General features: G+C 70.1%; 46 protein-coding genes. 30 read left to right on the top strand and 16 right to left on the bottom strand.

The window, feature by feature from the left end:
- Positions 1–1,156 (top strand): alkaline phosphatase D family protein (locus VM306_RS36010; RefSeq protein ID WP_325522996.1); only part of this gene is annotated, 1,156 nt, incomplete at its 5' end.
- Here VM306_RS36010 and VM306_RS36005 read toward each other — a convergent pair.
- A complete protein-coding gene (locus tag VM306_RS36005) occupies positions 1,133–1,879 on the bottom strand; it encodes a maleylpyruvate isomerase N-terminal domain-containing protein (protein WP_325522994.1) in 747 nt (248 codons plus the stop codon). The genes VM306_RS36010 and VM306_RS36005 overlap by 24 nt on opposite strands.
- Positions 1,876–2,280 carry an SAV_6107 family HEPN domain-containing protein gene (locus tag VM306_RS36000; protein WP_325522992.1) on the bottom strand — a complete coding sequence of 135 codons (405 nt, stop codon included), beginning with the start codon at positions 2,278–2,280 and terminating at the stop codon, positions 1,876–1,878. The genes VM306_RS36005 and VM306_RS36000 overlap by 4 nt, the downstream gene beginning before the upstream one ends.
- Positions 2,281–2,483: 203 nt before the next feature.
- On the opposite strand from VM306_RS36000, the gene VM306_RS35995 reads away from it, so the two are divergent.
- From VM306_RS35995 to VM306_RS35980, 4 genes are all read left to right on the top strand, one after another.
- Positions 2,484–2,972 carry a YbaK/EbsC family protein gene (locus VM306_RS35995; protein WP_325522990.1) on the top strand — a complete coding sequence of 163 codons (489 nt, stop codon included), beginning with the start codon at positions 2,484–2,486 and terminating at the stop codon, positions 2,970–2,972.
- Positions 2,973–3,004: 32 nt separating this feature from the next.
- Complete coding sequence (locus VM306_RS35990) at positions 3,005–3,532, top strand: GNAT family N-acetyltransferase (protein ID WP_325523004.1); 528 nt, start codon at positions 3,005–3,007, stop codon at positions 3,530–3,532.
- Between the two features lie 85 nt (positions 3,533–3,617).
- On the top strand, positions 3,618–4,253 hold the full coding sequence (locus VM306_RS35985) for a GntR family transcriptional regulator (RefSeq protein ID WP_325522988.1): 636 nt from the start codon (positions 3,618–3,620) through the stop codon (positions 4,251–4,253).
- Positions 4,250–5,236, top strand: a complete 987-nt coding sequence (locus VM306_RS35980; protein ID WP_325522986.1) for a 1-aminocyclopropane-1-carboxylate deaminase — start codon at positions 4,250–4,252, stop codon at positions 5,234–5,236. Before VM306_RS35985 ends, VM306_RS35980 begins: the two co-directional genes overlap by 4 nt.
- A 391-nt stretch (positions 5,237–5,627) precedes the next feature.
- On the opposite strand, the gene VM306_RS35975 is transcribed toward VM306_RS35980, so the two are convergent.
- Positions 5,628–10,238, bottom strand: a complete 4,611-nt coding sequence (locus VM306_RS35975; RefSeq protein ID WP_414672496.1) for an ATP-dependent helicase — start codon at positions 10,236–10,238, stop codon at positions 5,628–5,630.
- Positions 10,239–10,347: 109 nt separating this feature from the next.
- Between VM306_RS35975 and VM306_RS35970 the strand changes: the two genes are divergently transcribed.
- From VM306_RS35970 to VM306_RS35940, 7 genes are all read left to right on the top strand, one after another.
- Complete coding sequence (locus tag VM306_RS35970) at positions 10,348–12,225, top strand: Hsp70 family protein (protein WP_325522984.1); 1,878 nt, start codon at positions 10,348–10,350, stop codon at positions 12,223–12,225.
- Positions 12,226–12,278: 53 nt separating this feature from the next.
- Complete coding sequence (locus VM306_RS35965; RefSeq protein WP_325522983.1) at positions 12,279–13,535, top strand: MFS transporter; 1,257 nt, start codon at positions 12,279–12,281, stop codon at positions 13,533–13,535.
- 9 nt (positions 13,536–13,544) lie between these two features.
- Positions 13,545–13,739 carry a DUF3046 domain-containing protein gene (locus VM306_RS35960; protein ID WP_325522981.1) on the top strand — a complete coding sequence of 65 codons (195 nt, stop codon included), beginning with the start codon at positions 13,545–13,547 and terminating at the stop codon, positions 13,737–13,739.
- Between the two features lie 147 nt (positions 13,740–13,886).
- Positions 13,887–14,933, top strand: a complete 1,047-nt coding sequence (gene recA / locus VM306_RS35955) for a recombinase RecA (RefSeq protein ID WP_325522979.1) — start codon at positions 13,887–13,889, stop codon at positions 14,931–14,933.
- Positions 14,934–14,944: 11 nt separating this feature from the next.
- Entirely contained in the window at positions 14,945–15,451 is a 507-nt protein-coding gene (locus tag VM306_RS35950) for a regulatory protein RecX (protein ID WP_325522977.1), read from the top strand.
- A gap of 204 nt (positions 15,452–15,655) precedes the next feature.
- Positions 15,656–16,108 (top strand): MarR family transcriptional regulator, encoded by a 453-nt coding sequence (locus tag VM306_RS35945; RefSeq protein ID WP_325522976.1) that lies wholly within the window; start codon positions 15,656–15,658, stop codon positions 16,106–16,108.
- 113 nt (positions 16,109–16,221) lie between these two features.
- The gene (locus VM306_RS35940; RefSeq protein WP_325522974.1) at positions 16,222–17,022 is read left to right on the top strand and encodes an alpha/beta hydrolase; all 801 of its coding nucleotides are present in this window, start codon (positions 16,222–16,224) and stop codon (positions 17,020–17,022) included.
- Positions 17,023–17,082: 60 nt separating this feature from the next.
- Here the strand turns inward: VM306_RS35940 and VM306_RS35935 are convergent, their stop codons facing one another.
- Positions 17,083–17,883, bottom strand: a complete 801-nt coding sequence (locus tag VM306_RS35935) for a serine protease (RefSeq protein WP_325522972.1) — start codon at positions 17,881–17,883, stop codon at positions 17,083–17,085.
- Positions 17,884–18,068: 185 nt separating this feature from the next.
- Here VM306_RS35935 and VM306_RS35930 point away from each other — a divergent pair, with 185 nt between their 5' ends.
- The 3 genes from VM306_RS35930 (at position 18,069) to VM306_RS35920 (ending at position 20,751) form a co-directional block, all read left to right on the top strand.
- Positions 18,069–18,833, top strand: a complete 765-nt coding sequence (locus VM306_RS35930; protein WP_325522970.1) for a hypothetical protein — start codon at positions 18,069–18,071, stop codon at positions 18,831–18,833.
- A gap of 42 nt (positions 18,834–18,875) precedes the next feature.
- Positions 18,876–19,643 carry an RNA ligase family protein gene (locus tag VM306_RS35925; RefSeq protein ID WP_325522968.1) on the top strand — a complete coding sequence of 256 codons (768 nt, stop codon included), beginning with the start codon at positions 18,876–18,878 and terminating at the stop codon, positions 19,641–19,643.
- Positions 19,644–19,719: 76 nt separating this feature from the next.
- Complete coding sequence (locus VM306_RS35920; protein ID WP_325522966.1) at positions 19,720–20,751, top strand: AAA family ATPase; 1,032 nt, start codon at positions 19,720–19,722, stop codon at positions 20,749–20,751.
- Positions 20,752–20,758: 7 nt separating this feature from the next.
- Here the strand turns inward: VM306_RS35920 and VM306_RS35915 are convergent, their stop codons facing one another.
- The gene (locus tag VM306_RS35915) at positions 20,759–21,991 is read right to left on the bottom strand and encodes a DUF4142 domain-containing protein (RefSeq protein WP_325522964.1); all 1,233 of its coding nucleotides are present in this window, start codon (positions 21,989–21,991) and stop codon (positions 20,759–20,761) included.
- A 261-nt stretch (positions 21,992–22,252) separates the two neighbouring features.
- Between VM306_RS35915 and VM306_RS35910 the strand changes: the two genes are divergently transcribed.
- From VM306_RS35910 to VM306_RS35900, 3 genes are all read left to right on the top strand, one after another.
- Positions 22,253–22,780, top strand: coding sequence for a sigma-70 family RNA polymerase sigma factor (locus VM306_RS35910; protein ID WP_325522962.1), 528 nt, complete (start codon positions 22,253–22,255; stop codon positions 22,778–22,780).
- Positions 22,781–22,784: 4 nt separating this feature from the next.
- The gene (locus VM306_RS35905; RefSeq protein ID WP_325523000.1) at positions 22,785–23,189 is read left to right on the top strand and encodes a zf-HC2 domain-containing protein; all 405 of its coding nucleotides are present in this window, start codon (positions 22,785–22,787) and stop codon (positions 23,187–23,189) included.
- Between the two features lie 234 nt (positions 23,190–23,423).
- Positions 23,424–25,952 (top strand): BREX system ATP-binding domain-containing protein, encoded by a 2,529-nt coding sequence (locus VM306_RS35900; protein ID WP_325522960.1) that lies wholly within the window; start codon positions 23,424–23,426, stop codon positions 25,950–25,952.
- A 21-nt stretch (positions 25,953–25,973) separates the two neighbouring features.
- On the opposite strand, the gene eda is transcribed toward VM306_RS35900, so the two are convergent.
- Together eda and edd are read right to left on the bottom strand one after the other, a co-directional pair.
- The gene (gene eda, locus VM306_RS35895; protein WP_325522958.1) at positions 25,974–26,597 is read right to left on the bottom strand and encodes a bifunctional 4-hydroxy-2-oxoglutarate aldolase/2-dehydro-3-deoxy-phosphogluconate aldolase; all 624 of its coding nucleotides are present in this window, start codon (positions 26,595–26,597) and stop codon (positions 25,974–25,976) included.
- A gap of 297 nt (positions 26,598–26,894) precedes the next feature.
- Positions 26,895–28,751: a phosphogluconate dehydratase gene (gene edd / locus VM306_RS35890; protein WP_325522956.1), complete on the bottom strand. Its 1,857-nt coding sequence runs from the start codon at positions 28,749–28,751 to the stop codon at positions 26,895–26,897.
- Between the two features lie 227 nt (positions 28,752–28,978).
- Here edd and VM306_RS35885 point away from each other — a divergent pair, with 227 nt between their 5' ends.
- The 4 genes from VM306_RS35885 to VM306_RS35870 all read left to right on the top strand — a co-directional run bounded on the left by VM306_RS35885 (position 28,979) and on the right by VM306_RS35870 (position 32,742).
- Complete coding sequence (locus VM306_RS35885) at positions 28,979–29,269, top strand: hypothetical protein (protein WP_325522955.1); 291 nt, start codon at positions 28,979–28,981, stop codon at positions 29,267–29,269.
- An 84-nt stretch (positions 29,270–29,353) separates the two neighbouring features.
- Entirely contained in the window at positions 29,354–30,118 is a 765-nt protein-coding gene (locus tag VM306_RS35880; RefSeq protein WP_325522953.1) for a hypothetical protein, read from the top strand.
- Between the two features lie 9 nt (positions 30,119–30,127).
- Entirely contained in the window at positions 30,128–31,996 is a 1,869-nt protein-coding gene (locus VM306_RS35875) for a fumarate reductase/succinate dehydrogenase flavoprotein subunit (protein WP_325522951.1), read from the top strand.
- Positions 31,993–32,742, top strand: coding sequence for a succinate dehydrogenase/fumarate reductase iron-sulfur subunit (locus VM306_RS35870; RefSeq protein ID WP_325522949.1), 750 nt, complete (start codon positions 31,993–31,995; stop codon positions 32,740–32,742). Before VM306_RS35875 ends, VM306_RS35870 begins: the two co-directional genes overlap by 4 nt.
- Here the strand turns inward: VM306_RS35870 and VM306_RS35865 are convergent.
- Positions 32,729–33,385 carry a response regulator transcription factor gene (locus VM306_RS35865; protein WP_325522947.1) on the bottom strand — a complete coding sequence of 219 codons (657 nt, stop codon included), beginning with the start codon at positions 33,383–33,385 and terminating at the stop codon, positions 32,729–32,731. The genes VM306_RS35870 and VM306_RS35865 overlap by 14 nt on opposite strands.
- A gap of 125 nt (positions 33,386–33,510) precedes the next feature.
- Here VM306_RS35865 and VM306_RS35860 point away from each other — a divergent pair, with 125 nt between their 5' ends.
- Complete coding sequence (locus VM306_RS35860) at positions 33,511–33,789, top strand: hypothetical protein (RefSeq protein WP_325522945.1); 279 nt, start codon at positions 33,511–33,513, stop codon at positions 33,787–33,789.
- A gap of 55 nt (positions 33,790–33,844) precedes the next feature.
- Here the strand turns inward: VM306_RS35860 and VM306_RS35855 are convergent, their stop codons facing one another.
- From VM306_RS35855 to VM306_RS35840, 4 genes are all read right to left on the bottom strand, one after another.
- Positions 33,845–34,738: an amino acid ABC transporter permease gene (locus tag VM306_RS35855; RefSeq protein ID WP_325522943.1), complete on the bottom strand. Its 894-nt coding sequence runs from the start codon at positions 34,736–34,738 to the stop codon at positions 33,845–33,847.
- Positions 34,735–35,382 (bottom strand): amino acid ABC transporter permease, encoded by a 648-nt coding sequence (locus VM306_RS35850; RefSeq protein ID WP_325522941.1) that lies wholly within the window; start codon positions 35,380–35,382, stop codon positions 34,735–34,737. The genes VM306_RS35855 and VM306_RS35850 overlap by 4 nt, the downstream gene beginning before the upstream one ends.
- Before the next feature lie 79 nt (positions 35,383–35,461).
- Entirely contained in the window at positions 35,462–36,352 is an 891-nt protein-coding gene (locus tag VM306_RS35845; protein ID WP_325522939.1) for a glutamate ABC transporter substrate-binding protein, read from the bottom strand.
- Between the two features lie 39 nt (positions 36,353–36,391).
- A complete protein-coding gene (locus VM306_RS35840) occupies positions 36,392–37,120 on the bottom strand; it encodes an amino acid ABC transporter ATP-binding protein (RefSeq protein ID WP_325522998.1) in 729 nt (242 codons plus the stop codon).
- Positions 37,121–37,279: 159 nt separating this feature from the next.
- On the opposite strand from VM306_RS35840, the gene VM306_RS35835 reads away from it, so the two are divergent.
- Positions 37,280–37,954: a response regulator transcription factor gene (locus VM306_RS35835; RefSeq protein ID WP_325522937.1), complete on the top strand. Its 675-nt coding sequence runs from the start codon at positions 37,280–37,282 to the stop codon at positions 37,952–37,954.
- 53 nt (positions 37,955–38,007) lie between these two features.
- On the top strand, positions 38,008–39,393 hold the full coding sequence (locus VM306_RS35830; protein ID WP_325522935.1) for a HAMP domain-containing sensor histidine kinase: 1,386 nt from the start codon (positions 38,008–38,010) through the stop codon (positions 39,391–39,393).
- Here the strand turns inward: VM306_RS35830 and VM306_RS35825 are convergent.
- Positions 39,390–40,304 carry a TAXI family TRAP transporter solute-binding subunit gene (locus VM306_RS35825; RefSeq protein ID WP_325522933.1) on the bottom strand — a complete coding sequence of 305 codons (915 nt, stop codon included), beginning with the start codon at positions 40,302–40,304 and terminating at the stop codon, positions 39,390–39,392. The two genes, VM306_RS35830 and VM306_RS35825, sit on opposite strands and share 4 nt — an antisense overlap.
- Before the next feature lie 57 nt (positions 40,305–40,361).
- On the opposite strand from VM306_RS35825, the gene miaB reads away from it, so the two are divergent.
- Positions 40,362–41,828, top strand: coding sequence for a tRNA (N6-isopentenyl adenosine(37)-C2)-methylthiotransferase MiaB (gene miaB / locus VM306_RS35820; protein WP_325522931.1), 1,467 nt, complete (start codon positions 40,362–40,364; stop codon positions 41,826–41,828).
- Complete coding sequence (locus VM306_RS35815; protein WP_325522929.1) at positions 41,825–42,304, top strand: hypothetical protein; 480 nt, start codon at positions 41,825–41,827, stop codon at positions 42,302–42,304. Before miaB ends, VM306_RS35815 begins: the two co-directional genes overlap by 4 nt.
- A 129-nt stretch (positions 42,305–42,433) precedes the next feature.
- Here the strand turns inward: VM306_RS35815 and VM306_RS35810 are convergent, their stop codons facing one another.
- Positions 42,434–43,780: a DUF349 domain-containing protein gene (locus tag VM306_RS35810; protein ID WP_325522927.1), complete on the bottom strand. Its 1,347-nt coding sequence runs from the start codon at positions 43,778–43,780 to the stop codon at positions 42,434–42,436.
- Positions 43,781–43,951: 171 nt separating this feature from the next.
- Between VM306_RS35810 and VM306_RS35805 the strand changes: the two genes are divergently transcribed.
- The 3 genes from VM306_RS35805 to dapF are packed head-to-tail and all read left to right on the top strand — an operon-like array spanning position 43,952 to position 46,319.
- Positions 43,952–44,632, top strand: a complete 681-nt coding sequence (locus tag VM306_RS35805; protein ID WP_325522925.1) for a hypothetical protein — start codon at positions 43,952–43,954, stop codon at positions 44,630–44,632.
- Complete coding sequence (gene miaA, locus VM306_RS35800; RefSeq protein ID WP_325522923.1) at positions 44,629–45,537, top strand: tRNA (adenosine(37)-N6)-dimethylallyltransferase MiaA; 909 nt, start codon at positions 44,629–44,631, stop codon at positions 45,535–45,537. Before VM306_RS35805 ends, miaA begins: the two co-directional genes overlap by 4 nt.
- A complete protein-coding gene (gene dapF / locus VM306_RS35795) occupies positions 45,525–46,319 on the top strand; it encodes a diaminopimelate epimerase (RefSeq protein ID WP_325522921.1) in 795 nt (264 codons plus the stop codon). The genes miaA and dapF overlap by 13 nt, the downstream gene beginning before the upstream one ends.
- 15 nt (positions 46,320–46,334) lie before the next feature.
- Here the strand turns inward: dapF and VM306_RS35790 are convergent, their stop codons facing one another.
- Both VM306_RS35790 and VM306_RS35785 read right to left on the bottom strand, forming a co-directional pair.
- Positions 46,335–47,213 (bottom strand): SMP-30/gluconolactonase/LRE family protein, encoded by an 879-nt coding sequence (locus tag VM306_RS35790; protein WP_325522919.1) that lies wholly within the window; start codon positions 47,211–47,213, stop codon positions 46,335–46,337.
- On the bottom strand, positions 47,206–48,162 hold a 957-nt coding region (locus VM306_RS35785), incomplete at its 5' end, for an MFS transporter (protein ID WP_325522917.1). The genes VM306_RS35785 and VM306_RS35790, both read right to left, overlap by 8 nt.

Genomic DNA, 48,162 nt, shown 5'->3' with positions numbered 1-48,162 from the left:
GGTGTACGCGGACGAGCCGACGCCGCGGATCACGGAGTGGTTGGCGCAGCGGCGGCCGGAACCGGCGGGCGAGGTCGTGTCGTTCCGCGAGTACGCCGAGCTGTACCACGAGTCGTGGGCCGACCCGGAGATCCGCTGGCTGATGTCGGTGGTGCCGACGTCGATGATCTTCGACGACCACGACGTGCGCGACGACTGGAACACCTCCGAGGTGTGGCGCGGGCAGATGGCCGAGAAGCCCTGGTGGCGCGACAGGATCCGCGGCGCCATCTCGTCCTACTGGGTCTACCAGCACCTCGGCAACCTCGGCCCGGACGAGCTCGCCAGGGATCCCCTGTACGCCAAGGTGACCGCGCAGGACACCGACGTGCTGCCGTTGCTGGAGGAGTTCGCCGAGGAGGCGGACAGGGAGACCGACGGCGGCAAGTCGACGTGGTGGAGCTACCGCCGCGACTTCGGCCGCGCCCGGCTGCTCATGGTCGACACGCGCTCCGGCCGCATCCTCGAGGAGGGCAAGCGGCAGATGGTCAGCGACGCCGAGTTCGACTGGATCGAGCGCAACGCCGAGGGCGACTTCGACCACCTGCTCATCGGGTCGTCGCTGCCGTGGCTGATGCCGCACGGGCTCAGCCACTTCCAGTCCATCAACGAGGTCGGCGCGCGCAGGCCGGGCTGGCAGGGCAGGGCCGCCGAGAAGATCCGGCAGGTGGTCGACCTGGAGCACTGGCCCGCGTTCCGCGAGTCGTTCGACCGGCTCTCCCGCATGATCGAGAAGGCCGCGAACACCGACACCTCGACGGTGTGCGTGCTCTCCGGCGACGTCCACCACAGCTACGTCGCCGTGGCCGAGTTCCCCAAGCCCACCAAGGCCTTGGTCACGCAGCTCGTGTGCTCGCCGGTCCACAACGAACCGCCGAAGGTGCTCGAACCCATGTTCCGGCTGTCGTGGTCGCGTGCCGTGGGCAGGGTGCTCCGCCGGATCGCCACCTCCGTCGGAGTCCCGGAAGATCTGATGAGCTGGCGCAAGACCAGCGGTCCGCACTTCGGGAACTCCGTGGCGCTGCTGGACTTCGACGGCCGCAACGCCCGCTACCGGCTGTTGTCGGCAGCGGGCGAGGAGACCGCGTCGGTCCTACTTGGTCGCGAGTCGCAGTAGCGCCCACAGCTGCGCGATCGCGTCGTGGTCGCCGATCACCTCGACCATGCGGTCGGGCAGCCGTCCCCACAACCAGCGGTACATCGTCATCGGGTCCGCCGTCACCTGCGCGTCGGCGAAATGGGCGTCCTCGGCGTTGACGACGCGCCACGCCGACGAGCCGTGCGGGCCGCAGCGCGTGAGCCACAGGTGGTCCTCGACCTGGATGGCGACCAGGCTGTCCCGCGACCCCCGCACCCCGAGCACGTCCAGCTTGTGCCCCAGCCACAACGTGAGCACCTCGTCGACGCCGTCGGCCGCGGCCTCGTCGTCGACCGCGCCGACCTCCATGCCCGCCGCGCCCTGGACGTCCATGCGGTGCACGGTCGTCTCGTGTGCGAGCCGTCGTTGCCAGAAACCGTAGTTCTGCTGCTCGGGCCACCACGTCGCGCACGGCTCGGTCTCGTCGTGCGCGCTCAGTTCGGCGAGCACGGCTTCCGCGCCCGAACGCAGGAAGTCGAGCGTGTTCTCCCCTTTCTCCGGGTAGTCCTGCCACTCACCGGCCTCGGGTTCGCGGCCGAGCCTGATCCACTCCAGGGTTCTGCGGTAGCCGCTGCCGACGTGCCGCACGGTCTCCCCGAGGTTGAGCCCCGGACAGGCGGGCACGCCCTTGTGCGGTGGCTGGCCGATCGCGGACATCGCCAGCAGGTCCGCCTCGCGGCGCAGGACGTCGAGCGAGTTCACCGCTTGGCCTCATTCATCACACTGTCGACGAGCGTCACGAACAGTTCGGTCTGACGCACCAGGTCGTCGGCAGTGCGCGCGTTGACGTACCGGGTGATGCCCGCGAGCACGGCAGCCCGTGTGGACGACCACGAAGCGAAGAAAGTGGCCCACTCGGTCATTTCCGGGGCCATCGAGGCGAGCAGCACCCACGCGCTGGTCGGCCTCGAACGCCCGCGATGGGGCCGCCCTCGCAAGGCGAGCACCGCTGCGGCAGCACGCAGCGCGGCGAGGTAGGCGATGGCGAACCGCTCCGGGGGCTCTGGCGTGCGTTCGGACTCGGCGAGCGAGTCACGTGCCTGCTGCAGCAACGCGAGCGCGGATGCGGGTGGCAACGGGATGGGGAAGTCGATGGCAGTCATCTCGGCCTCCTCGTGGCGTCGGTGAACGACGTCTCCGCCGAGGGGAAGCCGGCGGCTCTCGGAGGTGGGGTGCTTCCCCCACCCCACCTCCGAGGCATGGTGCGACTCGAACACGTGTTCGAGTCCGCCTCAGCGTAGCTCCCGGCCGATGGATTCCTCAACCCGGCCCACCACGTGGGCGCCAGTCGTGGTCTGATGGTTACGTGAGTTCGCTCGAACACCCCGGAATCCGCAAGGTCGCGGACGCTCTGCCACCGGCCACCGCGGAACGCATCGTCGTGCTGCCGGACGCGGTGAGGACCGCGGCAGCCGCCGCGGACGCGGTGGGCGTACAGGTCGGCGCGATCGCGAACAGCCTGCTCTTCGCCGCGGTGCGCGACGGTGAAGCGACCCCGTTGCTGGTGCTGACGTCGGGCGCGCACCGCGCGGACACCTCACTCGTCGCCCGGTTGGTGGGCGCCGACGCGGTGAAGCGCGCAGACCCGGAGTTCGTGCGCGAGCACACGGGCCAGGTGATCGGCGGGGTGTCGCCGGTCGGGCACCCGGAGCCGATCGAGACGGTGGTGGACGAGGCCTTGTCCGGTTACGAGGAGATCTGGGCGGCGGCCGGGCATCCGCACGCCGTCTACCCCACGACCTTCGCGGACCTGGTGGCGCTGACGGGCGGCCGAGTCGCGGTGGTGTCGTCGTGACGGCCTCTCCGCGCCTGGAGCGCATCGTCGAGATGACCGCCGCGGAGCTGAACGCGCGGCTGGGTGAAGCGCTCGCGCTGTACGTGACGGCGATGAACTACCCGCCCGGCACCGTCGAGCAGCGCGCCCCGATGTGGCTCGCGCACATGATGCGCGAGGACTGGCGCTGCGTCGTCGCCCTGGGGGAGCAGGACGAGCTCGTCGGCATCGGCTACGGCTACCGCGGCGCCGCCGGCCAGTGGTGGCACGAGCAGGTGCGCCGCGGTCTCATGGTCGTCTCGCCGCCCACCGTCGTCGAGGACTGGCTCACCGACTACTTCGAGCTGACCGAGCTCCACGTGCTGCCGCGCGCCCAGGGCCGCGGTCTCGGCGAGGAGCTGTTGCGCCGGCTGATGGGGGGCGTGTCCTCGTCCCGCGTGCTGCTGTCCACGCCCGAGGGCCCGAGCAAGGCGTGGAAGCTCTACCGCCGCGTCGGCTTCGTCGACGTGCTGCGGCACTACCAGTTCACCGGCGACCCGCGCCCGTTCGCCGTGCTCGGCCGCACGCTGCCGATGGCCTGACCGTCCGTTTTCCCCAAGCCCCCGAGTCCACGACTCGGGGGCTTTGTTGTTGCGCTCGGCAGATCCCGGACTTACTCTCGCCGATATGCAATATATTGGATATGGCACGCTGAAGGATCGCGCGGCGGCGGAGATCCGGTCGGCGATCGTGCGCGGTGACCTGGAGCCGGGCACGGCCATCAAGGACGTCGAACTGGCGGAGAAGCTGGGCCTGTCCCGCACGCCGGTGCGCGAGGCGCTCGCGACGCTGACCGACGAAGGCCTCGTCGAGACCAAGCCCCACGCGTACACCCGTGTGACCGCGTTGGAAGCGGAACCGGTGCGCGACGCCCTCGTCGTCGTGAGGCAGATGCACGCCCTCGCCACCGGCCTGGTCGTCCAGCGGAAGTGGCTGACGGACGAGGACCTCACCGCGATGCGCGAGGCGAACAAGGCCTTCAAGAAGGCGCTCGACGCCGACGACGTCGTCGCCGCGCTGGCCGCCGACGACGAGTTCCACGCGGTGACCGTCCGCCGCTGCGACAACTTCGCGATCACCGCGACCATCGACCGCTTCACACCGCTGGTGCGCCGGGCGGAGCACAGCCGCTTCTCCTCGCCCGCAGCCCGCCACTCCGTCACCCAGCACCAGCAGATCATCGAAGCCTGCGAACGGGGCGACCACACGCGGGCGGCGATCCTGGCCGACGAGAACTGGCACACCCTGGAGGACGAACTGTGAACAGGTTCCCGCTGCTCTTCGGCCCGTCCCCGGTCCACCGCCTGGACCGCCTCACGACCCACCTCGGCGGCGCCGCGGTCTGGGCGAAGCGCGAGGACTGCAACTCCGGCCTCGCCTATGGCGGCAACAAGACCCGCAAACTCGAGTACCTCGTCGCCGACGCGATCGCCACCGGCTGCGACACCCTCGTGTCCATCGGCGGGATCCAGTCCAACCACACCCGCCAGGTCGCGGCCGCCGCCGCCCGAGCGGGCCTGAAAGCCGTGCTGGTGCAGGAGAGCTGGGTCGACTGGTCCGACGTGGGCAGCGACCGCGTGGGCAACATCCTGCTGAGCCGCATGATGGGAGCCGACGTCCGCATCGTGGACGCCGAGTTCGGCATCGGCGTCAAACCGGCCTGGGAACAGGCGATCGAGGACGTCCGCGCGTCCGGCGGCAAGCCCTACCCGATTCCGGCAGGCGCCTCCGACCACCCGCTGGGCGGCATGGGCTTCGCTTCGTGGGCCGACGAGGTCCGCCAGCAGGAGGCCCAGCTCGGCGTCTTCTTCGACACGGTCATCGTCTGCTCGGTCACCGGCAGCACCCAGGCGGGCATGGTCGCGGGCTTCGCGAACGACACCCACCGCCGCGTGCTGGGCATCGACGCCTCCGCCAAGCCCGCCGAGACCCTCGACCAGATCACCCGCATCGCGCACAACACCGCCAAGCTCCGCGAGGTCACGGTGTCCGAAGAGGACATCCTCCTCGACGACCGCTTCCACGCGGGTGTGTACGGGCTCGCGGACGAGTCCACTGTGGAGGCGATGCGCCTCGGCGCGAGCCTCGAAGGCATGATCACCGACCCGGTGTACGAGGGGAAGTCGCTCGCGGGCCTCATCCACCTGGTGTCGTCGGGGGAGGTCGACCGCGACTCGACCGTCCTCTACGCGCACCTCGGCGGCCAGCCCGCGCTCAACGCCTACAGCTCGCTGTTCCCCGCCTAGCCGCGATGGCTTGGGCGTGTGCGGGACGGTTGTGAGGCCGGCCAGGCGTGAGGGACGTGTGGCGGGTGAGGTTGAGCGAGCGCGGAGGGCCGAGCAGGGGCAGGCGGACTGGTGGTCGGGCAGGGCGGGCCAGGCAGGCGGTCGGACAGGGCGGGCCAGGTTCAGGTGCCGCAGGCCGTGTGTGGCCCGACGGGATGTGACCTGACGGAGCGTGGCGTGGCCGGCATGGCCTGACCAGGTGTGACCTGAGCAAGCGTGGCTTGGCCGAGAGCGGCTGGACCAGGAGTGACCTGGCCGAGCATGGCTGGACCGGAAGTGGCCCGATCGGGCGTGGCTTGGCTGGGCGTGACCGGTTGTGCCCTGGGCGGTCGGCCTGGGCCGCGGTGGCGGGTCAGGCTCGTAGGCGTAGGCCCTTCGGCGTGGCGCGGAAGCCGGCTTCCTGCAGGACCGTGGCCAGGTGCGAGGTCAGCGCCACCTCGCCGTCGGCCCGCTGGACCGCCAGCTGGCCCAGCCAGCCGTCGCGGACGGCTCGGCTCAGGGCGTTCGCGGCTGTGCGCAGGGTCGGGTCGTCGTCGGTGAACGAGAGCAGGGATCTGCCTCCTCGTTCCACGTAGAGCGCCGGGGTGCCGTCCACCAGGACGGCCAGTGCGCCGGCCTTGCGGGCCGGGCGGTGTTTGCCCTCGCCCAGCGGGTCCGGCCAGGCCAGGGCGGCGCCGTAGGGCTGGGCCGGGTCGGACGCGGCCAGCACCACCGCGTCCTGGTCGCTCGGCGCCTGCTGGCCGGGTGGGCGTGACAGCGCGCGCAGGCGGTCCACCGCGCCGCGTGCGGCGAACTGGGCGGCTCCCAGGCCCTCGACGACGTAGCCGCGGATCACCTGGCCCGACTCCTCCATGGCCCGCAGCACCTTGTAGACGCCGCTGAAGCCGCCCGTCACGCGTTCGGTGTCGAGCGCGCCTCTGGTCAGGACGCCGTGGCGTTCCAGGAAGGCCTCGGCGCGGGCGTGTGCGCGGCGGGTCGGATCGGCGGCTGGAGCCACCGCCAGCGACCAGCGGCCGACGGCGGTGGGCGGGCCCGTGCGCGACGGCATGTCCGGGCGGGCGGCGCGGAGGCGGGCGTAGCGGCCGCGCGGAGCGTTGCGGCGTGGCTTGTGGGCCGCGCCGCCGCCGGAGACCAGCGCGCGCAGCGGCGAGAGCGTGTCGTTGGTGACCAGGCCTGCCCACACCAGGTCCCACAGGGTGCCGACGACCTCCGCGTCCGTGCACGTCACGGACTGCGAGGCCCGGTCGACCACCTGGCGGAAGAACAGCGCGCCGCCGGACAACGCCTCCAGCACCGCCGTGTGCAGCGGCGACTCCGGGATCGACTCCGGCACCAGGTCGGGCAGCAGCAGGTCGGCCACGTCGGTCGGGGCCAGTGCGATCCAGCCGTCGCCCCCGGCCAGCGCGCCGCACCCCGTCCACGTCACCTCGCCGGACGCCGTCAGCTCGTCCAGCAACGCCGGGGAGTAGCCGGGCAGCCGCGACGGGAGCAGCAGCGATTCCAGCGCGCTGGCGGGAAGTGGCGCGCCGGCGAGCTGTTCCACCACCGAGAACACGTCGTCGAGCGTCGGCGCCGACCGCAGCCGGCGGCCGAGCCCGTGCCACGACGGCAGGAACCGGCCCAGCGCCGCGGGTTCGACCGGCTCGACCTCGGACCGCAGCCGGGCCAGCGACGCACGGCGCAGGCGGCGCAGCACGTCCGCGTCGCAGTACTCGGTGTGCGTGCCACCGGGCCGGAGCTCGCCGCGGACCAACCGGCCCGTGGCGGCCATCCGTTCCAGCACACCCGTCACCACGGCCACGCCCAGACCGAAGCGCGCGGCGGGTTCCGCGGCGGGGAACGGGCCGTGCGTGCGGGCGTAGCGGCTCAGCAAGTCGCCCAGCGGGTCCGCCACCGGTTCGGTGAACGCCTCCGGGACGCCGACGGGGAGGGCGACGCCGAGCGCGTCGCGGACCCGGCCCGCGTCCTCGATCGCGATCGTGCGTTCCTCACCGGCGATCCTGACGCGGATCGCCCGGCGCTGGGCCACCAGCTCGTCCAGCCACTCGCGGGGCACACCGCGGTCGAGCGCCTCCGCGTCGGAGAGATCTCCCAGGAACCGCAACAGGTCCGCGGTGTCCTCGGCGTGCCGCGGGCGGCGGTCCTCCACCAGGCGCTGCAGGCTGCGTTCGACCTCGGCGACGATCTCGGGGTCGAGCAGCTCGCGGATCGCCTCGGACCCGAGCAGCTCCGCGAGCAGCGTCGAGTCCAGCGACAGCGCCGCCGCCCTGCGTTCCGCCAGAGGCGCGTCCATCTCGTAGAGGAACATGCCCACGTACCCGAAGAGCAGGCTGCGGGCGAACGGCGACGGCGAGGGCGTCTCCACCTCCACCACGCGGACCCGGCGCGCGCGGATGTCCGCCATCAGCTCGCGCAGGCCCGGCACGTCGTAGACGTCCTGCAGGCACTCGCGCATCGCCTCCAGGACCACCGGGAACCGCTCGTACTTCGAGGCCACCGACAGCAACTGCGCCGACCGCTGACGCTGCTGCCACAACGGGGTCCGCCGTTTCGGGTCGCGGCGGGGCAGCAGCAGCGACCGGGCGGCGCACTCGCGGAACCGGGCCGCGAACAACGCCGAACCACCGACCTCGGCCACCACGATCTGCTCGACCTCCTCCGGGTCGAGCAGCACGTCCTCGGCGCCCGCCGTCACCTCGGTGCCCTCGTAGTCGAGCGCGTCCGGCAGCCGCAGCACGATGCCGTCGTCGGAGTGCGCGGCCTGCACCTCGACGCCGCGCTTCTCGCGCAGCCGCGCGGCGATCGCCAACGCCCACGGCGCGTTGACCTGCGCGCCGAACGGCGAGTGCACGACGAGCCGCCAGTCGCCCAGCTCGTCGCGGAACCGTTCCACCAGAACGGTCCTGTCGTTCGGGACGTGCCGTGTGGCCTCCTTCTGCTCGCCCAGGTACGCGAGCAGGTTGTCCGTCGCCCACGCGTTCAGACCGGCCGCCGTCGCCCGCTCGCGCGCCGCCGAATCCTCCATCGTGGACACTTCGCGCAGGAACTTGCCCATCGCCCGGCCGAGCTCCAGCGGACGGCCCGGCGCGTCGCCCTTCCAGAACGGCATCCGCGCGGGCTGACCCGGCGCGGGCACCACGATCACCCGGTCGTGCGTGATGTCCTCGACCCGCCACGACGACGTGCCCAGCAGGAACGTGTCGCCCACGCGCGACTCGTAGACCATCTCCTCGTCGAGCTCGCCGACCCGCGAGCCGGGACCCTTCTCCGACGGCGGTGTCATCACCGCGAACAGCCCGCGGTCGGGGATCGTGCCGCCGGACGTGACCGCGAGCCGCTGCGATCCCGGCCGGCCGCGCAGCTCGGAGTTCACCCGGTCCCACGTGATCCGCGGCCGCAGCTCGCCGAACTCCTCGGACGGGTAGCGGCCCGACAGCATGTCCAGCACCGCGTGCAGCGCCGAGTCGGGCAGGCCCGCGAACGGCGCCGCCCGCCGCACCAGCGCCGTCAGGTCGTCGACCGTCCACGTCTCCATCGCCACCATCGCGACGACGTGCTGCGCCAGCACGTCGAGCGGGTTGCGCGGGAACCGGACGGACTCGATCGCGCCGTCCCGCATCCGTTCCGCGACCACCGCGCACGACACCAGATCGCCGCGGAACTTCGGGAACATCACGCCCCGCGACACCGCGCCCACCTGGTGGCCCGCCCGGCCGACGCGCTGCATCCCGGACGCGACCGACGGCGGCGCCTCCACCTGCACCACCAGGTCGACCGCGCCCATGTCGATGCCGAGCTCCAGCGACGACGTCGCCACGACGCACGGCAGCCGCCCGGACTTCAGGTCCTCCTCCACGGCGGTGCGCTGCTCCCGCGACATCGAGCCGTGGTGCGCGCGGGCCACCGACGCGGTCTTCTGCACCGTCATCCCGGCCTGGCCGATGGCCTGGGCCGGGAACGACTCGGAGACATTTCCAGAAGCGGAGTTCGTGATATCGACGCGCGAGAAAAGCGCTCGCGCGTCGACATCACGCTCGGTGGCCTCCTCGGCCAGCTCGTTCAGGCGCGCGGTCAGCCGTTCCGCGAGCCGCCGCGAGTTGACGAAGACGATCGTCGACCGGTGCGCCCGCACCAGCTCGAGCACCCGCGCCTCGACCGACGGCCAGATGGAGGTGCGCTGCTCGGCCCCTGCCGCCGAACCCGACACCTCGCCCGTCGGCTGGCCGAGCGCCGTCATGTCCTCGACCGGCACCTCCACCTCGACCTCGATGGTCTTCGGCGTCTTCGGCTGCACCACCGACACCGGCCGCCCGCCCGCCAGGTACGTGCTGATCTCCTCGACCGGCCGCACCGTCGCCGACAGCCCGATCCGCTGCGCCGGCCGCTCCAGCAGCGCGTCCAGCCGTTCCAGCGACAACGCCAGGTGCCCGCCGCGTTTGGTGCCCGCCACCGCGTGCACCTCGTCGAGGATCACCGTCTCCACGCCGCGCAACGACTCGCGCGCCGACGACGTGAGAAGCAGGAACAACGACTCCGGCGTCGTCACCAGCACGTCCGGCGGAGTGCGGCCGAACGCCCTGCGCTCCTCGGGGGACGTGTCGCCCGTCCGCATGCCGACGGTGATCGCCGGCTCCGCGAGACCGAGGCGGTGCGAGGCCTGCCGGATGCCGGCGAGGGGCGCGCGCAGGTTGCGCTCGACGTCCACCGCCAGCGCCTTCAACGGCGAGATGTAGAGCACGCGGCACCGCCGCTTCGGCTCCTCCGGCATCGGGGAGGCGGCCAGCCGGTCCAGCGCCCACAGGAAGGCCGCCAGCGTCTTGCCCGAACCCGTCGGGGCGATGACCAGCGCGTGCTCGCCCGCCGCCGCGGCCGCCCACGCACCCGTCTGAGCCTGCGTGGGCGCGGCGAAGGCCCCGGCGAACCACTGCCTGGTCGCCGGTGAGAAGGCCTCCATCACGTCCATGGAGAACATCATGACCCCGGGGTCCGACAATTTCTGATTACGCAGGTCCGAGCACCCGCCGATGGCCCCTGTGGCACGATCACCGCGTACGTCCTTCGAGGGGAGCACGGTGCGCATCCTGTCCGTCGACCTTGGCACCGCCAACACGGTCGCGGTGCTGTCCGGCCACGGTGTGGTGGACGTGGACGGGGGGCCCACGATGCCCTCGTCCGTCTACCTCGACGAGGGCGACGTCCTGCGCGTCGGCAGAGAAGCGGACCGGCGTTCGCGCCAGGACCCGTCGCGGTACGAGGCGAACCCGAAGCGGCTCATCGACAAGCCGACGATGAAGCTCGGCGACAAGACCCTGCCGGTCAACGACGCGCTCGCGGCCCTCTACTCACGCGTGCTGGAAGCCGTCACGCCGCTGCTCATGGGCGCGGCGCTCGACGAGATCCGCCTGACGCACCCGGCGGAGTGGGGCCCGAGCAGGCGCAACAAGCTGCTGTCCTCGGCCAGGCTCGCGGGCATGACGGGCGAGCTCGTGCCCGTTCCCGAGGCCACCGCGGTGGCCGCGCTCGGCGGTGGCCGCCCGCTCGCGGTCTACGACTTCGGCGCCGACACGTTCGACGTCTCGGTGCTCGACGCGGAGCACCGCATCCTCGCCGACGGCAGCCTCGGCGACGTCGGCGGTCTCGACGTCGACCAGGCGCTGCTCGAGCACATCGGCCGCGAGGTCTCGCACAAGGACCCGGCCGCCTGGCAGCGGCTGCTGCGCCCGACGACGGTGGACGACCACCGCGCCCGCCTCGGCCTGCGCGAGGAGCTGCGCCTGGCCAAGGAGGACCTCTCGGCGCTGCACCGGGTCGAGGTGACGATGCCGGAGCCGTTCGAGAAGGTCGTCATCACGCGGGGCGAGCTGGAGGCGTTGATCAGGCCGAGCCTGATCCGCACCACCGAGCTGCTGATCACCACGGTGCACAGGGCCGGCGTCACGCCCGAGCACGTCTACCTCGTCGGCGGCTCGTGCCAGATGCCGCTGGTCTCGCAGATCATCGCGGAGAAGGTCGGCATCGTCCCGACCAGCCCCGACCACCCGGAGACGATCGTCGCGTCCGGCGCCCAGGTCGTGGACAAGACCAAGATCACGCTGAAGCCCGAGGACGACAAGCCCAAGTACGTCGAGCCGCCCACGGTCGTGACCGCGCCGGTCAGTCCCGCGGTGTCCGGCCCGCACGCGGTGAACCCGAACGTCAGCGGCCCGAACCCCGTGGTCAGCGGCTCTTACCCCAGCGGCTCGTACCCCAGCGGGGCCTACGCGAACCCGAGCACCAGCGGCGCCTACTCGGCGAGCGGCAGCTACCCGGTCACCGGGCCTTACGCCGTGAACCCGAACGTCAGCGGCAGCTACCCGATGAACTTCCCGCAGCAGCAGGCGCGGAAGAAGGACAACAAGAAGCTCCTCCTCGGTGTCGGCGGCGCGGTCGTGGCGGTCGCGGTGATCCTCGGCGCGGTGTTCGCGTTCTCCGGCCCCGACCTGCCCAGGGCCGACGAGTGCAAGGACGACACCGCCCAGGACGGCCAGGGCTTCACGCGGTGCCTGCGCCAGCTCGCGGGCCACGTGCCCGACGGCGGTGGCTGCGAGAAGGCCGACTCCGCGCAGATCACCGGCATGGAGGAGATCAAGGGCACGGTCGTGAGCTGCACGATCCGCGACGGCTACGAGGTCCAGTACATCCTCACCGACAGCGTCACCGGCGCCGAGAACAACGCCGACGCCATCGCGAAGTCGTTCCAGACCGACCGCGTCGAGGCCGACTGGACCGGCAACGGCCTGGAGGGCGGCTACCGCGCGGCCACGTCGAGCGGCACCGGCGTGCTGGTGTTCACCGCCAAGGACCGCCCCATGTTCGGCATCCTCACGAAGAACGCCGAGGAGAACGCCGACGAGCTCAAGCCGGACGAAATGGCGGATTTCTTCGAGAAGTCCGTTCAACCGGGTGAGTAACCGCCCCTGATGGACCTGTCGGCACGCCTTCGAGGCGTGCCACCATCGCGATCATGGTGACGGTCGCGCCGCAGGTCGAACGCGTGCAGCGCAAGGTCGTCCGTGTGCTGACCGGCACCCAGGTCCTGGGGTCCGCGTCGATCACGATCGGCCTCGCGTTCAGCACGCTGATCGCCGCGTCGCTGTCCGGTTCCGACGCCGTCGGGGGCCTCGCGCAGACCGCGGCCGTGGCCGGTGCGGCGCTGCTGGCCCTGCCGGGAGCCCGCCTGGCGCAACGGCGCGGGCGTCGTCCCGCGTTGATCCTCGGCTACGGCATGGGCGCTCTCGGCGCGTTGGTCGCCGCTGTCGCCGTGGGCTTCGGCTTGTGGCAGTTGTTGTTGGCGGGACTGGTCCTGTTCGGCGGGGCGTCCAGCGCGAACTACGCGGCTCGTTATGCCGCAACGGACCTGGCTCATCCGCACCGCCGTGCGCGCGAGCTGTCCCGTGTGGTGTGGGCGGCCATGATCGGCGCGATCATCGGGCCGAACCTCGCCGATCCCGCCGGACGGGTGGCCGCCTCCCTCGGCATGCCGGTGGGGGTGGGGCCGTTCCTGCTGGCCGCCGCCGTGCTCGTCGTGGCCGTGCTGGTGATCCAGCTCGGGCTGCGGCCGGACCCGCTGGTCGTCGTGAGGAACGCCCGGCCGGTCGAACCCCAGCACTGTTCCGGCGGCGGCCCGGCCGGTCCCGGTGGGCTGCGGGTCTGGGGGACGCTCGGGCCGATGGCGCAACTTGCACTCGTCGGAGTGATGTTGTGCCACACCGCGATGGTCGGGCTGATGTCGATGACGCCGGTGCACATGAACCACGCCGGGTCGTCGTTGCGCGTGGTCGGCTTCGTGATCAGCCTGCACGTCGCCGCGATGTACGCCGCGAGCCCCCTGTTCGGGTGGATGGCGGACCGCCTGGGCCGCGTGCCGGTGCTCGCGATCGGCGCGTCGCTGGTGGTGGCGGCGTCCGGGGTCGCGGGGATGGCGCCGTCGCACGACGCGCCGCAGCTCGCCGCGGGCCTCGCGCTGCTCGGGTTCGGCTGGTCCGCCGGGCTGGTGGCGGGGTCGGCGCTGCTGACGGAGTCCGTGCGGGTGGAGGACAGGCCCGCGGCGCAGGGGTTCTCGGACCTGGTGATGAACGTCGGCGGCGCCATCGGGGGAGCGGTGTCCGGGATCGTCGTGACGGCGTGGTCGTACGCGGCGCTCGGGCTGATCGTGGGCTTCACCGCGCTGCCGCTGCTGGTCGTGTGCCTCCTCGCGTCGCTGCGCAGGCCCGCCGGTTAGGGTCTCGCGGTGCGCATCACCATGTTCCGCAAACTCATGGCGGGGGAGTTCGGCCAGGTCAGGGCCGAGATGATCGCCCGCGACCACGTGCTGTCGTCCCTCGGCGGCCGCACCGCCGACCAGGCACTGGAGGCCGGGATCGGCGCCAAGGAGATCTGGGTCGCGGTCTGCGAGGCGTTCGAAATTCCCGAGAATCGTCGGTGAGCAGCCGGTCCGGAGTGTCACGTGTGCTCGAACACGTGTTCGGCTACAGTGGCCGCGACCCCCGGCTTCGCAAAATTGTCAGACCCCGCCAGTAGCGTCAGGTCCAACATGACGAAGCAACGGCAGACGACAAAAGGTGGACCCCAGATGGCACCCGCAGCACCCGACCGGGACAAGGCGCTCGAGCTGGCCCTGGCGCAGATCGACAAGCAGTTCGGCAAGGGCTCCGTGATGCGGCTCGGCGAAGAGGGCCGTGCCCCGATCGCCGTGATCCCGACCGGCGCGATCGCCCTGGACGTGGCGCTCGGCATCGGTGGCCTGCCGCGCGGCCGGGTCGTCGAGATCTACGGTCCGGAGTCGTCGGGTAAGACGACGGTGGCGCTGCACGCCGTGGCGAACGCGCAGAAGTCCGGCGGCATCGCGGCGTTCATCGACGCGGAGCACGCCCTCGACCCCGAGTACGCGAAGAAGCTGGGCGTCGACACCGACGCGCTGCTGGTGTCGCAACCCGACACCGGTGAGCAGGCGCTCGAGATCGCGGACATGCTGGTCCGCTCCGGCGCGCTCGACATCCTGGTCATCGACTCGGTCGCCGCCCTCGTGCCGCGCGCCGAGATCGAGGGCGAGATGGGCGACAACCACGTCGGTCTGCAGGCCCGTCTGATGAGCCAGGCGCTGCGCAAGATCACGGGTGCGCTCAGCAACTCCAACACGACCGCGATCTTCATCAACCAGCTGCGCGAGAAGATCGGCGTGATGTTCGGCTCCCCGGAGACCACGACCGGCGGCAAGGCGCTGAAGTTCTACGCCTCCGTGCGTCTGGACGTGCGCCGCATCGAGACCCTGAAGGACGGCGGCGAGCCCGTCGGCAACCGCACCAGGGTCAAGGTCGTGAAGAACAAGGTCGCGCCGCCGTTCAAGCAGGCCGAGTTCGACATCCTCTACGGCAAGGGCATCAGCCGCGAGGGCTCGCTCATCGACATGGGTGTCGACCAGGGCATCCTGCGCAAGTCCGGCGCCTGGTACACCTACGAGGGCGACCAGCTGGGCCAGGGCAAGGAGAACGCCCGCAAGTTCCTGCTGGACAACCCGGACATCGCCAACGAGGTCGAGAAGCGCATCAAGGACAAGCTCGGCATCGGCGCCACCCTCGACGCCGACGAGACAGTTCCCGCCGCACCGGTCGAGTTCTGAGGTCGTGAGGGTTGGACGAGGCTGAGGAGCAGCGCAAAGCGCGCGACATCTGCTACGCGCTGCTCACCGCTCGAGCCCGCTCCCGGCAGGAGCTGCACGACGCCCTGCTGCGCAAGGGGATCAGCGCCGGTGTCGCCGAGATCGTTCTCGGCAAGTTCGACCGTGCCGGCCTGATCGACGACGCGCAGTTCGCCGAGATGTGGGTGCGTTCCCGTCACACGTACAACGGCCTGGGCCGCCGCGCCCTGGTCATGGAACTGCGCCGCAAGGGCGTGGCCGACGAGGTGGTGGCCGAGGCCGTCGCCGCGGTCGACGGCGAGGCCGAGGAAGAACGGGCCCGCGAGCTCGTCCGCAAACGCCTGCGCACCATGTCCGGCCTGGACGAGACGACGAAGATCCGCCGTCTCGTGGGTGCGTTGGCGCGCAAGGGCTACGCCGAAGGCCTTGCCTACCGCGTGGTGCGCGACGAGCTGCGCGACGCGGGCGACGAGGCGTCGGCCCTGGACGAACCCTGGTAGCAGCCAGGCCGTGTGATCGGCCTGGCTCGACTCCACCACCGTCGTGCGGTCCCGCTCCGGCGGTAGGGCATCAGCGGACGAACCCGGTGGTCGCGACCGTGCTGCTCGTGCCCGTGCTGCTCGTGCCCGTCGACGTGGTGCGTTCCGGCTCGTCCGGTTCCGACTTCGCCGCTCGACCGGTTTGTCCCGAGTAGCCTGAACGGCGTGAGCACCACTCCCGACGCGCCGTCCGCTGTGACCCCCACGGTCTCCGACCTGCTCTGCTTCGACCTCTACACGACGTCGCGAGCGGTCACCGGCTTCTACCGCCCGATCCTCGACAAGGCGGGCATCACCTACCCGCAGTTCCTGGTGATGCTGCTGTTGTGGGAGCGGGACTCGCGGCCGATCCGGGAGCTCGTCCAGGAGCTCGACCTCGAGTACAGCACCCTCTCGCCGTTGATCAAGCGGCTGGAGAAGGGCGGTCTGCTGGTGCGCGTCACTCACCCCGACGACGAGCGGTCCGTGCTCGTCCAGCTCACCGACAAGGGCCGTGACCTGCGGTGGATCGGTGCCGAGATGTTCAACCAGCTCGGCAGTGCGCTCGGCATGACCCTCGAGGAGATCGCCGTTCTCCGCAAGGCGCTGCAGCGCGTGAAGCACGGCACCGAGCGCTAGTGGCCTGAAACACATCGCGTACGAGGTAACTCGTCGGGTAACTTACATCGTGCACGACCTAATCGAGCGCGATGCACCGCCACCGGGGTGCCGGACGAGAGAGTGAGAGAGCAATGCGAGTTCGCAAGGTGTTCGCCGTTCTGGGGACGTTGCTGGCGCTGGGTGCCGTTGTCCCGTCGGGTGCCGGTGCCTCCGAGGAGCCGGAGAAGCAGGGGACCAGGAAGCCGACCGTCGTGCTGGTGCACGGGGCGTTCGCCGACGCGTCGAGCTGGAACGGCGTCGTGGAACGATTGCAGCGCAAGGGCTTCCCGGTCGTCGCGGTGGCGAACCCGCTGCGGTCGGTCACCGGCGACGCGAACTACCTGCGTCAGGTGCTCGCCACGATCGACGGGCCGGTCGTCCTCGCCGGGCACTCCTACGGCGGCATGGTCCAGTCGCAGGCCGCGCTCGGCAACCCGAACGTGAAGGCGCTCGTCTACGTCGCGGCGTTCGCGCCGGAGAAGGGCGAGAGCGCCCTCGACCTGTCGAACAAGTTCCCCGGCGGCACCCTCGGCGACACGTTGTCGGCCATCGACCTCGGTGACGGCACCAAGGACCTGGTGATCCAGCAGGACAAGTACTGGCAGCAGTTCGCGGCCGACCTGTCCCGCAAGGACGCGACCCTGGCGGCGGCGACGCAGCGGCCGTTCAACGACACCGCGCTGGGCGAGAAGGCCGGCGAGCCCGCGTGGCACGCGATCCCGTCGTACTTCGTGGTCGCGGGCAAGGACAAGAACATCCCGATCGCCGCGCAGAAGTGGATGGCCGAGCGTGCCCACGCCCGCGCGGTCGTCGAGGTCAGGGATGCCTCGCACTCGGTGGCGGTCTCGCACCCGGAGACCGTGGCGGACCTGATCGTGCGTGCCGCCAGGTAGGGGGAGAACGGAAGAAGCCGGGACGCGCAGGAGCGTCCCGGCTTCTTCCGCGTTGTCGTACTACGGTTTCGCGACGGTGCAGCCGGGCAGCGCCAGGTTCAGCGTCGTGCCGGGGCCGAAGCAGGACACGAAGCCGAACGTCTGCTGGCCGTAGTTGGTGCCCTTGCGGACGGTCACGGTGCTGGCGGCGTCGACCTCGCACGGGTTGTTCATCGTGCAGCGGCCGCCGCTCTCGTTGCCGGTGTTGTTGATACCGACGACCTTGTCGCTCGCGTTGTCGATGATCGGCGAGCCCGAGGTGCCACCGATCGTGTTGCACGACGGCGTGTAGCGCAGCGAGTCGCGCCAGGTCCAGTCGGCTTCCTTGACCTGGTGGACGAACCCGTCGATCTGGCAGGAGTAGATCCGCTTCCAGTAGCCGGAGGCGATGCGGATCTCCGTGCCCGCCACGGGATGCGAGGCCGACAGTTCCAGCGCACGGCTGCCGTACCTGCTCTGGATCTCTCCGTAGGTCGTGCCGAGCTGGTAGAGCGCGGCGTCGGTGCCGGTCATCGTCGCGTAGACGAGCTTGGTGCCCGTGAGGGTCGCGATCTTCGCACCGGAGCCGTTGAGCAGGCTGAAGTTGCGCGACACCGCGCGGTCGACGATCACCTGGCCGGGCTTCATGAGCTCGACGCAGTGCCCGTTCGTGAGGACGAGCGCCTTGTCCGCGGGAGCCGAGTCCGGCAGGCGGACGAGCGAGCCCGAGCAGTTGTTCAGTGCCACGATGCCGGTGAAGTCGACGGCGGCCTGGGCGGGCGCCGTGGTCACGCCGAGTGCGGCGATCGCCGCGAGCAGGGTTCCGACGAGTCGTCGTGCCATGAGCAGGGGTCCTTTCAGGGATGGCCTTCAGCGCCAGCCTGTACGGATCGTAGTCGTCTCGCTACCTTCGGAAGTCGGCTGCCACGCCGGTGTCAACTCGATCGAGTGATAACTCCGGTGTGAGCTAACGGAAGAAGCGGACCATTCGACGTCGAGGTCACACATCGCAACCGCCAGGAGCCTTGATGACCCACCCGACGCAGCACGTCCACACCCCGCCCCAGGCCGCGCCGCCGAAGCCGACGAGATTCGGGGCGCTGGCGTGGTCCGCGGTCATCCTCGGCATCGTGGGAGTCGTCTGTTCCTGGGTCATCATCCTCAACATCCTCACCGCGATCGCCGCGTTCATCGGTGTCGTGCTCGGTGTCATCGCGTTCTTCGGTACGCGCAAGGTTCTCGCCGTGATCGGCGTAGTCCTCTGCGTCCTGGCGATCACGTTCACCGTGCTGGCACAGCAGGCGGCGGTCAAGGAGATCGACAAGATCCTCGACGGCACCACGAACCAGGGCCAGGTCGGCGTCACCGGCGAGACCCCGCAGCAGACCGCGACGGCCGAGACCCCCACCTGGGGCAAGCGGTACACGTGGGCGAACGGACTGGCCGTCGACGTCGCCGCGCCCGTCGCGTGCACGCCCGGCCAGTTCTCCGCGCCGCCGAACATCGCCCGCGCGGTGAAGTTCAAGGTCACCGTCACCAACGGCACGAGCGCCGCGTTCGAGACCGCGCTGATGTCGCTGGGCGACGACGCGCAGTTCAACGGCCAGAAGGCCGCGAAGATCTTCGACAGCAGCGGCGGGTGCGAGAGCACGTTCGACTCGGCGACGGTGCTGCCGGGCAAGACCTACACCTTCGACGTCGCGTACTCGGTCGGCGCGCAACCCGGTGAGATGCAGCTCGTGTTCGAGCCGACCTTCAACTCCGACAAGGCGGCGTTCGTCGGCCAGGCGTAAACCGTTCGCTCAGGAGCGTGCGGACGGGTTACAACTCAGGGCATGTTGCGCAAGTACCCGCGAACGCCGCACCTCCAGGGCTCGCGCCTGCAACCGGGCGACGAGGACCTCGACCAGGTGCCGTTCCGCGCGATCGCGGGGCGGCACCTGGTCGTCGAGGAGAAGCTCGACGGCGCCAACGCGGGCATCAGCTTCGACTCCGCCGGCGCGCTGAAGCTGCAGTCACGCGGCCATTTCCTGACCGGTGGTCCGCGTGAACGGCAGTTCGCGCCGTTGAAGGCGTGGACCGCGACTCACCAGAGCGTGCTCTGGGACAGGCTCGGCACGCGGTTCGTGCTGTACGGGGAATGGTTGTACGCCAAGCACACCGTGTTCTACGACGCGCTTCCGCACCACTTCTGCGAGTTCGACCTGCTCGACCGCGAGACCGGCGAGTTCCTGTCCACACCGGAACGACGCCGGGTGCTCGCCGGCACGCCGGTGGTCTCGGTGCCGGTGCTGCACGAGGGGACGCTGCGGACGGTGCGGGACCTGACCGCGCTGGCCGGTCCGTCCACCTGCCGCACTCCGGGGTGGCGCGACGTGCTGGTCGAGGCGGCGCGTGTGGCGGGCCAGGACCCGGATGTCGTTGTGGCGGAGACGGATGCGGACGACTGCATGGAAGGCCTCTACATCAAGGTGGAGGAGAACGGGCGCACGGTCGAGCGCTACAAGTGGGTGCGGCCGACGTTCGTCACGGCGGTGCTGGACTCGGGAAGCCACTGGCAGGACCGCCCGATCCTGCCGAATCGGGTGGTGTCCCGTGTTTGAGTCGCTCTGCCCCTCTGGTCCACAGTGGACTCTGGATTGGGGCGCCGTCCGTTCGGCGTTCCCGTGGGTGCGGGCCATGGAAGGCGTGCCACAGGACCCGGTGCACCACGCGGAAGGCGACGTCTCCGTGCACACGCGGATGGCGTGCGAGGCGCTGGTCGCGTTGCCGGAGTGGCGAGCCCGTCCGGAAGCGGAGCGCGTGCGGTTGTTCGCGACGGTGCTGCTGCACGACGTGGCCAAGCCGTTCCGCACCCAGGTCGATGGCGGCCGCGTCACCGCGCACGGCCACTCCCGCGCCGGAGACCTGCTGGTGCGCAAGCTGTTGTGGGAGATGGGCCGCCCGATCGAGTGGCGTGAGCACGTCGCCGCGCTGGTGCGCCACCACCAGGTGCCGTTCTGGGCGCTGGAACGACCCGACCTCGACCCGATCGCGTTCCGGGTGAGCCTGCTCGCGCGCAACGACGACCTGGCGACGCTCGCCCGCGCCGACATCCTCGGCCGGATCTGCGGCGACGCCGAGCCGGTGCTGGAGAACATCGCGCTGTTCGAGGAGTACTGTCGCGAACGGGACTGCCTGGACCGGCCGCGTGCCTTCGCCTCCGACCACGCCCGCTTCCAGTACTTCCGCACGCCCGGCCGTGACCCGGCGTACGCCGCCTACGACGACACGCGCGTCGAGGTGACGGTGCTGTCAGGCCTGCCCGGTGTGGGCAAGGACCACTGGATCGCCCGGCACCGGCCGGGCTGGCCGGTGGTGAGCCTCGACGCGGTGCGCTCCCGGCTCGGCGTCGCCCCGGACGGTGACCAACGCGCGGTCGCGGCCGCGGCGTTCGACGAGGCCCGGACGTTGCTGAGGGCGGGGCAGCGGTTCGTCTGGAACGCGACGAACATCTCCCGGCAGTTGCGTGACCGGTGCATCGGGCTCGCCGCGGACTACCGCGCGCGGATCACCCTCGTCGGCCTCGAAGCACCGGCGAACGTGATCCACGCGCGCAACCGCGCTCGTCCGGAACCGGTGCCGGCCGTCGTGATCGACCGCCTCGTCGGCAGGTGGGAGGCCGTCGACCCCACCGAGGCGCACGTCGTCGAACGCGTGGACACCGCCTGAACACTCGTCACGGCTGACGGCGGTGTTCGCCGTGGTGGCCGATGGCGCGGACCAGCCAGAGGGTTCCGGCGGCGGCGACGACCAGGACGGCGATGCCGCTGAGGAAGGCGACGTTCACGGGAGACTCCTCGGACCCGTCCGGCGGGCTGGGGTTCGGCCTCGGCTGCGCGACGGCCGGGGCGTCGGTCATCTGCAGCGAGGTCGACTTCACCAGGCCGGTGCCCTCCAGCAGCTGCATGTGCTTGAGCAGGAGGGTCAGGCCGGTCTGCGCGGCGATGCGGGCGGGGACGTTGCTGGTCGTCGCGCGGGCCTGGGCGACCTGCACGATGAGCGAGCCGTCGGCGGCACGCGACAGGTTCGCGTACATGCGGTCGAGCTCGTCACCCGAGCTGGACGAGATGGCGTTCGCCCACGACCTCTGCTCTGTCGTCGGTTCGACCGGCAGGTCCACGTCGATCTGCCTCGCGGCCTCCGCCACCGCCTGGGAGAGCTGGGTGTGTTCGGCGGCGAGCTGACCGGCGACCTTGCGGACCTTCGCGTCGCGCGCCCGGTCGGAGCTCTCGCGGCTGGCCGGCTTCTGCCAGAGCGAGTGCTGGGTGAGCAGGACGAGCAGTTCCCGGTCGGACGGTTCCACGTTCTGACCGACTCGGACCGCGTTCACCTGTGCTTTGGCCGTCACCAGTTCGAGTGCGGAAGGGTCGACGAGACCGGTGTTCTCCAGGACGGTCATCGTGCGGATCAGCATGTGAACCGTCTGGTGGGCGAGTGAGCGAATCGTGGTGTTCTGGGTCGTGGCCCGTGTTTGCGTGGACATCAGAAGAAGGCCGCCCTGCGTCTGGCGGACGATCGTCGCATAAGCGCGGTCGTGGTTGTCACCGGTGCGCCCGGACATATCGTCGATCAGTGACTGGTGTTCACCGCTCACGTCGTTCGGCAGCACGACGCCGAGATCACCGGCGCATTTGAGGAGGTCGACGTCGAGTCGTGAGTGGCCCTCGAATATGTCGCGTCCGGCGTTGCTGATCCCCGCATTAGTCGTGCGTGCCGGAACCTCTTTGCTCACCGGTACCAGCCAGGAGTCGGCCTGGCGCAGAGATACCAGGAAGGAGCGGTCCGAGGGTGATACCTCCGCTGACTGCGCATTCGCCGGGATCGCACCGAATAAAACCCCCAGGAATACCACCGACAACGTGATGAACAGCGCGGCCTGCTGTCCCGACGTGCCCAAACGGTGACGCATAGTGCCCGTTCCCTCCCCCGCGATCGAGCTGCCTTCGAAAGTGATACGCGCAGGTGAAGCTGGGGTTCACTGAGGCGTTCGTGTGACACTGTGACGTGTGTCACGTCATTATTCGCGAACCATTCGCGGGTGATTTACGTACCCGAGAAGTTTTCGTGTTCGCGGGGTAGCCTCGGGTGGATTTCACGATCGGCCACCGAGTCGCCAGGTCTGCCGCCCGAAGCGAACACGTCGCCGAAATCTGGGGAGGTCGCGAGCTTCATGGTTGACCAGGGCAACGTCGCACGGGACCGGCAGGACGATGAATTGCTCACGCTGCTCTACGGGCAGTTCCAGCGGACGTTGTTCTCCCAGGTCCTGAGCCTGACCAACTACGACCGCCAGTGGACGGAAGACGTCGTTCAGGAGACTTTGATCAGAGCCTGGCAGAACTCAGCGCATCTCGTTCGTGAACCGGGGATGTTGCGCGGCTGGCTTTGTACTGTCGCTCGTCGCATTGTGATCGACGGATGGCGCAGCCGGCAGGCGCGTCCACAGGAAGTCGAATTGCTCCGGCCGGACATCGCCGAATCCCCGGACGGCACCGAAGAGACACTTTCGGTGATGGTGATTACCGACGCAGTACGCCAATTGAGTGATGAGCATCGTTCGGCTGTTTATGAAACGTATGTGATGGGCCGGACGGTGAGGGAGGCCGCGCTCGTTCTGGGTGTACCGGAAGGAACCGTCAAGTCCCGGCTGTACAAGGCGATGCACACGATCCGCCGGGCGCTGCAGGACAGGAGCTAGCGTGATGGTGATCCGTCAACCACATCACGACCACCCGGAAGACGACGACGGAGACCGCGCGGGACTGTGCGGTGATGTCGCGGCTTACGCGCTCGGAGTGCTGGACCCCGACCAGCACGTGACCTTCTCCCGGCACCTAGCCGGGTGCGAGAGCTGCCGTCGCGACGCCGCCGACTTCGGCGCGTTCACGCCGGCGTTGCGGCCGGTGCTGCGCGATGGCGTCCGTCCACCGTGCCGCGTCACGCGCGGCATCGTGGTCGTCGCGGCAGGCGTCGTCGTGGCCATCGCCGCGGTGCTGTCCGTGGTGGAGTCGCTGTCCTCGCACGTCGACGATCCCGCGGAGCGTGGCGCTCTCACGCACGCGCAGCCCGCTCACGACGAACCGTTCCCGCTGCTCAGGAGCGTCTGAACCCTGGCGGGGGACGGCGAGCAGGCAGGCGAGGCGGAACCATCCGCGCACCAGCCCGGCGAAGGTCATCGCTCGTCCCCGCTCACCACTGCGACCAGCTCGCAGTTCCGTTGACCGTTACCTGTGGGTAAGTTTGCCCGACCACGCGGCGCGGGTCTCTACGGTCGCCACCGAAGGAAGACCGGAACCTGCGACCCGCGGTCCTCTCGGTACCGAAGGCAGGAGCGGACAGAGGTGACATCTCCACTGCTCGGCCGGGACGCGGAGCTCTCGGCACTCCGGCGCTTGCTGGACGACGCGCTTGCGGGAACCGGCTCTTGCGTGGTCATCACCGGTGAGTTCGGCATCGGCAAGACGGCGCTGCTCGACGCGTTCGCCGCCGACGCCCGCGAACGCGGCTTCACCGTCCGCCTGGCCAAGAGCGCCCGTCTGGAAAGCCACCTCCCCGGCGCGGTGGTGCGCCAGCTCGCGCCGTGCCTGGCCGACGAACACGACCTCGAAGAGCTCTGCACGCGCGCCGCGAACTCCGCGCGCAAGAGCCCGATCCTCATGGTCATCGACGACGTGCAGGTCGCCGACACGTTCTCCAAGCGCGCACTCGCCTACCTGCGCCCACGGCTTCAGAACCTGCCGGTCGTCATCGCACTCGGCGCGTCACCGAGATACCTGGCCACGGACGAGGTGACGCTGCCCGAGATCACGGGCGCCCACCCGACGCGCATCGACCTGGCCGGACTCGACGTCGACGCCATCGCGCAGCTGACCGACCGCGACCCGCGGCGCTGCCACGAGCTCACCGGCGGCAACCCCTACCTGCTGCACGCCCTGCTGCGCGAGGAGGGCGAGGGCTCGGCCGCGGTCGGCGAGATGATCGGCATGCGGCTGCGCGAGTACCCCGGCGCCGCCGAGGTCGCCCGTTCCGCCGCGGTGCTGGGCGGCGACGCGGGACTCGAACTGCTGTCCTCGCTCACCGGTTTCGACGCGCTGCCCGCCGTCGACACGCTCGTCCGCCTCGGCGTGCTCGCCGACACCGACCCGTTGACGTTCCGGCATCCGTTCGTGCGCAACAGCATCCTCGCCGACATGCCGGTCGCGGTCCGTTCCGCCGCCCACGGCCGCGCGGCCCGGCTGCTGTTCGAAGCGGACGCTCCCGGCCACCACGTCGCCGACCACGTCCTGAAAGCGCGGTCCGTCCGCTTGCCGTGGGCCGTCGGCCTGCTGCGGGAAGCCGGCGGCGTCGAGCACCTGGAACGCGCGCTCGAGGAACACCTGTCCGAAGAGGACCGTCTCTCGATCGAGGTCGAACTCGGTCACGTGGAGCACCTCGCCGACCGCTCGCGGGGCCGTGACCGCGTCCGCGACGCGCTGGCCCGTTGCGAGGACCCGCACCTCGCGGCGAACGTGGCGTTGTCGTTGATCCAACGGATGTGCACCGGCTCGGACGCCTACTTCGCCGCGTCCATCGCGATCCTCGTCATCGCCCGGCTCCTGCCCGAGGACCGCGACCTGGTCTGGAACATCGTCTGCACCACCTACCTTCTCGCCGCGAACCGCGACACGCAGATGGCGAACTGCGCGGGCAAGTACTACGACGACCTCATCCGCGACGTCCCGAAGGACCCGAAGCTGCAACGGGTGCGGTCGGCGTTGCTCGCGATCGGCAACGCCCGCGGCGGCGACTCGTCCGCCGAAGCCGTCGAGCACGCGCTCCAGGCGCTCGACGGGGAGTACGTCGACCTCTTCGCCGAGCCGTACCTGTTCACGTTCCTGCTGCCCGTGCTCGCCGACGACCCGCGGCACAGCAGCAAGTACTGGCTTTCGCTGAGCAGCGCGGGTGTTTCGCACGACCCGCACCTGCGCCGCGGGATGCTCAGCATGATCGCCCGCGGCACCGAGTTCCACAGCGGAGGCGACCTCGCCCGCGCCTACACGTTCCTGTCGTCGCCGGTGAAGACGGGCGGCGGGGACTGCCCCGCCGTGCTGCTGGCCACGGCCGAGCTCGCCGAGGTGTGCGTTGAGCTCGGGCAGTTCGACGAGGCCGCCCCGCTCGTCGCCGAGGACGGCGACTTGTTGCAGCACATCAACATCAGGTACGCCCGCGGCCGTCTCAAGCTCGCCTCCTGCCACTCGGAGGGAGCGCTGGAAGACCTGCTGGAGGTCGGCCGGCGGCTCGCGGCACGCGAGATGCCCAACCCCGCGCTCATCCCGTGGCGTCACCACGCCGTGCGCGCCCATCTGGCGCAGGGCAACCGCGACGACGCCGCCCGGCTCGCCCACGAGGAGCTCGACCTGGCCAAGCGGTGGGGGTCCACGAGAGTCGTCGGGACCGCCCTGATGAGCGTCGGCATCAGCACCGACGACGTCGACGTCCTCGCCGAGGCGGAACAGCTCCTCGCCTCGTCACCGCACCGCCTGCTGCACGCCCAGTCGTCGTACTGGCTCGGCCACCACCTGCGCCGCAAGGGCCGCGCCGACGCGGCCGCCACGCACCTGCGGCAGGCGTTCGAACTGGCACGCCACCTCCGCGCGCACCCGCTGGCCAAGCTCGCGGGCGACGAGGTCAACGGCGAGGACGAACAGGTGCAGGGCCTCACCAAGCAGGAGAACCGCGTCGCCCGGATGGCGGTGCAGGGGCTGACGAACCGGCAGATCGCCGAAACCCTGCACCTGACCCGCCGCACGGTGGAACTGCACCTGTCGAGCGCCTACCGCAAGCTTGGCATCAACGGCCGCGCCGAGCTCGTCGCCGCCCTGTGGTCCTGATCCGTCAGCGGTCCTGATCCGTCAGCCGAGCCGGGAGGCCTCGCGGGCAAGCGCCTCGACGCGGTCCCAGTCGCCGGCCTGGAGGGCGTCCTTGGGAGCGAGCCACGAACCGCCGACGCACCCGACGTTGGGCAGCGCGAGGTAGTTCGGGGCGGTCTGCGGGGTGATGCCCCCGGTCGGGCAGAACCGCACGTGCGGAACCGGCCCGCCGATCGACTTCAGGTAGTCGACCCCGCCCGCCGCCTCGGCCGGGAAGAACTTCAGCGCGTCCAGCCCGCGCTCGGCCAGCCGCAGCACCTCGGACACCGTCGCCGCGCCCGGCAGGTACGGCAGCCCGGTCGCGTCGGCGGCGTCGAGGACCCGGTCGGTCGTGCCGGGCGTGACGAGGAACGCCGCCCCGGCCTTCGCGGCCTGCTCGGCGTGCTCCGGCGCCGTGACGGTGCCCGCGCCGATCACGATCTCCGGGACCTCGCGCGCCACGTTCTCGATCGCGGCGAGCGCGGCCGGGGTGCGCAGCGTGAGCTCGATGACGCGGACGCCACCGCGCAACAGCGCCTGGGCGAGCGGCACCGCGTGGTCGGCGTCGTCGACCACGACGACGGGGATGACGGGCGACAGCGCGAGCAGGTCCGCCCCAGTGGTCACCCGAAGATTGTCACCGTTGGTCACGAGAGCACTCCTTGCACATCTTTGAGATCGAGAACCGATATATCGCACACCGTCTCACGCCTGCGCCGCCACCACCCGGATGCAAAAGACGTTTGCGGACGACCGCAAAAGACTCGTTGCAAAGGTCGGCGGGACGGGCTGGCGGAGGACGGCGTCTCGGGCGTCACCGCCCCTTTGCAATGACACGTTTGTCGTGGACGTCAAAAGACTCGTTGCTAAGGGGCAGGTCAGCGGTGGTCGTGGAACCAATATATTGGCGCGCTGCCGACCCGATCAGTGGTGCGTGACCGGGGCGAAGTGGTCGGCGGTGATGGGGCCGAACACCGTCGCGCCGCGGTCGGCGGGCCCGACGGTGCGGCGCAGGGCGGCGAACAGCTCGCGTCCCGTGCCCGCCCACTCGTGGCTGGACGGCGGGAAGTCGACCAGCGGCCGTGACGCCAGCTCCTCCGCGGACACCCGGACCTCCAGCGTCCCGGCGGTGGCGTCCAGGCGGACGACGTCGCCGTCGCGGACCCGGCCGAGCGGGCCGCCCACGGCGGCCTCCGGGGTGAGCTGGATGGCGGCCGGGATCTTGCCCGAGGCGCCGGACATGCGGCCGTCGGTCACCAGGGCGACCTTGAAGCCGCGGTCCATCAGCACGCCCAGCGGAGGCGTCAGCTTGTGGAGCTCGGGCATGCCGTTGGCCTGCGGGCCTTGCTGGCGGACGACGACGACCACGTCACGGTCGAGCTCGCCCGCCTTGAAGGCCTCCTGGAACGCCTCCTGCGTCGTGAACACGCGGGCAGGGGCCTCGACGACGTGGTTCTCCGAGGCCACCGCCGACACCTTGATGACCGCGCGGCCCAGGTTGCCCGAGAGCATGCGCAGGCCGCCGTCGGAGGCGAACGGGTCCGTGGCGGGGCGCAGGACGTCGGTGTCGAGCGAGCGGCCGGGGCCGTCGACCCAGACCAGCTCGCCGTCGGCCAGCACCGGCTCCTGGCGGTAGCGGTCCAGGCCGTGGCCGACGACGGTGTTGACGTCGGCGTGCAGCAGACCGGAGTCCAGCAGGGTGCCGACGACGAACTGGACGCCGCCCGCTGCCTGGAAGTGGTTGATGTCGGCACTGCCGTTCGGGTAGACCCGCGCGATCAGCGGCACGATCGCCGACAGGTCCGAGAAGTCGTCCCAGCTCAGCTCGATGCCCGCGGCGGCGGCGATGGCCACCAGGTGCATCGTGTGGTTCGTGGAGCCGCCCGTGGCCAGCAGTGCGACGACGCCGTTGACCACGGCCTTCTCGTCGACGATGTGCGCGATCGGGGTGTAGCCCTCGCCCTTGGCCATCTCGACGGCGCGGCGGCCCGCGTACTCCGTCAGGGCGCGGCGCAGACCGGTGCCCGGCGGGACGAACGAGGCGCCCGGCAGGTGCAGGCCCATGACCTCGACGACCATCTGGTTCGAGTTCGCGGTGCCGTAGAACGTGCAGGTGCCGGGGGAGTGGTACGAGGCGGCCTCGGCCTCCAGCAGGTCGTCGCGAGACGCCTTGCCCTCCGCGTACAGCTGGCGGACGCGGGCCTTCTCCTTGTTCGACAGACCCGACGACATCGGGCCCGCCGGCACCAGGATCGACGGCAGGTGACCGAACGACAGCGCGCCGATCAGCAGGCCCGGCACGATCTTGTCGCACACGCCCAGCAGCACGGCGGCGTCGAACATCTCGTGCGACAGCGCCACGCCGGTCGACATCGCGATGACGTCGCGGCTGAACAGCGACAGCTCCATGCCGTCGCGGCCCTGGGTGATGCCGTCGCACATCGCGGGCACGCCGCCCGCGAACTGGGACACGCCGCCGACCGCGCGGACCGCGTCCTTGATCCAGGCGGGGTACTCCTGCAGCGGCTGGTGGGCCGACAGCATGTCGTTGTAGGACGACACGATCGCGACGTTGGACTTGCGCAGCGCTCGCAGCGCCGCCTTGTCGCCGCCGGTGATCCCGGCGAAGCCGTGCGCCAGGTTGCTGCACGCGAAGCCGGACCGGGACGTGCCGTCCTGCGCGGCCGCGGCCACTCGTTCGAGGTACACGCGGCGGGAGTCCGCGCTGCGGGCGGCGATCCTGCGTGTCACCTCTGTCAGGACGGGGTGCAGTTCGGTCATGGTGGTCTCCGGGTCATCACGGGCCGTGGTGGGGCCCTTACGAGACGACAACAGTGGCGTCCCACGGACGGGCGTGACGCCACACACAGTAAGTCATGGCTGGTCGTAGACACAAAAACGATTCAGTAGCTGGGAGGAATCCAGTTTTGAATCTTGGCGTGTGCTCCTTGTCACATCGCTTGAGATTGGGCAGAGTGCGGGGCACGACCTTGGAACGGAGGTGTCCCATGAACTCCACGGAGATCGTCGAGCTGCGCCGGGTCATCGGTCAGATGCGGCACGCCGTCAGCAACCTGCGCGCCAGGTATGGCGACGTCGCGGCAGTCCAGCGCCTGGCCAACGACGTCGAGCGCATGGACATCGACGCCACCGAACTCGTCGACCTCAGCACCCCGAGGCAGCGGGAAGCGCCTCGGCTCGAACGCGAGGTCGTGGTCGTGCCCGACACGCCCTACGACGAGTCGTTGTGGAAGGACGCGGACGACGAAGGACTCGGTGGCTACCGCAACCGGACCTGATCCGAGCTGATCACACGGCCCCCGCCTGACGCGGGGGCCGTATGCGTTCCTCCACAACGACGTGGACCCCCAGAAAGGTGACCGATGGCGAGGGCACAGATCGCCGCCAGGACTCTGCGCACGGACCGGTGGTGGTTGCCGCCGCTGACGACCTTCGTCGGCCTGCTGCTCATCTCGATCTACGCGGCGTTCCGCACGTTCCAGGGGGACTACTACTGGGTCGACCAGTACCACTACCTCACACCGATGTACTCGCCGTGCCTCACGGAGGAGTGCGTTCCCGCCGCTTCGCACTTCGGCCAGTGGTTCCCGGCGCTGCCCGGCTTCCTGACCCCGCCGGTGATCATCATCCCGTTCCTGCTGGGGTTCCGGATCACCTGCTACTACTACCGCAAGGCCTACTACCGCGCGGCCTGGGCGTCCCCGCCCGCGTGCGCCGTGGCCGAGCCGCACGGCAAGTACACCGGTGAGACCCGGTTCCCGCTCATCGCGCAGAACCTGCACCGCTACTTCTTCTACGCGGCCTCGATCCTGTTGCTGGTCAACATCTACGACGCGGTCTCCGCGTTCAGCACCGGCCTCGGGCTCGGCAACATCGTGCTGCTGGTCAACGTCGGCCTGCTCGGCGCGTACACGTTGTCGTGCCACTCGTGCCGCCACATCGCGGGCGGGCGCCTCAAGCACTTCTCCAAGCACCCGGTCCGGTACTGGGCGTGGACCCAGATCTCGAAGCTCAACAACCGGCACATGCAGCTCGCCTGGGCCTCGCTGATCTTCGTCTGCCTCACGGACCTGTACGTCGCGCTGGTCGCCTCGGGAACGATCTCCGACCTCCGCTTCATCAACTAAGGAGTGGTTTTGCCCGAGCTGGAAAGGCACTCGTTCGACGTTCTCGTGATCGGCGCGGGTGGCGCCGGTCTGCGAGCCGCGATCGAGGCCCGTGAGCACGGCCTGCGCACCGCCGTTCTCTGCAAGTCGTTGTTCGGCAAGGCCCACACCGTCATGGCCGAGGGCGGCATCGCCGCCGCCATGGGCAACGCGAACGAGAGCGACAACTGGCAGGTGCACTTCCGCGACACCATGCGCGGCGGCAAGTTCCTCAACAACTGGCGCATGGCCGAGCTGCACGCACAGGAAGCGCCGCAACGGGTCTGGGAGCTGGAGACCTACGGCGCGCTGTTCGACCGCACCAAGGACGGCCGCATCTCGCAGCGCAACTTCGGCGGCCACGAGTACCCGCGCCTCGCGCACGTCGGCGACCGCACCGGCCTCGAGCTGATCCGCACGCTGCAGCAGAAGATCGTGTCGTTGCAGCAGGAGGACTTCCAGGAGTTCGGCGACTACGAGGCACGCCTGCGGGTGTTCCAGGAGTTCACCGTCACCGAGCTGGCCAAGGACGGCGACAGGATCGCTGGCGCGTTCGGCTACTGGCGCGAGTCCGGCCGCTTCGTGCAGTTCGAGGCACCGGCGGTGATCCTCGCGACCGGCGGCATCGGCAAGTCGTTCAAGGTCACCTCGAACTCCTGGGAGTACACCGGTGACGGCCACGCGCTCGCCCTGCGCGCGGGCGCCTCGCTGATCAACATGGAGTTCATCCAGTTCCACCCCACCGGGATGGTCTGGCCGCCGTCGGTGAAGGGCATCCTCGTCACCGAGTCCGTCCGCGGTGACGGCGGCGTGCTGCGCAACTCCGACGGCAAGCGGTTCATGTTCGACTACATCCCCGAGGTGTTCAAGGACAAGTACGCCGACAACGAGGAGGAAGCCGACCGCTGGTACACCGACCAGGCGAACAACCGGCGCCCACCGGAGCTGCTGCCGCGTGACGAGGTCGCGCGAGCGATCAACTCCGAGGTGAAGGCGGAGCGGGGGTCACCGCACGGCGGCGTCTTCCTCGACGTGTCGACGCGTCTGCCCGCCGAGGAGATCCGGCGCCGGCTGCCGTCCATGCACCACCAGTTCAAGGAACTGGCCGATGTGGACATCACCGCGCAGCCGATGGAGGTCGGCCCGACCTGTCACTACGTGATGGGGGGCGTCGAGGTCGACCCGGACACCGGATCCTCCTCCGTGCCAGGGCTCTTCGCCGCCGGTGAGGTCTCCGGCGGCATGCACGGCTCGAACCGGCTGGGCGGCAACTCGTTGTCGGACCTGCTCGTGTTCGGGCGCAGGGCCGGTGCGGGAGCGGCGGAGTACGTGCGGGGGATGACCGAACGCCCGGTGGTCGCCGAGGACGCCGTCGCCGAGGCACGGGCGACCGCGCTCGCGCCGTTCCAGCAGGAGGGCGGCGAGAACCCGTACACCCTGCACATGGAGCTGCAGCAGTCCATGAACGACCTCGTCGGCATCATCCGGCGCGCGGGCGAGATGGAAGAGGCGTTGCAGCGCCTGGAGAAGCTCAAGGAACGGGCGCGGGCGCTCACGGTCGAGGGGCACCAGCAGTTCAACCCCGGCTGGCACCTCGCCCTGGACCTGCGCAACATGCTGCTCGTGTCGGAGTGCGTGGCGAAGGCGGCGTTGCTGCGCACCGAGTCCCGCGGCGGGCACACCCGCGACGACCACCCGTCGATGGACTCCGAATGGCGCCGGAAGCTGCTGGTGTGCACGGCGTCCGGCGACGGCGCGGAGGTCTCGGAGAAACCGCAGATCCCGATCCGCCACGACCTGCTGGACCTGTTCGACCGCACCGAGCTGGAGAAGTACCTCACCGCGGAGGAGTTGTCTTGAGCTACCAGGGGAAGTTCCGGGTGTGGCGCGGTGACGACTCCGGAGGCGGGCTGGAGGACTTCACCGTCGAGGTCAACGAGGGCGAGGTCGTCCTCGACATCATCCACCGGCTGCAGGCCACGCAGGCACCGGACCTCGCCGTGCGGTGGAACTGCAAGGCGGGCAAGTGCGGCTCGTGCTCGGCGGAGATCAACGGACGCCCGCGCCTGCTGTGCATGACCCGGATGTCGATCTTCGAGGAGGCGGACACGATCACGGTCACGCCGATGCGGACGTTCCCGATCATCCGCGACCTCGTGACCGACGTGTCCTTCAACTACACCAAGGCGCGCGAGGTCCCGTCGTTCGCGCCGCCGAAGGACCTGGCGCCGGGCGAGTACCGGATGCAGCAGGTCGACGTCGAGCGCTCGCAGGAGTTCCGCAAGTGCATCGAGTGCTTCCTGTGCCAGAACACCTGCCACGTGGTGCGTGACCACGAGGAGAACAAGGAGGCGTTCTCCGGGCCGCGGTTCCTCATGCGGGTCGCGGAGCTGGAGATGCACCCGCTCGACACCGCGGACCGCGTCGACCAGGCGCAGGAGCAGCACGGGCTCGGGCTCTGCAACATCACCAAGTGCTGCAGCGAGGTGTGCCCCGAGCACATCCACATCACCGACAACGCGCTCATCCCCATGAAGGAGCGCGTCGCCGACCGCAAGTACGACCCGATCGTCTGGCTCGGCAACAAGCTGTTCAGGCGGTCCTAGCGACGAGCTGCGGGATGACCAGCCCGGACTCGTAGGCCATCACCACGGCCTGCGCCCGGCTGGTCAGCCGCAGCTTCGTCATCACACGGTTGAGGTGGGTCTTCACCGTGCCCTCGGTGACGGTCAGCTCGGCCGCGATGGCGGCGTTCGTCAGCCCCGTGCCGACGAGCCGCAGCACCTCGCGTTCGCGGCCGGTCAGCTCTTCCAGGCCCACCGGGCCCCACAGCGACACCGCCGTGTCGCCCCTCAGGTACGCCGCCACGAGCCTGCGCATGACGGTGGGGCCGAACTGCATCTCACCGGACGCGACGGCGGTGATGGCGGCGATCAGCCTGGCCGGTTCCGCCTCCTTCAGCACGAACCCCGCGGCACCCAGGCGCAGCGCCTCGTGCACGTACTCGTCCAGGTCGAACGTCGTCAGGATCAGCAACCGTGCCGGTGCCGCGGCGCGCTTGAGCGCGGTGAGGCCGGGCAGGCGGATGTCCACCAGGACCACGTCCGGCCTCGACGACTCCGCTACCAGCGCGGCGGTGCCGGAGTCCGCGGCCTCGCCGGCGACGGTCAGGCCCGGTGCAGCGTTCAGCAACGCGACCAGGCCCGCGCGGAACAGCGGCTGGTCGTCGACTACGAGCACGCGCGTCACAACGCCCCTCTTCAGGTGACGTCACCGCGGCAGTTCCCCCGACCCGGAGCGTACCGCGAAAGTTGACGGGAGATCCACTCTTCGTGAGACGCCCCGGGTCCGTTGACGGCGCTAGCTTCGGCGACATGCGAACCGCATCGGAGGACCTGCTCGGCGTCAGGACGATCACCGCCGACGGCTCGGACGTCTACCTGCGCGTCACGTCGAGCCCCGTGGACCTGGAGATCCGGTGGTTGCGCGACGGAGATTTCCGGGTGGCCGGCAGCCCCGTCCTCTTCCCGGCGGGAGACCGGTCACGCCGCCGCATCGGCGCGAACTTCCCCGCCGGCACGGCGTTCTCCCTCGCGGTCGTCGGCGCTGAGCCCGGCTGGACCGGCGTCGTCGACTGGAACGTCTACTCGTAGGAAGGAAACGGGGGCGTGTCCGATGTGGACACGCCCCCGTTCCGCGAATCGCGGGTCAGACGGTGCTGCCGGAACCCATGACGGCCGAGGACTCGGCGAGCTGGACCTGGTTCGGCCGGTCTCCGTCGAGCTTGACGACCTTCTTGTTGCGGCGGTTGCGCTTCTCCAGGTAGTTCGCGAGCCACGTGAGCAGCAGGCACAGTCCGATGTAGATCAGCGCGACCACGATCATCACCGAGATCATCGGCCGGCCGAAGCTCACCGCGTCACCACCGATGCGCGTACCCCACCGCAGCAGCTCCTCGAACGTGATGAGGAAGCCGAGCGCGGTGTCCTTCAGCAGCACGACGAGCTGGCTGATGATGGTCGGCAGCATCGCCCGCAACGCCTGCGGCAGCAGGATGAGCGTCATCACCTGGGTCTTGCGCATGCCCAGCGCGTACGCCGCCTCGCTCTGACCCTTCGGCAACGAGTTGATGCCGGCGCGGAAGATCTCGGCGAGCACCGAGCCGTTGTAGAGCATCAGGCTCACCACGACCGCCGTGAACGCGCTCAGCTTCACCCCGGCCACGGGAAGGCCGTAGTAGAAGAAGAACATCATGACCACGAGCGGGATCGCGCGGAAGACCTCGACGATCACCGCCGCGGGAGCGCGCACCCAGGCGTGGTCGGACAGGCGGGCGGCGGCGAAGATCGCGCCGAACACCAGCGCCAGCACCGCGCCGACCGCGAACGCGCTCAGCGTGTTGCCGATGGCGTCCAGGAGGGACAGCTGGATCTGCTTGTAGTTGATCCAGTCGAGCCTGCGCGAGGAGAACTGGTCGGTGGCGATGAACCGCATGATCACGTACGCGATGGCCGCGACGACCACCGCGATGCCGACCACGGCCATGATCCGGTGACGTGCGCGGGCCTTGGGGCCGGGGACGTCGAACAGCGCCATGCTCATCGGGCCACGCTCCACCGCTTCTCGAAGTACTGCTGGACGGACGTCAGCGGCATGACCAGGACGACGAACCCGACCGCGACCCACAGCAGTCCCAGCAGGACGTTCTCGCCCTGCTCCGACAGCGAGTCGCGGATCGTGCCCGCCTGGAAGACGGCGAAACCCGAGGCGACCGTGGTGTTCTTCAGCAACGCGATCATGGTGCTCGTCATGGGCGGCACCACCGAGCGCAACGCCTGCGGCAGCACCACGTTGCCCAGCATCTGCGTGAACGTGAGACCGAGCGCGCGGGACGCCTCGGCCTGGCCGACCGGCACGGTGTTGATGCCGGACCGCACGACCTCGCAGACGAAAGCCGCCGTGTAGAGCGACAGCGCCACCACGGCCGCGGTGTAGGGCTCGATCTTCACGATCTCCAGCAGGGGGTACGCGAAGAGGAAGAACACGAAGACCAGCGTCAGCGGGGTGTTGCGCAGCACCGTCACGTACGCCGTGCCGATGGCCCGGAACACCGGGACCGGGCTGACGCGCAACGCCGCGAGCAGCGTGCCCAGCAGCAGCGAGAGCACACCGGAGATCGCGAAGAGCTGCAGCGTCTGTCCGAATGCGCGCAGGAACAGATCTAGGTTGTTGGTGAGGACGCTCATCGGTTTCCTTGCCGTCCGTCCGCCTTCAAAGGAACGGCCGGTGGACCCACGCGGGATCCACCGGCCACGTAGGAGACCGTCAGTACCGGTCGATCTTCGGCTTCTCCGCGGACGAACCCGACTTGCCCAGGGTGCCGTCGTAGATCTTCTGCCAGCTGCCGTCGTCCAGCGACGCCTGCAGCACGTCGTTCAGCTTGGTGCGCAGGGCCGTGTCCTCCTTGGGCACGCCGATGCCGTACGGCTCGCTGGAGAACGTCTTGCCGACGACCTTCAGCTTGCCCTCCTCGGCGGCCGCGTAGCCCTTGAGGATCGCGTCGTCGGTCGTGACCGCGTCGACCTCACCGTCGAGCAGCTTGGTGACGCACTGCGAGTAGCCCTGGAACTCGAGGATGTTGGCGTCCTCGGTCAGCTTCTCGTCGCGGATGCGCTTGACCGGCGTCGAGCCGGTCGCCGAGCAGACCTTCTTGCCCTTGAGGGCTTCCTTGCCGGTGATGTCGGTGTTGTCCTTCTTCACCAGCAGGTCCTGGCCGGCGACGAAGTACGGTCCGGCGAAGCCGACCTTCTCCTTGCGGCCCGCGTTGATCGTGTAGGTGCCGACGTAGTAGTCGACGTCACCGTTGATCAGCGCCTGCTCGCGGGCGGCGGACTGGATCGTCTTGAACTGGATCTTCTCGGGGTCGAAGCCGAGCTTCGCCGAGATGAGCCGCGCGATGTCGATGTCGAAACCGCTGTACTTGTTCGTCGTCGGGTCCTTGTAGCCCAGACCCGGCTGGTCCTCCTTGACGCCGACGACGAGCGAACCGCGCGTCTTCGCCTTCTCGAACGTGGGCGAACCGTCGACCTTGACGTCCTTGGCGACCTCGAACAGGCCGGCGGGCGCCGCCGTCTCGGTCGGGCTGCCCTCCTTGCCACACGCGGTCAGGGCCAGTGCGCCCGTCAGCAGCACCGCCGCAAGGGTGCGAACCCTCATCGTCCTTCTCCTGCCATTCGTCCGTAAGTGGGCTGACTACTAGTGAGTCAGGATCTTGCCAAGGAAGTCCTTCGCGCGGTTGGACTTCGGGGCCGAGAAGAACTCTTCCGGGGTGGAGTCCTCGACGACCTCGCCGTCGGACATGAAGATCACCCGGTCCGCGGCCTTGCGGGCGAAGCCCATCTCGTGCGTGACGACCAGCATCGTCATGCCGTCCTTCGCGAGGCCGGTCATGACGTCCAGCACCTCCTGGACCATCTCGGGGTCCAGCGCGGAGGTGGGCTCGTCGAACAGCATCACCTTGGGCTTCATCGCGAGCGCGCGGGCGATCGCCGCGCGCTGCTGCTGCCCACCTGAGAGCTGCGCCGGGAACTTGTCCGCCTGGTTGGCGATCCCGACGCGCTCGAGCAGTTCCATCGCGGTCTTGCGGGCCTCGGCGGCCGGCGTCTTGCGCACCTTCGTCGGGGCGAGCATCACGTTCTCGACGATCGTCTTGTGCGCGAAGAGGTTGAAGGACTGGAACACCATGCCGACGTCGGCGCGCAGGCGTGCCAGTTCCTTCCCTTCCGCCGGAAGGGGCTGCCCGTCGACCTCGATGGCTCCGGAGTCGATCGGCTCGAGGCGGTTGATCGTCCGGCACAGGGTCGACTTACCGGAACCCGACGGCCCCAGCACGACCACGACCTGCCCCTTCGGCACTTCCAGCTGCACGTTCTTGAGCACGTGCAGCGGGCCGAAGAACTTGTCCACACCCGCCACGCGAATCATCGGCGGTGCAGAGGCGGCAGTCATCCAGTCCTCCATTTGGGGTCGTCGGCGTTGGCGGAAACCTAGGTGTCGGCCACCACACCAGTCCAGGACATTGAGCAAGACTTAGGGTCTCAACTCTGTCACAGGCAGACATCGGTTGCCCGGGAGGTAGCGAAAGTGCGCGTGCTGCTCGTCGAGGACGACGACAGGGTCGCCGAGGCCCTGGTCCCCGCCCTGACCAGACGGGGTTTCCACGTCGACCGGCAGGCCACCGGCCGCGGCACCCTCGACCGCCTCGCCGGCGTCGACGTGGTGCTGCTCGACCTCGGACTGCCCGACATGGACGGTGTGACGTTGTGCCGCGCCATCAGGGCCGCTTCGGACGTGGCGATCATCGTGGTGTCCGCGAGGGGGGAGATCGACGACCGGATCCTCGGCCTGCACGCCGGGGCCGACGACTACCTGGTCAAGCCCTACGACGTGGGTGAGCTCGTCGCCCGCGTGCACGCCGTCCGCCGGCGGCGCGGCGCCGATCCCGTCGGTGTGGGATCGGTGTCCACGGAGGTGTTCGAGACCGGCGACGTGCGGGTCGACCTGGGACGCCACGAGGTCACCGTGGCGGGGGAGTCGGTCGCCCTGTCGCGCAAGGAGTTCCAGGTGCTCGCGCTCGTCATGGCGGCCGGAGGCGCGGTGTGCACGCGGGAGCGGATCCTCGCCGAGGTGTGGGGGAGGACGTGGTCGGGCGCCAACCGCACGCTCGACGTCCACGTCGCCACTCTGCGGACGAAGCTCGGCCGTCCCTCGTTGCTGGAGACGGTGCGTGGCGTCGGATACCGATTGGGTCAGGTGTGATCTCAATTGGGTGATTTTCTGCCGGGCTGTCGTCGGCGCGCGGGTGACGGCTCGTGAGATCTCGCTTGCTGGGCGTGGTTCTCGCCCTCGTCGTGCTGGTCCTGGTGGGCCTCGGCGTGCCGCTCGGCCGCGGTGTGGCGGCGGCGGAGCAGCAGGAGATGTTCCTCGACCGGCTCACCGACACGAGCCGGTTCGCGTCGCTGGCGCAGCGGCCGTTGATCGACGACCAGCCGAACGTGCTGCGGCCGGAGCTGGAGCGCTACGACGAGCTCTACGGCATCGGCGTGGCCGTGGTGGCCCGCGACGCGCCGACGGTGCCGCTGGTGGCGTCGCGCAACGACCTCGTGCTCGGCGACAGCGCCGTGCAGGACCTGGTCAGCAAGGCCCTGGCCGGACGTCTGCCGGTGGTGCCGCCGCTGTTCATGCCGTGGAACGAGACGCGGCTGGTGCTCGCCGAACCCGTGCTGGTCGACGGTGAGGTGCGCGGCGCGGTGATCACGTTCTCACCGACGTCCAAGACGCGCTTCGAGGTGCTGGCGTGGTGGGGGCTGCTGCTCGCGGCGAGCCTGCTCGTGCTGGCGCTCGCCGTGCTGCTGGCGCTGCCGGTGGTGCGCTGGACGTTGCGGCCGGTGCAGGCGCTCGACGACGCGACGGGCAAGCTGCTGGCCGCCGTGGTGTCCGGGCGCCCGGTGCCGCCGGTGGGCGCGGAGAGCGGTCCGCCGGAACTGCGGCAGCTGAGCCGGTCGTTCGACCAGATGGCCGCGAACGTGAGCGATGTGCTTGCCGCGCAACGGGCGTTCGTCGCGGACGCGTCACATCAGCTTCGCAACCCGTTGACCGCGTTGAAACTCAGGCTGTCCAACCTGGAGGGACACGTCGACACCGAGGCGGAGGTGCACCAGGTCGAGGCGCTGAGCGAGACCGACCGGCTCAACCGGATCCTCGACGAGCTGCTCTCCATGGCGCGGGCGGAGTCGAGCTCGGTCGACCCGGTGCCGGTGGACGTCGACAGGTCCGTGGCGGCGCGGCTCTCCGCGTGGCAGGCCGCCGCGGCCGCGAAGGAGGTCCACCTCGTGCTGGACGGCGAGCGCGTCGGCATGGCGCTCGCGCCGCCGCGCGGTGTGGAGACGATCCTGGACGCGCTGCTCGACAACGCGCTGAAGTTCACGCCGGAGGGCACGCTGATCGTGGTCGACGCGCGCAAGGCGAACGGCGTCGTGACGCTGTCCGTCGCGGACCACGGGCCGGGTCTGCAGCCCGACGAGCTGGAACGCGCGACCGACCGGTTCTGGCGCAGCCCCGCCCACCAGAACGTGCCGGGGTCCGGGCTGGGGCTGTCGATCGTGCGGCTCGTCGTCGAACGCGTGGACGGCGTGGTCCGGCTCGAGTCGCCGGAGGACGGCGGCCTGAAGGTCGTGATCGAGCTGCCGGCGATCTAGACCTTGGCGTCGCGGTAGTAGCGCATCGCGCCGTTGTGCAGCGGTACCGGCGACGTCTCGATCGCCGACCGCTGCTCGATCGTGCGGGCGGCCGAGTGCACCTTCACGAGGTCCGGCTGCCCGTCGAACAGTTGTCGCACGAGCGCCTCGGCCACGTCGTCGGGCATCTTCTCGTTGACGAGCAGGAAGTTGCGCACGACGAGGGTGATGACCGGCCCGGACTGCAGGTTGTAGGTGGAGGCGGGCAGCGTCGCCGACCCGTACACGGGGTACTGCTGGCGGAACGACACCAGGTCCTCGCGCAGGTCGAGCATCCGCACGCCGAGCTCTTTCGTGAGCTGCGTGATGCGCCCCGTCGGCAGGCCGCCCGACCAGAAGAACGCGTCGAGCCTGCCCTCGCGCATCGCCTGGGCCGAGTCGTCCAGGCCGAGGTTGACCTCCTGCGGCGCGACGTTCGCGGACTTCAGCAGCCGGCGCGCGATGATCTCGACGCCCGACTCCCGCCCGCCGATCGACACGCGCAGGCCGGACAGCTGCCGCAGCGTCGTGACCGGCAGGTCGGCACGCACGATGACCTGCAGGTAGTCGTCGTGCATCCTGGCCAACGCCCGCAGCCTCGGCGAGCCCTCGACGCCCTCGACGGCGTCGGCCTGCGAGAAGCCGACCTGCGCCTGGTCGTTCACCAGCCGCACGACGTTGTCCTTCGACCCCGCGGTGGCCACGACCTGCGGCCGGGCGATGCCGAGGCGCCCGCTCCAGATGTCCGCGAGCCCGTTGCCGAGGGTGTAGTAGACGCCGCCCTCACTGCCCGTGGCCATCGTGATCTTGACGTTCTCGAGCGTGCTGCCACAGCCCGTCAGGACCGTTGCGGCGGTCAGCAGGCTCACGGCGACGTGCATTCGTCCCAGCACCTGCGCATCGTGCCACGGGGGCGTTCTACGCTTGCACCCGACGAAAGGTTGGTTGCAGTGACCCGCAGTTACCAGATTCGCACGTTCGGTTGTCAGATGAACGTGCACGACTCCGAACGGCTCGCCGGTCTGCTGGAGGACGCTGGCTACGCGCGGGCCGCCGAGGACGAGCAGGCCGACGTCGTCGTCTTCAACACCTGCGCCGTCCGCGAGAACGCCGACAACAAGCTCTACGGCACCCTCGGCCACCTCGCGCCGCGCAAGACGGAGAACCCCGGCATGCAGATCGCCGTCGGCGGCTGCCTCGCGCAGAAGGACCGCAGCGAGATCGTCCGGCGCGCCCCGTGGGTGGACGTCGTGTTCGGCACGCACAACATCGGCTCGCTGCCCGTGCTGCTCGAACGCGCCCGCCACAACTCCGAGGCGCAGGTCGAGATCCTCGACGCGCTGGAGACGTTCCCGTCGTCGCTGCCGGCCGCCCGCGACTCCGCCTACTCGGGCTGGGTGTCGATCTCGGTGGGCTGCAACAACACCTGCACGTTCTGCATCGTGCCGTCCCTGCGCGGCAAGGAGAAGGACCGCCGCCCCGGCGACGTGCTCGCCGAGGTGCGGACGCTCGTGGACGAGGGCGTGCTGGAGGTGACGCTGCTGGGCCAGAACGTCAACTCCTACGGCGTCGAGTTCGGCGACAGGCTCGCGTTCGGCAAGCTGCTGCGCGCCTGCGGTGACATCGAGGGGCTGGAGCGCGTGCGGTTCACCTCGCCGCACCCCAAGGACTTCACCGACGACGTCATCGCCGCGATGGCCGAGACGCCCAACGTGTGCCACAGCCTGCACATGCCGTTGCAGTCCGGTTCGGACCGGCTGCTCAAGGCGATGCGCCGCTCGTACCGCACCGAGAAGTACCTGGGCATCATCGACAAGGTCCGCGCCGCCATGCCGGACGCCGCGATCACCACCGACATCATCGTCGGCTTCCCCGGCGAGACCGAGGAGGACTTCCAGGGCACGCTCGACGTGGTGCGCCAGGCCCGGTTCTCCTCCGCGTTCACGTTCCAGTACTCGAAGCGCCCCGGCACGCCCGCGGCCGAGCTGCCCGACCAGCTGCCGAAGGCCGTGGTGCAGGAGCGGTTCGAACGGCTCGTGGCGCTGCAGAACGAGATGACGCACTCGTTGAACGTCGAGCAGGTCGGCCGGACCGTCGAGGTCCTCGTCGCCACCGGTGAGGGCAAGCGCGACGCCGAGACGCACCGCATGAGCGGCCGTGCGCGCGACGGCCGTCTCGTGCACTTCACGCCTGGTGCCACCGCGCCTCGTCCCGGCGACGTCGTCGAGACCGTCGTGACGTACGGCGCCCCGCACTACCTCGTCGCGGACGGCGAACCGCTCACGTGGCGCCGCACCAAGGCCGGTGACCGGTCCGAGGCGGGCATCAAGCCCAAGACCGCGGGCGTCGGCCTGGGGCTGCCGTCGTTCGGCGCCCCGGCGCCGCTGCCGGTCGTGGCGGGGTGTGCCGCGCAGTGAGCGACCCAAAAGATGCCGACGACTTCCTGCGCAGGGAGATCGACGCGGTGGAGCAGCAGGCGGCCAGGCGCATCGACCCCGGCACCGGCGCGTTGACGATCTCGATCGCGGTGCTGGCGCTGCTGGTGTCGCTCGTGCTGCCGTGGATCGGGGAGGAGACGGGCCTGGACGTGGTGCTCGGCGAGTCCACGAGCTTCCTGCCGCGGGTGTTCGCGTTCCTGGCGCTCGGCATCGGCGTGCTCGGGTCCGGCGTCACGCTCGCGGTGCGGCGCTGGGGTCTCGCGTGGGTGTGCGCGCTGGGCCTGTTCGCCGGGTCGGTGACGGGCGTGCTGTCGATCTGGACGCAGCAGACGACCACGAGCAACAAGACCATCGGCCCCGGTCCGGGCATCGGCCTGATCATCGCGGTGCTCGCGGTGGTCGTCCTGCTGGCGAAATGGGTGAAGATCGCGGCCTCGCGCCCGCCGCAGCTGTGACGATCCCGCGCACGGCGAACGTCGTCTTCCGGTGCGTCGCCCGTGACGACCAGAAGTGGCGCATCACCCGCTGAAAACGTCTGAGGGCCCCTCTCCGCGCGGAGAGGGGCCCTCAGACGTGAAGAACCTCTAGCGGGACGCCAGCGCCTGCTCGGCGGCGGCGAGCCACTCGCGCCACTGGGCGGCCTGCGCCTCTGCCTGCTCGGTGCGGCGCTTGTCGCCCGCGGCACGGGCCTTCGCGGCCTGCGCCTCGAACTGCTCCACGCGCTCGCGGAACTGCGCCACGCGGGCCTCGGCCTCGGGGTCGGAGCGACGCCACTGCGCGTCGACCGCGCCGCGGACCCTCTCCTCGATCGAGCGCAGCTTGCCCTCGAGCTCGCGGATGCGCTCGCGCGGCACCTTGCCGATCGCGTCCCAGCGCTCCTGGATCTTGTAGAGCGCCGCGCGCGCCGACTCGAGGTCGGTCGACGGGTCGATGCCCTCGGCCTCGGCGAGCAGCTCCTCCTTCAGCTTCGCGTTGGCCGAGAACTCGGCGTCACGCTCGCTGAACGCCTCGGAACGCTTCTGGAAGAACGCGTCCTGGGCCGCGCGGAACCGCTGCCACAGCGCGTCGTCGGCCTCCTTGGGCGCACGCCCGGCGGCCTTCCACTCGACCATCAGCTCCTTGTAGCGACCGGCCGTGGGGCCCCAGTCGTCGGAGTCGACGAGCTTCTCGGCCTCCTCGACGAGCGCCTGCTTGGAGGACTTGGCGACCGTGCGCTGGCGGTCGAGGTCCGCGAAGTGCGAGCCGCGACGGCGGTTGAACGCGTCACGGGCCTTCGAGAACCGGCGCCACAGCTGCTCGTCGGTCTTGCGGTCGACGCCGCGGATGGTCTTCCACTCGTCGAGGATCGCGCGCAGCCGGTCGCCCGCGACCTTCCACTGGGTCGACTCGTTCGCGATCGACTCGGCCTCTTCGACCAGCGCCTGCTTGCGGGCCACGGACTGGGCGCGGGCGGCCTCCTTGGCCTCCTTCGCCTTCCCCATGCCCGCCTCGGCCAGCTCCAGCACGTGCTCGACGCGGGCGGCCAGCGCCTTCAGGTCGCCGACGACAGCGGCGTCGGCCAGCTGCTCCTTGACGTGCTTCGCGCTGGTCAGGGCGTGCTTGGGGTCACCGGCGCCGGACGCGAGCCGCGACACGAGCAGCTCGACCTCGGTGCGCAGGTCGTCGAACCGCCGCGCGAAGTGCGCGAGGCCCTCGACCGGCTCGCCCGCCTGCCACGACCCGACGGCGCGCTCGCCGTCCTCGGTCTTGACGTAGACGGTGCCGTCGGCGTCGACGCGCCCCCAGCGGTCGGGGTGGTCCGACGCCACGGGGACGGCGGGAGGCGTCGCCTGCGCGGTCTCCTTCGGCGTTTCCTCGACCACACCCTCGGCTGCGACCTCCACCGGAGTGGTCTCGGCCACGGTCTCCGGTGTGCTGTCCTGCTCCGACATCGCCGGTTCCTCCCATCTGACGCCCGTGCCTGCCACGGGCGCCCCGCCAGCCGGCGGGGCCGATGCAATACGGGCGCTGGAGGGTCTCCCGTCCCCAGTTCCCCGCGCGCATTCAAACAGGTCAGAGCTCGACTCGGTACTGGGAGTCCACGATAGGTAGCCTCGTCCGTCGTGATCACCCGTGCCGCGGTGGTGCCGCACCCACCTCTTCTGGTGCCAGAACTGGTCGCGGGAGCCGCCGCCGAAACCGAGCCCGTGCGGGCCGCAACCCTTGCCGCTGCGGGGAAACTGCCCGGTCCGTGGGTCGTCGTCGCCGCCGGCTCCCCCGGTCCGGCGACGTTCGCGCCGCCGTTGTCGGGAACTTTTCTCGGGTACGGGGTCGACGTGCCGGTCTCGCTCGGGGGTGACCTGCCGCCCGACGCGCGGCTCCCGTTGCCCGTGCTGATCACCGCGTGGCTGCGGGAACGCTGCGCGGCCGAGGTGTCACGCGTTGAGATCATCCCGCCCGACCTGCCGGTTTCCGACTGTGTCTCGTTTGGACGGGAACTCGCCGCCGAGGACGCCGGGCTGCTGGTACTCGGTGACGGCTCGACCCGCCACGGACCCCGCTCGCCGGGTTCCGACGACCCGCGGTCCGGGCCTTTCGACTCTTCCGTCCACGCTCTGCTGGCCGCCGCCGATGCGGACGGCCTGCTCGACCTCGACCTCGAACTCGCCCGTGAGCTGGGCGCGCAGGGCAGGGCGGCGTGGCAGGTCCTCGCCGGCGTGCCCGGACCGTGGCGCTGCTCGGGCGCCGAGTTCTTCGCACCGTTCGGCGTGGGCTACCACGTCGCCGTCTGGGAGCGCCCGTGATCACGCCCATCGCCGTAGTCGGACCCACCGCGACCGGCAAGTCCGACCTGGCCGTCGCGCTCGCGGAGCGGTTCGGGGGAGAGGTCGTCAACGCCGACGCCATGCAGCTCTACCGCGGCATGGACATCGGCACGGCCAAGATGCCGCCCTCCGAACGCCGGGGCGTCCCGCACCACCTGTTCGACGTCCTGTCCGTCACCGAGACCGCGTCCGTCGCCGCCTACCAGCGCGAGACGCGCGCCGTCGTCGAGGACCTGCTCGCCGCCGGACGCCCGCCGGTCCTCGTCGGCGGCTCCGGCCTGTACGTGCAGGCCGTGCTCGACGACCTGAAGTTCCCCGGCACCGACGACGCCGTGCGGGAGCGGTACGAGGCGGAGCTCGCTTCGGTGGGTCCGGAGGCGTTGCACCGGCGCCTGCAGGAGCTCGACCCGGCCGCCGCGATCGCCATCCTGCCGTCCAACGGACGGCGCATCGTGCGCGCGCTGGAGGTCATCGAGCTGACCGGTGAGCCGTTCTCCGCGAACCTCCCCAAGCCCGGCCCCGCCCGCTACGACACCGTCCAGATCGGCGTCGACCGCGAGGTGTCCGAACTGGACGGGCGCGTCGACCGGCGCGTGGACGTCATGTTCGAGTCCGGCCTGGAGGACGAGGTCCGCCGGCTCGTGAGGATCGGCCTCCGCGAGGGCAAGACGGCTTCGCGAGCGCTGGGCTACCAGCAGGTGCTGTCCGCAATGGACGGAGCGTGCACGATCGACTTCGCCGCGGAGGAGACCAAGCGCGCCACCCGGCGGTTCGTGCGCAGGCAGCGGTCCTGGTTCCGGCGTGACCAGCGCATCACCTGGCTCGACGGTGCTCGGCCGGATCTCTTGGAGGCCGCCGGTAACCTGGTGCCGTGGAGTTCGTGAAGGCGCACGGCACGGAGAACGACTTCGTCGTCCTGCCCGACCTCGATGACCAGCTGGACCTGACGGTGGCGCGCGTCCAGGCGCTGTGCGACCGGCAGCGCGGCCTCGGCGCGGACGGCGTGCTGCGCGTCGTGCGGTCCGACGGCAAGTGGTTCATGGACTACCGCAACGCCGACGGCTCCATCGCCGAGATGTGCGGCAACGGCCTGCGCGTCTTCGCCCGCTACCTCGTCGACGCCGGTCACCAGCCCCAGGGCGAGTTCGTCGTCGGCACGCGCGCCGGTGACAAGACCGTCGTGACGCACCCCGACGGCTCCGTCACCAACGACATGGGCCCCGCGCGGGTCACCGGCACGTCCATCGCCGCGGTCGACGGCCAGGGCATCGGCGGCTTCGCGGTCGACGTCGGCAACCCGCACCTGGCGTGCGTCACCGAGGAGCCGGTCGAGAACTTCGACCTCACCGCGCCGCCCGGCTTCGACCCGGTGATGTTCCCGCACGGCGTGAACGTCGAGTTCGTCAACGTCATCGGCCAGGACGCCCTGCGCATGCGCGTCTACGAACGCGGCGTCGGCGAGACCCGCTCGTGCGGCACCGGCACCGTCGCGTCCGTCGCCTCGTGGCTCGCGGGCCAGGGCAGGACGACCGGCTCGGCGACCGTCGACGTCCTCGGCGGCCAGGTCCACGTGACGATCGAGCCGACGACGTCGACGCTCACCGGACCTGCCGTGCTCGTCGCGCGCGGCGAGCTCGACAAGTCCTGGTGGGACGCCCTCGTCTGATATCCGATATATCAGTCAGAGCCGGTAGGTCTCGATCCTCCCGAGCCTCTCGGGCTTGACCACGCTCGGATGCGAGTCCGGCGCCGTCAGGCACACGAGGGTGTCGCCGACGACCGCGACGGCGAAGCACGGCTGCGTCGTCTCGACCTTCCTGGTGATCTTGCCGCCCTCGGTCACCCGGAACGCGGCGGGCTGCAACGCCGGCGCCACCCACACCCCGTCCCCGTCGCCCGCGATGCCGTCCGGCGCGATGCCGGCTTCCTTCACATCGGCCCACACCCTGCGGTTTTGCAACGATCCGTTGCGGTCGACCGAAAACGAGGTGAGGTGGAACGCAACGGTCTCGGCGACGACCAGGATGTTCCCGCTCTCGGACTCGCCGGTCGGGTCGGGCAGCAGCGCCATGCCGTTCGGGAACTTGAGGTCCTCGGCGACGACGCCGGCGGTCCCGTCGGGCTGGACGAGCGCGAGCTTGGCTCCCAGCGGGTCGAAGCCCGGTTCGAGCAGGCCCGGGATACCGACCTCGTCGATGAGGCCGTGGAGGTCGAAGCCGAAGTTGCCGACGTAGGCGCGGCCCTCGCCGTCGACGAGCATGTCGTTCGCGTGGAAGGTCGCGATATCCGATATATCGGCGTGTACGACGAGTTCGTCACCCACGAGCTTGCGGACCGTGCGGTCGAGCATCGACACGACCAGCAGGCTTCCGTCGGGCAACCACCCAAGACCTGAGGGCTGGCCGTCGAAGGCGACGACTACCTCGTCGTCACCCGTCGCGAGGTCGAGGGCGTGCACCTCGCCCGCGTAGAAGTCGGAGTAGTAGAGCCGTCCATCGGGACCGCGTCGCGGCCCCTCTCCGAAGTGGAGACCGTCCCGCAGCACCGAGGTATCAGCCATGGGCCTCGACGCTAGACGTGGTCGGCAGGTCGCGCATAGACCGCAACGGCGAGAGCAGCACCCACACCATCCCGGCCACCGAGCCGACCAGCGACACCCACAGCGTCGGCACGATCCCGATCCACGAACCGAGCCCGCCGCCCAGCAGCGCGCCCAGCGGCGTGGTGCCCCACACCACCCAGCGGATCGAGGCGTTCATCCGGCCCAGCAGGTGGTCGGGGCAGATCGTCTGCCGGTAGCTCACCTGGCCGATGTTGTAGACGACGATCCCGAACACGGTCACCGCCTGGCCGGCCATCGGGAGCACCAGGCCCCAACCGTCCGACGTGAACGGCAACATCAAGGCGAAAGGCCAGGTCAGAACCGGTATGAGCCAGATCATCCTGGCCTGGCCGACGAGCAGGCCGATCCGGTACGCCAACGCCGCGCCGAGCACGCCACCCACGCCGCCCGCGCTGAGCACCAGGCCCGCCGTGCCCTCGCTCAGCCCGGCGACGTTCAGCAGGAAGAGGATCATCACGGCCTGCTGGATGCCGTGGAAGAAGTTCGACGTGCCGGTGCAGGCCACGATCATGCGCAGGGTGACGTTGCCGAAGACGAACCGCAGCCCCTCCGCGATCTCGCGCCGCAGGTGCGGGTCGGGGTGGCGTTCCGGTGCCGGTTCGACGGACTTGATCCGGGCCAGGAAGAACGCCGAGCTCAGGTAACCCAGCCCGGTCGCGAGGACACCGGTGGCCGCGCCGAGGAACTGGGCCGCGTAACCACCGATGGCGGGTCCGGACACCTCCGCGACCGACAGGCTGGCCTGCAGCTTCGAGTTGCCCTCGACGAGCTGGCCGCGTCCGACGAGCGACGGCAGGTACGACTGGTACGCGACGTCGAAGAACACCGTGCACACGCCCACCGCGAGGCTCACCGCGATCAGCTGCGCCAGGTTGAGCAGGTTCAG

The sequence above is a fragment of the Lentzea sp. genome (assembly GCF_035525475.1).
Lineage (GTDB): Bacteria > Actinomycetota > Actinomycetes > Mycobacteriales > Pseudonocardiaceae > Lentzea.
The sequence above is the reverse complement of the archived record's forward strand: the minus strand, read 5'-3'. Positions and strand labels throughout refer to the sequence as shown.

What these genes read in the sequence shown, in the direction of transcription:
- edd (WP_325522956.1), bottom strand. Translation starts at nt 28,751, where the DNA reads ATGACCGAACTGCACCCCGTCCTGACAGAGGTGACACGCAGGATCGCC.
- VM306_RS35985 (WP_325522988.1), top strand. Translation starts at nt 3,618, where the DNA reads ATGCAATATATTGGATATGGCACGCTGAAGGATCGCGCGGCGGCGGAG.
- VM306_RS36000 (WP_325522992.1), bottom strand. Translation starts at nt 2,280, where the DNA reads ATGACTGCCATCGACTTCCCCATCCCGTTGCCACCCGCATCCGCGCTC.
- VM306_RS35860 (WP_325522945.1), top strand. Translation starts at nt 33,511, where the DNA reads ATGCGAACCGCATCGGAGGACCTGCTCGGCGTCAGGACGATCACCGCC.
- VM306_RS35915 (WP_325522964.1), bottom strand. Translation starts at nt 21,991, where the DNA reads ATGCGTCACCGTTTGGGCACGTCGGGACAGCAGGCCGCGCTGTTCATC.
- VM306_RS35920 (WP_325522966.1), top strand. Translation starts at nt 19,720, where the DNA reads ATGGAAGGCGTGCCACAGGACCCGGTGCACCACGCGGAAGGCGACGTC.
- VM306_RS35965 (WP_325522983.1), top strand. Translation starts at nt 12,279, where the DNA reads ATGGTGACGGTCGCGCCGCAGGTCGAACGCGTGCAGCGCAAGGTCGTC.
- VM306_RS35850 (WP_325522941.1), bottom strand. Translation starts at nt 35,382, where the DNA reads ATGAGCGTCCTCACCAACAACCTAGATCTGTTCCTGCGCGCATTCGGA.
- VM306_RS35840 (WP_325522998.1), bottom strand. Translation starts at nt 37,120, where the DNA reads ATGATTCGCGTGGCGGGTGTGGACAAGTTCTTCGGCCCGCTGCACGTG.
- VM306_RS35940 (WP_325522974.1), top strand. Translation starts at nt 16,222, where the DNA reads ATGCGAGTTCGCAAGGTGTTCGCCGTTCTGGGGACGTTGCTGGCGCTG.
- VM306_RS35905 (WP_325523000.1), top strand. Translation starts at nt 22,785, where the DNA reads ATGGTGATCCGTCAACCACATCACGACCACCCGGAAGACGACGACGGA.
- VM306_RS35975 (WP_414672496.1), bottom strand. Translation starts at nt 10,238, where the DNA reads ATGGACGTGATGGAGGCCTTCTCACCGGCGACCAGGCAGTGGTTCGCC.
- VM306_RS35845 (WP_325522939.1), bottom strand. Translation starts at nt 36,352, where the DNA reads ATGAGGGTTCGCACCCTTGCGGCGGTGCTGCTGACGGGCGCACTGGCC.
- VM306_RS35930 (WP_325522970.1), top strand. Translation starts at nt 18,069, where the DNA reads ATGACCCACCCGACGCAGCACGTCCACACCCCGCCCCAGGCCGCGCCG.
- VM306_RS35855 (WP_325522943.1), bottom strand. Translation starts at nt 34,738, where the DNA reads ATGAGCATGGCGCTGTTCGACGTCCCCGGCCCCAAGGCCCGCGCACGT.
- VM306_RS35925 (WP_325522968.1), top strand. Translation starts at nt 18,876, where the DNA reads ATGTTGCGCAAGTACCCGCGAACGCCGCACCTCCAGGGCTCGCGCCTG.
- recA (WP_325522979.1), top strand. Translation starts at nt 13,887, where the DNA reads ATGGCACCCGCAGCACCCGACCGGGACAAGGCGCTCGAGCTGGCCCTG.
- VM306_RS35935 (WP_325522972.1), bottom strand. Translation starts at nt 17,883, where the DNA reads ATGGCACGACGACTCGTCGGAACCCTGCTCGCGGCGATCGCCGCACTC.
- VM306_RS35910 (WP_325522962.1), top strand. Translation starts at nt 22,253, where the DNA reads ATGGTTGACCAGGGCAACGTCGCACGGGACCGGCAGGACGATGAATTG.
- VM306_RS35990 (WP_325523004.1), top strand. Translation starts at nt 3,005, where the DNA reads ATGACCGCCGCGGAGCTGAACGCGCGGCTGGGTGAAGCGCTCGCGCTG.
- VM306_RS35790 (WP_325522919.1), bottom strand. Translation starts at nt 47,213, where the DNA reads ATGGCTGATACCTCGGTGCTGCGGGACGGTCTCCACTTCGGAGAGGGG.
- VM306_RS35880 (WP_325522953.1), top strand. Translation starts at nt 29,354, where the DNA reads ATGGCGAGGGCACAGATCGCCGCCAGGACTCTGCGCACGGACCGGTGG.
- VM306_RS35810 (WP_325522927.1), bottom strand. Translation starts at nt 43,780, where the DNA reads ATGTCGGAGCAGGACAGCACACCGGAGACCGTGGCCGAGACCACTCCG.
- VM306_RS35885 (WP_325522955.1), top strand. Translation starts at nt 28,979, where the DNA reads ATGAACTCCACGGAGATCGTCGAGCTGCGCCGGGTCATCGGTCAGATG.